The 57,671-nt window shown below is 45.1% G+C and carries 42 protein-coding genes (2 of these 42 running past the window's edge); 2 read left to right on the top strand and 40 right to left on the bottom strand.

The features are described 5' to 3' along the window. From ACFORK_RS03035 to ACFORK_RS02975, 13 genes are all read right to left on the bottom strand, one after another. Positions 1–157 carry the start of an extracellular solute-binding protein gene (locus tag ACFORK_RS03035; RefSeq protein WP_379195459.1) on the bottom strand. Its footprint begins 1,256 nt before the window's first position, so only the first 157 of its 1,413 coding nucleotides appear in the window; its start codon is at positions 155–157; its stop codon lies beyond the left edge, outside the window. A 390-nt stretch (positions 158–547) separates the two neighbouring features. After that, positions 548–1,285, bottom strand: a complete 738-nt coding sequence (gene pflA / locus ACFORK_RS03030; RefSeq protein ID WP_379195457.1) for a pyruvate formate-lyase-activating protein — start codon at positions 1,283–1,285, stop codon at positions 548–550. 209 nt (positions 1,286–1,494) lie between these two features. Further along, positions 1,495–3,756, bottom strand: coding sequence for a formate C-acetyltransferase (pflB, locus tag ACFORK_RS03025; RefSeq protein ID WP_379195455.1), 2,262 nt, complete (start codon positions 3,754–3,756; stop codon positions 1,495–1,497). 256 nt (positions 3,757–4,012) lie between these two features. Beyond that, complete coding sequence (adhE, locus tag ACFORK_RS03020) at positions 4,013–6,634, bottom strand: bifunctional acetaldehyde-CoA/alcohol dehydrogenase (RefSeq protein ID WP_379195453.1); 2,622 nt, start codon at positions 6,632–6,634, stop codon at positions 4,013–4,015. A gap of 435 nt (positions 6,635–7,069) precedes the next feature. Continuing rightward, the gene (locus tag ACFORK_RS03015; protein ID WP_379195451.1) at positions 7,070–8,533 is read right to left on the bottom strand and encodes an ABC transporter substrate-binding protein; all 1,464 of its coding nucleotides are present in this window, start codon (positions 8,531–8,533) and stop codon (positions 7,070–7,072) included. 143 nt (positions 8,534–8,676) lie between these two features. Next, positions 8,677–9,549, bottom strand: coding sequence for a carbohydrate ABC transporter permease (locus ACFORK_RS03010; protein ID WP_379195449.1), 873 nt, complete (start codon positions 9,547–9,549; stop codon positions 8,677–8,679). Position 9,550: 1 nt separating this feature from the next. Next, positions 9,551–10,441: a carbohydrate ABC transporter permease gene (locus ACFORK_RS03005; RefSeq protein ID WP_379195764.1), complete on the bottom strand. Its 891-nt coding sequence runs from the start codon at positions 10,439–10,441 to the stop codon at positions 9,551–9,553. 160 nt (positions 10,442–10,601) lie between these two features. Further along, positions 10,602–11,930, bottom strand: coding sequence for a response regulator transcription factor (locus tag ACFORK_RS03000; protein ID WP_379195447.1), 1,329 nt, complete (start codon positions 11,928–11,930; stop codon positions 10,602–10,604). Positions 11,931–11,945: 15 nt separating this feature from the next. After that, a complete protein-coding gene (locus ACFORK_RS02995) occupies positions 11,946–13,739 on the bottom strand; it encodes a cache domain-containing sensor histidine kinase (protein WP_379195445.1) in 1,794 nt (597 codons plus the stop codon). Positions 13,740–13,982: 243 nt separating this feature from the next. Next, a complete protein-coding gene (locus ACFORK_RS02990; protein WP_379195443.1) occupies positions 13,983–14,783 on the bottom strand; it encodes an alpha/beta hydrolase in 801 nt (266 codons plus the stop codon). 76 nt (positions 14,784–14,859) lie between these two features. Continuing rightward, positions 14,860–15,492, bottom strand: a complete 633-nt coding sequence (gene pgmB, locus ACFORK_RS02985) for a beta-phosphoglucomutase (protein WP_379195441.1) — start codon at positions 15,490–15,492, stop codon at positions 14,860–14,862. 74 nt (positions 15,493–15,566) lie between these two features. Continuing rightward, positions 15,567–17,852, bottom strand: a complete 2,286-nt coding sequence (locus ACFORK_RS02980) for a glycosyl hydrolase family 65 domain-containing protein (RefSeq protein ID WP_379195439.1) — start codon at positions 17,850–17,852, stop codon at positions 15,567–15,569. Next, positions 17,849–20,155: a glycoside hydrolase family 65 protein gene (locus ACFORK_RS02975; protein WP_379195437.1), complete on the bottom strand. Its 2,307-nt coding sequence runs from the start codon at positions 20,153–20,155 to the stop codon at positions 17,849–17,851. Before ACFORK_RS02975 ends, ACFORK_RS02980 begins: the two co-directional genes overlap by 4 nt. 434 nt (positions 20,156–20,589) lie before the next feature. Between ACFORK_RS02975 and ACFORK_RS02970 the strand changes: the two genes are divergently transcribed. Further along, complete coding sequence (locus ACFORK_RS02970; RefSeq protein WP_217622451.1) at positions 20,590–21,309, top strand: Crp/Fnr family transcriptional regulator; 720 nt, start codon at positions 20,590–20,592, stop codon at positions 21,307–21,309. A gap of 402 nt (positions 21,310–21,711) precedes the next feature. On the opposite strand, the gene ACFORK_RS02965 is transcribed toward ACFORK_RS02970, so the two are convergent. The 27 genes from ACFORK_RS02965 to ACFORK_RS02835 form a co-directional block, all read right to left on the bottom strand. After that, a complete protein-coding gene (locus ACFORK_RS02965) occupies positions 21,712–22,863 on the bottom strand; it encodes an MFS transporter (RefSeq protein WP_379195434.1) in 1,152 nt (383 codons plus the stop codon). Between the two features lie 28 nt (positions 22,864–22,891). Then, positions 22,892–24,682, bottom strand: a complete 1,791-nt coding sequence (locus ACFORK_RS02960; RefSeq protein ID WP_379195432.1) for a non-ribosomal peptide synthetase — start codon at positions 24,680–24,682, stop codon at positions 22,892–22,894. A gap of 33 nt (positions 24,683–24,715) precedes the next feature. Further along, complete coding sequence (locus tag ACFORK_RS02955; protein ID WP_379195430.1) at positions 24,716–25,762, bottom strand: HAD-IIIC family phosphatase; 1,047 nt, start codon at positions 25,760–25,762, stop codon at positions 24,716–24,718. A gap of 44 nt (positions 25,763–25,806) precedes the next feature. Continuing rightward, the gene (locus tag ACFORK_RS02950; protein WP_379195428.1) at positions 25,807–27,651 is read right to left on the bottom strand and encodes an ABC transporter ATP-binding protein; all 1,845 of its coding nucleotides are present in this window, start codon (positions 27,649–27,651) and stop codon (positions 25,807–25,809) included. Positions 27,652–27,662: 11 nt separating this feature from the next. Next, a complete protein-coding gene (locus tag ACFORK_RS02945) occupies positions 27,663–29,450 on the bottom strand; it encodes an ABC transporter ATP-binding protein (RefSeq protein ID WP_379195426.1) in 1,788 nt (595 codons plus the stop codon). 24 nt (positions 29,451–29,474) lie between these two features. After that, a complete protein-coding gene (locus tag ACFORK_RS02940; protein ID WP_379195424.1) occupies positions 29,475–38,279 on the bottom strand; it encodes an SDR family NAD(P)-dependent oxidoreductase in 8,805 nt (2,934 codons plus the stop codon). Between the two features lie 48 nt (positions 38,280–38,327). After that, positions 38,328–39,581 carry an ACP S-malonyltransferase gene (locus ACFORK_RS02935; RefSeq protein WP_379195422.1) on the bottom strand — a complete coding sequence of 418 codons (1,254 nt, stop codon included), beginning with the start codon at positions 39,579–39,581 and terminating at the stop codon, positions 38,328–38,330. A gap of 33 nt (positions 39,582–39,614) precedes the next feature. Next, on the bottom strand, positions 39,615–39,869 hold the full coding sequence (locus ACFORK_RS02930) for an acyl carrier protein (RefSeq protein ID WP_379195420.1): 255 nt from the start codon (positions 39,867–39,869) through the stop codon (positions 39,615–39,617). 27 nt (positions 39,870–39,896) lie between these two features. After that, on the bottom strand, positions 39,897–40,745 hold the full coding sequence (locus ACFORK_RS02925) for a 3-hydroxyacyl-CoA dehydrogenase family protein (protein ID WP_379195418.1): 849 nt from the start codon (positions 40,743–40,745) through the stop codon (positions 39,897–39,899). A 45-nt stretch (positions 40,746–40,790) separates the two neighbouring features. Next, on the bottom strand, positions 40,791–41,765 hold the full coding sequence (locus tag ACFORK_RS02920; protein ID WP_379195416.1) for an electron transfer flavoprotein subunit alpha/FixB family protein: 975 nt from the start codon (positions 41,763–41,765) through the stop codon (positions 40,791–40,793). A 16-nt stretch (positions 41,766–41,781) separates the two neighbouring features. Then, entirely contained in the window at positions 41,782–42,537 is a 756-nt protein-coding gene (locus tag ACFORK_RS02915) for an electron transfer flavoprotein subunit beta/FixA family protein (RefSeq protein ID WP_379195414.1), read from the bottom strand. A gap of 32 nt (positions 42,538–42,569) precedes the next feature. Then, positions 42,570–43,709: an acyl-CoA dehydrogenase family protein gene (locus ACFORK_RS02910; protein ID WP_379195412.1), complete on the bottom strand. Its 1,140-nt coding sequence runs from the start codon at positions 43,707–43,709 to the stop codon at positions 42,570–42,572. A 71-nt stretch (positions 43,710–43,780) separates the two neighbouring features. Beyond that, positions 43,781–44,200 (bottom strand): hypothetical protein, encoded by a 420-nt coding sequence (locus ACFORK_RS02905; protein ID WP_379195410.1) that lies wholly within the window; start codon positions 44,198–44,200, stop codon positions 43,781–43,783. Then, complete coding sequence (locus ACFORK_RS02900; RefSeq protein WP_379195408.1) at positions 44,154–44,756, bottom strand: CPBP family intramembrane glutamic endopeptidase; 603 nt, start codon at positions 44,754–44,756, stop codon at positions 44,154–44,156. The genes ACFORK_RS02905 and ACFORK_RS02900 overlap by 47 nt, the downstream gene beginning before the upstream one ends. Continuing rightward, positions 44,746–45,252, bottom strand: a complete 507-nt coding sequence (locus tag ACFORK_RS02895) for a GNAT family N-acetyltransferase (RefSeq protein ID WP_379195406.1) — start codon at positions 45,250–45,252, stop codon at positions 44,746–44,748. Before ACFORK_RS02895 ends, ACFORK_RS02900 begins: the two co-directional genes overlap by 11 nt. A gap of 290 nt (positions 45,253–45,542) precedes the next feature. Continuing rightward, entirely contained in the window at positions 45,543–45,779 is a 237-nt protein-coding gene (locus ACFORK_RS02890) for a phosphopantetheine-binding protein (RefSeq protein WP_379195404.1), read from the bottom strand. A gap of 35 nt (positions 45,780–45,814) precedes the next feature. Beyond that, positions 45,815–47,227: a class I adenylate-forming enzyme family protein gene (locus tag ACFORK_RS02885; RefSeq protein WP_379195762.1), complete on the bottom strand. Its 1,413-nt coding sequence runs from the start codon at positions 47,225–47,227 to the stop codon at positions 45,815–45,817. Between the two features lie 49 nt (positions 47,228–47,276). Then, positions 47,277–48,233 (bottom strand): hypothetical protein, encoded by a 957-nt coding sequence (locus ACFORK_RS02880; protein WP_379195402.1) that lies wholly within the window; start codon positions 48,231–48,233, stop codon positions 47,277–47,279. 576 nt (positions 48,234–48,809) lie between these two features. Continuing rightward, entirely contained in the window at positions 48,810–49,598 is a 789-nt protein-coding gene (locus tag ACFORK_RS02875; RefSeq protein ID WP_379195400.1) for a formate/nitrite transporter family protein, read from the bottom strand. A 56-nt stretch (positions 49,599–49,654) separates the two neighbouring features. Continuing rightward, the gene (gene nirD, locus ACFORK_RS02870; RefSeq protein WP_379195398.1) at positions 49,655–49,975 is read right to left on the bottom strand and encodes a nitrite reductase small subunit NirD; all 321 of its coding nucleotides are present in this window, start codon (positions 49,973–49,975) and stop codon (positions 49,655–49,657) included. Positions 49,976–50,027: 52 nt separating this feature from the next. Beyond that, positions 50,028–52,454 carry a nitrite reductase large subunit NirB gene (gene nirB / locus ACFORK_RS02865; protein ID WP_379195396.1) on the bottom strand — a complete coding sequence of 809 codons (2,427 nt, stop codon included), beginning with the start codon at positions 52,452–52,454 and terminating at the stop codon, positions 50,028–50,030. A gap of 226 nt (positions 52,455–52,680) precedes the next feature. Continuing rightward, positions 52,681–53,376 (bottom strand): hypothetical protein, encoded by a 696-nt coding sequence (locus ACFORK_RS02860; RefSeq protein ID WP_379195394.1) that lies wholly within the window; start codon positions 53,374–53,376, stop codon positions 52,681–52,683. A gap of 191 nt (positions 53,377–53,567) precedes the next feature. Beyond that, positions 53,568–54,293 carry an iron-sulfur cluster repair di-iron protein gene (gene ric, locus ACFORK_RS02855; protein WP_379195760.1) on the bottom strand — a complete coding sequence of 242 codons (726 nt, stop codon included), beginning with the start codon at positions 54,291–54,293 and terminating at the stop codon, positions 53,568–53,570. Between the two features lie 122 nt (positions 54,294–54,415). Then, the gene (locus tag ACFORK_RS02850) at positions 54,416–55,141 is read right to left on the bottom strand and encodes a hypothetical protein (protein ID WP_379195392.1); all 726 of its coding nucleotides are present in this window, start codon (positions 55,139–55,141) and stop codon (positions 54,416–54,418) included. A gap of 277 nt (positions 55,142–55,418) precedes the next feature. Next, complete coding sequence (locus ACFORK_RS02845; protein WP_379195390.1) at positions 55,419–55,736, bottom strand: winged helix-turn-helix transcriptional regulator; 318 nt, start codon at positions 55,734–55,736, stop codon at positions 55,419–55,421. Positions 55,737–55,861: 125 nt separating this feature from the next. Beyond that, positions 55,862–56,185, bottom strand: a complete 324-nt coding sequence (locus tag ACFORK_RS02840) for a hypothetical protein (RefSeq protein WP_379195388.1) — start codon at positions 56,183–56,185, stop codon at positions 55,862–55,864. Between the two features lie 27 nt (positions 56,186–56,212). Further along, positions 56,213–57,151, bottom strand: a complete 939-nt coding sequence (locus ACFORK_RS02835; protein ID WP_379195386.1) for a Gfo/Idh/MocA family protein — start codon at positions 57,149–57,151, stop codon at positions 56,213–56,215. A gap of 160 nt (positions 57,152–57,311) precedes the next feature. Between ACFORK_RS02835 and ACFORK_RS02830 the strand changes: the two genes are divergently transcribed. After that, positions 57,312–57,671 carry the 5' portion of a TVP38/TMEM64 family protein gene (locus tag ACFORK_RS02830; RefSeq protein WP_379195384.1) on the top strand. The gene runs 249 nt beyond the window's last position, so only the first 360 of its 609 coding nucleotides appear in the window; its start codon is at positions 57,312–57,314; the stop codon falls past the right edge of the window.

The raw sequence follows: 57,671 nt of genomic DNA, 5'->3' as shown, positions 1-57,671 counted from the left end.
CCGTAGCTGGAGCGTTCGTAGCCTCCACCGTGTTGGTTCCAGTTTTGTTGCCTTCACCATTCGTAGTGCTAGTGTTGTTATTATTCCCTCCACAACCTGCCAGTAGCGCAGAGCTTACGAAAATCAGGGACAATAGCAAAGTCATACTTTTTTTCATTTTTGTGACCCTCCCTATTTAATGATTTCGTTTACAGTTTCTATTATAAAAAAAGGTGATTATTAGCGTAAGGTTAAGATTCATCTACAATAGGGATAAAATTGTCTAATGTAAGCGAAATCATTGTTATTTTTTAACTTTTAACGTTAGAATATATTACATTATTAATTGTAAAAGCTAATTACAAAGTCAAAATATCGTCTGAAAATAAGGGAAAACACTGCTTATTAAGATGTTAAATCAAATATATGTTATGTATTTTAACACAAACTAGGAAGAACGACTCTTTTACGTAGAATTTGTAAGCGGATTATTCTTATATCATAACAGAAGCCGCCCCTTTAGCAGCAGCTATTCTGGGACGGCTTCTTATGTTCTTATGAGTAGATATTATACCAGTTCGACCTGTTTGCGACCTTCTTCAACCAGTCGGTAAGCCCGCTCTATTTCCTCTTCAGTTGGGCTGGGAACACCCTCAAGCTCATAGGCCTTGCCTAACATCTCCCATTTGTATACGCCCATCTGGTGATACGGCAGGATCTCGAACTTCTCTACCCCATTCAGACTGCCAATAAAGCGACCAAGATTTAGCAAGTCTTCTTCCCGGTCATGAATGCCAGGAACATAGACGTGCCGGATCCACATTTTGCGATTGTGATCTGACAGCCAGCGTGCAAGCTTCAGTGTCCGTTCATTGGATTTGCCTGTCAGCTTGATGTGGGCTTCGTCATCGATATGCTTGAGATCCAGCATCACGAGATCTGTCACATCCAGCAGATCATTAATCTTGTCACCTTCATTGTAGCCGTTGGAATCCAGTGTAGTGTGCAGATTCCAGCGTTTCTTCACTTCCGTGAACAGTTGCTTGACGAAATGCGCCTGCAGCGTCGGCTCTCCGCCGGATACGGTCAAGCCACCTCCGGACGTACGGTAATAGTTCAAGTAAGGCTCGATCTCCGCCAGAACCTCTTCCAGGCTCATTTCCTTACCCTCATCCAATGCCCATGTATCTGGATTATGACAATATTGGCATTTCAGCAGACAGCCTTGCATGAACAAAACAAAGCGAATACCAGGCCCGTCAACGGTTCCAAAGGTTTCTAAGGAGTGTATGCGACCTTTAATCATTAGGAGTCATCCTTTCTCCACGACTGACCACAGCCTCTCCTTCCGAAGAAGGTCCCTGTCCTTAAAGACTGTTGTCCCCTTAAATCGCGGTCCCGAAATTTAAAATTTTAACCAATTTAAAACAAGATTTTACCGCCCTTGTGACAAGGGCGGCATCTCCTTGCGAGTATCTTAATGATATAGCCAAAGCATTTCAGTTATCGAACGACTTACATCGAACCATGGAACGTACGGTTGATTACATCCAATTGTTGTTCGCGAGTCAGCTTGATGAAGTTAACGGCATAGCCGGATACGCGAATGGTCAATTGTGGGTAGTTCTCTGGATGTTCCATAGCATCCATCAACTGCTCGCGGGCGAACACGTTGACGTTCAAGTGGTGACCCTTGCTGCCGAAGTATCCATCCAGCATGGATACCAGGTTAGATTTACGGCCTTCTTCTTCCTTACCCAATGCCTTAGGCACGATGGAGAAGGTGTTGGAGATTCCGTCAAGGCTATCTTCGTAAGGCAGTTTGGCAACAGAGCTCAGGGATGCCAGGGCGCCCTTCTTATCACGGCCGTGCATTGGGTTAGCACCTGGTGCGAATGGCTCGCCTTTTTTACGTCCGTCAGGTGTAGTACCTGTCTTCTTACCATACACCACGTTGGAAGTGATGGTCAGTACGGATTGTGTTGGCAGAGCATCACGGTAAGCATTGTGTTTGCGAATCATAGTCATGAAGGATTCAACCAGTTCTACAGCAATGCTGTCTACGGAATCATCATTGTTACCGTAGCAAGGGAATTCACCTTCGATTTCAAAATCAACGGCAATGCCTTGTTCGTTACGTACTGGTCTAACCTTCGCATGTTTGATAGCGCTCAGGGAGTCAGCTGCAACAGACAAACCGGCGATACCACAAGCCATAGTCCGCAGAATATCGCGGTCATGCAAAGCCATTTCAATACGTTCGTAGGAATATTTATCGTGCATGTAGTGAATGACATTCAGCGTGTTCATATACAGCTTAGCCAACCACTCCATCATTGGTTTGAAACGTTTCATTACTTCTTCATAATCGAGAACTTCGGAAGTGATGCGCGGAAGCTCAGGTCCAACTTGCACGCCGGATTTTTCGTCCACACCACCATTGATAGCATACAACAATGCTTTTGCTAAGTTGGCACGTGCGCCAAAGAATTGCATTTGTTTACCGATACGCATTGCAGATACGCAACATGCGATACCGTAGTCATCGCCATAGATTGGACGCATCAAATCGTCATTCTCATATTGAATGGAGCTGGTCTCGATGGATACCTTGGCACAATACTTTTTGAAGCCTTCAGGCAATTGCTCGGACCACAGTACAGTCAAGTTTGGTTCCGGTGCAGGTCCCAAGTTGTACAGGGTGTGCAAGAAACGGAAGCTGTTCTTGGTAACACGAGTTGTGCCGTCTACGGACATACCACCAATGGATTCTGTAACCCAAGTTGGGTCACCACTGAACAGTTCATTATAATCAGGTGTGCGCAGGAATTTAACAATACGCAATTTCATTACGAAATGGTCTGTTAACTCTTGTGCTTGTTCTTCGGTCAAAATGCCTTCTGCGATATCACGCTCAACATAGATATCAAGGAATGAGGATACGCGTCCAAGGGACATTGCCGCACCGTTCTGTTCTTTGATTGCTGCCAGGTAACCGAAGTATACCCATTGGAAGGCTTCTTTGGCAGTGTTAGCTGGCTTGGAGATATCAAAGCCGTGCATAGCCGCCATTTTCTTCAGTTCGCCCAGTGCGCGGATCTGTTCGGAAATTTCTTCACGAAGACGAATTACGGATTCGCTCATGGCATCTACTTCAAGATTTTTGAGGTCTTGTTTCTTTTCATTGACAAGGAAATCAATTCCGTAAAGCGCTACGCGGCGGTAGTCACCAATGATCCGGCCACGGCCGTAAGCATCAGGAAGACCGGTAATGATACCCGCTCTACGCGCTGCTCTCATATCATCTGTATATGCATCAAATACGCCTTGGTTATGCGTTTTGCGAATGTTCGTGAACATGTCGACAATGCCTTGCGGAAGTTCAAATCCGTATGCGTTACAGGCATCGATCATCATTTTAATACCGCCGAACGGTTGAATGGAACGTTTGAAAGGCGCGTCAGTCTGAACGCCGACAATTTGCTCCTTGTCTTTGTCAATGTAACCAGGATTGTGCGAAACGATTGTAGATACAGTGTTCACATCTACATCAAGCACACCGCCATTGGCAATTTCCCGTTTGGTCATTTCAGAGACAATTTTCCACAGTTCCTTGGTATTCTCAGTAGCTCCGGCGAGGAAATCTTCCTTGCCCAGGTAAGGGGTAATGTTCTTCTCAATAAAGTCATTCACGTTAACTTTTCTGGACCATTTACCTTTTGTAAAACCGTGCCAACCCGACTTCACTTCTTGTACATCTTTTTCAATCACCGACATGCTAAATCCCTCCATCTATATTTATAGTATTGTAGAGATCGCGGGCTTGAAGGTTAATCCCGTGTCTCGCGACCCCTTAATATGGTTGTTATAAAATTCACAATAGTGATTTTATAACCGGGATCGTTGTTTGTTTATATGAATATTTTAGTTTATTTTCTGAAAAAGGACTGTGACAAATATCACCTTTTCGGTGATATTTGTCACTAGCATCCAGTTTCTCAAAGAACGAAATCCTTAGCTCAAAACCGTGGTATTAGTTATCAAATTTGCCGTAGAAAGCATTGCGGTATACGTCTGCAAGCTCGCTGACAAGTGGCATTTTCGGATTAGCAGTTGTACATTGGTCTTCAAATGCACGGTCAGCCAGATAATCTACACGCGATTCGAAATCCTTAGGATCAAAGCCCAGCTGTTGGAACGACTCCTCAATACCCAGCTTCTTGTTCATGTCGCGGATCGCATTGATCAAGCTGGTAACCCCTTCTTCGGTGGTACGAGCTGGCAGTCCCAGAATACGGGCGATCTCGGCATAACGCTCGTCAGCAACGAAGTGCGAATATTTAGGGAACGAAGCAAACTTCGTTGGTTTCTTGGCATTGTAGCGGATAACGTGTGGCATAAGAATCGCATTAGTGCGACCATGAGCCGTGTGATATTGACCGCCCCATTTGTGCGCCAAACTGTGGTTGATGCCCAGGAATGCGTTGGCGAAAGCCATACCAGCAAGCGTGGAAGCATTATGCATTTTCTCACGAGCCAGCGGATCAGCTTCCAGTGCCGATTTCTCCAGGTATTGGAATACGAGCTGGATCGCTTTGATGGCAAGACCATCGGAGTAATCACTAGCCATAACCGATACATAGGCTTCAATCGCATGTGTCAACACGTCCATACCTGTGTCAGCAACAGCAGTTTTTGGCAAGCTATATACGAACTCTGGATCAATGATAGCTACATCAGGTGTGAGTTCATAGTCAGCCAAAGGATATTTGGTGTGTTTTTCAGTTGTTTTGTCAGTGATAACCGCGAAAGAAGTAACTTCCGAACCAGTACCCGAAGTCGTTGGGATGGCAACGAATTTAGCTTTGTTACCCAGTTTAGGGAACTTGTAGACCCGTTTGCGGATATCCATGAATTTTTGTTTCAGACCGTTAAAGTCAGCGTCTGGGTGTTCGTAGAACAACCACATACCTTTAGCTGCGTCCATAGGGGAACCGCCGCCGAGAGCAATGATGCAGTCCGGTTGGAATCTGTTCATCATAGCCGTACCTTTTTCCACTGTAGTGGTCGAAGGATCTGGTTCTACTTCCGAGAACACTTCGATAGCTACTGGTGTTTGACGTTGACGCAGATAGTGCTCAACTCTTTCCACGTAACCCAGTTTCACCATCATAGGGTCTGTGATAATCGCAACGCGTGTAATATCAGGCATTTTGGCAAGGTATTGTGTTGCACCTTTTTCGAAATAGATCTTGTCGGGTACTTTAAACCATTGCATATTCACGGTACGACGATTCACCCTTTTCACGTTGATCAGATTGATGGCAGTCACGTTTTGCGATACCGAGTTGCGTCCGTAAGATCCACAGCCCAGTGTCAGCGAAGGGATATTAGTGTTGTAAATATCGCCGATGGCACCGTGTGTCGATGGCGAGTTCACCAGAATACGTCCGGTTTGCAGACGGTTCGAGAACTTCATGATCACTTCTTCATTGTTCGAGTGGATAGCCGAGCTGTGGCCCATGCCTCCGAACTCAACGATCTCGGCAGCACGTTCGATACCTTGATCAGCATTCTTAACTTTATAGCAAGCCAGTACCGGACTCAGCTTCTCTGCAGACAATGGGAATTTTGTTCCTACGCCTTCAAGTTCAGCTACCAGGATTTTGGTGCCTGCTGGCACTTGAATACCGCACATTTCCGCGATCTTCGTTGCAGATTGACCAACAATTGCCGGGTTCACTGCACATTTTTCAACGTTCATTGCACCGGAAGTCAGCTTAGCAGCTTCTTCTTTGTTAACGAAGTAACATCCGTTCGCAATCATTTTCTTCTTCACTTGGTCAAAAATAGCTTCTTCAATAATAACCGCTTGTTCGGATGCACAGATCATACCGTTATCGAATGTTTTCGAAAGGATTATGTCAGTTACCGCTTGGTCGATGTTAGCACTCTTCTCGATAAAGGCAGGTACGTTACCAGGACCTACGCCCAGAGCCGGTTTACCACAGCTATAAGCCGCTTTAACCATGGCCGATCCGCCTGTTGCCAGAATCAGTGCAACGTCAGGGTTATTCATCAATGCGTTTGTTTTGTCCATCGTTGGCATTTCGATCCATTGGATACAGTTCTCAGGTGCGCCAGCTTTTACTGCTGCGTCATGTAGAATTTTGGCGGATGCTGCACTACACTCTTGCGCAGATGGATGAAAACCAAATATAATAGGGTTACGTGTCTTAGCGGCGATCAGAGCTTTAAACATCGTGGTGGATGTTGGATTGGTTACCGGTGTGATACCCATAACGATCCCGACCGGTTCGGCGATCTTTTGGAAACTTTCGTAGGAGTTGTCTTCGATGACCCCTACGGTCTTATCATATTTAATTCCGTGCCAGATATATTCTGTTGCGAAAATGTTCTTCGTGATTTTGTCTTCGTAGACGCCTCGACCTGTTTCTTCAACGGCCAGTTTCGCCAGATACATGTGCTTGTCGAGTCCTGCCAACGCCATTGCATGAACGATTGTGTTGACCTGCTCTTGATCCAGCTTCATGTACGCTTCTTGAGCCTTCTTGGCTTTATCTACCAGAGTCTGAATATATTCCTCAGCTGTTGGTTGCTTCACTTGGGCGGGCACTTCATTTTTAACTGCCATGTCCCTCGTCCTCCTGTCAATTTTTGAGTTGTTTTTCTCTACATGTTCATATTATCACATACTTTTCGTCTTGTATAGTGAAATCTTTCACAAAGTATAAAGTTTTTTTGACGTGTTTCAAAGCGCTTTCATTCAATCATATTTAGGATTTATAACCATATTTTATTTAAAAAATGGTTTAATTCACCTGATTTCACCCTTTCCATCCAACTTCCCCCTTATTTATGTGGAACTAAAAAGACATCCTGCTCTCCATTCAACACTCTACGAATCACAAAAGGTTCACAACTCACTTTCCTCTCTATCTCCTCCGGAACCACTCTTTTCAAATTCATTCATTGCCAGCAAAAAAGGGATGTTCCTCACCATCTACATGGCTTTTGGAACATCCCTTTGTTCGTGCTATTCAGTTACAGTGATTACACTGACATCTGATTATTGTACTTTGATTCCATCGAAGAATTTCTCTTGGACTGTTTTAGCAGCAGCATCAAGCTGAGCTTTGGAATCTGTTCCTTTTTTGGAGAACAGCTCTTGAATGACATTGGACATAGTTGCATAGTAGTCCTGAGTATTGTACTGAGCTTCTGGCTTACCATCCAGCAGGTTCATGATTTCTGGATTGTATTGATAAACGTTAGTGTACTTGTCATAGACAGCTTTAGTCTTCTTACCGAATTCGGAATCAGCGGAGAAGTAGTCAAGGAGCGGCGGAATGAAGAATTTACCGTCAGCCTGACGTTGCTTGATTACCGCATCAAGTGCATCCAGACCCTTGTCAGAGAAGTAATCGAATGTGATGTAACGGAACGCCATTTCTTGCTCGTCTTTCGTTGCATTCGGGTTGATTACAAGATAATCGCCACCCAGTACGCCTGTGTGCTTGCCGCCTTTTTCAGCAGCAGGCATTGGGTACGTCAATACTTCTTCAGGTTTCAGACCACCTTGGTTCAGAGCTTGCTCGATAACGCCGTCAGAACCAGCCATAACCATTGCAGTACGGCTTTGTTGGAATGCGCCTACAGCATCGCCCCAGCCAAGTGCCCAGTCTTGAGGAATAGCATTAGCTTCCCATCTAAGCTTCTTATAGAAGTCCAGTGCTTTCACACCAGCGTCGGAGTTGAATGTAGCCACAACCTTGCCGCCGTCAATATTTTGGATTTCTCCACCTGCTTCGAACAGGAAGTTGGTCCAGTTCCAGCCTGCTTCATTACCTTTACCCATTGGAGCAATACCGGAGATACCTTTTTTAGTATCCGCTACGCCCTTGGCAGTGTTCAGCATATCGTCCCAAGTCCAGTCAAGTGGAGGAACAGCCACGCCTTTGTCATCAAGCAGCTTTCTGTTGATCATTGTAGTGGTAACATAACCTTTTTGTGTTACGCCATACACTTTGCCATCAATGATGAACTGATTCTGCAGGACAGGGTTAATTTCATCTTTGTGTTCATATTTGTTCCAAAGATCTGAGATATCGGCTACCCAGCCCTTTTCAACCAGGAACTTGGCTTCTGTAGCGAAGGTATTGAAGAACGTTGGTGCCTCGTTGGCAGCCATCTTGATGCCGATTTCATTTACGTTGTACTGCCAGTCATCCTTAAGAATTTCAACGTTTGGATATTCAGCTTGGAAACGCTTGATTTTGTCATCTTCCTGAGCTCTGATCTCGGTAAGGTCAGGTGTCGGATAGTGAATCTTGATTGTAATTTTTCTTTGGGTAATGTCATCCTTAGCAGCTGCATCGGTACCGCTCGAATTCTCTTTTGCGGCATTCGTTGGGGCTGTGGTTGGATCCCCGCCCTTGTCGCTGGCTGAATTTCCGTTGTTGTTGCCGCCACAAGCGGAAAGCAACGAACCGGCCATCAGGAGGCTTAGTAGCATAGCGGAATACTTGCGCATTGAAACTCCCCTTTTCAATTTCATAATTATCTTACACATTGATCATAAAAGAGAAATCGTTTACAAACGAGGTGCATTTATATTCCTTTTATGTGCAAGTTTACGATCGATAGTAAAATCAGACATTAAATCAGACATTTAAATCAGCCTTTGACAGCGGATAACGCCACACCGCGCATAATGAACTTCTGGAAGATCAAGAATACGACAATTGGCGGCAAGCTGACCAGGAAGAGAATCGCAAACTTGATATTGGTATTGAGTGCCTTAACGTTAATAACATACTTATACATCGCCGTTGCCAAGGTGTACTTGTCATCACTATGCATAACGAGTGACGGCCAGTACCAGTCATTCCACGCCGTGGAGAAGATAAAGATAGCCAGTGTTGCAAAAATCGGAACCGACAGCGGAACTGCGATGGAGAAGAAACTTCTTGGCTCCGAAGCACCGTCGATCCGGGCGGCTTCGAAAATTTCTGGGTGAATTCCGTCAAAGAAGTTCTTAAGCAACAGGAAATAAAATGTATTCGCACCTGCTGGCAGCCAGAACGCTGCGTATTGGTTCAGCAAGCCAAATTCCTTCAGGTTGACAAAGTTTGGAACCATGTAGCTGCTCGCCGGAATGAACAGGGTCATCAGGAAGAAGAAATAGATCGCTTTCTTATAAGGGACATTCATCCGGGAGATACTGAACGATGCCATTCCCAATACTACCAGAGTCATTATCATATTACCTACAAAGATATAGATCGTGTTTCTCAGGTAAGAAAACAGATCAATATATTTGAAAGCTTGCTTCAAGTTTTCAAAATGCCATTCCTGCGGGAAAAAGTGCGGCGGGAACGTATTCACTTCCGTATTGGACTTGAGTCCGTTGAACATCATCATGAGTATAGGATACAGCATACTGAACACCATGGCACATATAACCAAGACCATTATTCCATATCCGATTTTATTACTGGTCTGCTTAAGATCGTGTTCCGATAATATCCCTCTGTCTCCACTTTTCATCTTAGTTGTCCTCCTTGTTGAGCTTGAACTGTAAGACGCCCAAACCGCCCAGGACAATGAACATAAGCATGCCTAGTGCAGTAGCCGTTCCATAATCAAGTCTTGTAAATGCATATTTCACCATCAGCAGCGCATAGGTCAACGTAGCGTTGTTAGGTCCACCATCAAGCAATGCCATCTGTGATTGGTACCCTTGCGAAGTGCCGATAACCTGCAAAATAAGCATCAGGATGATCAGATTACGTATTGAAGGCAGTGTGATGTGGCGGATACGTGCCCATACACCGGCACCGTCGATTTCTGCCGCTTCATACCAGTCACGCGGAATACTGAGCACCGCTGCCAGATAGATTAGCATCCCTGAACCGAATTGCTGCCAGGTCTCCATAAAGACGAGTGAAATCATAGACCACTTCGTGTCTGTTAAAAACGAAATCGAGTCAACCCCCAAACTACCCAGTAACGCATTGATTGGTCCCACCGGATCATATAGCCATCTCCATAGTCCGTACAATACAACACCCGGTACAACGAAAGGCAAGTAAGCTGCTACCCGCACAAAGCCGCCAAATCTGCGGAGCTCCGAGATCGCGATCGCGAAGGCAATTGGAACCCAGAATCCGAGAACAAAACATAATGCCATATAATAGAGAGTGTTCTTTACAGCCGTTAATACGTCGGGATCAGTGAGCGCTCTTGCATAGTTGTCAAAGCCAACAAACGTATTGCCTGCGACGAAATCGACATGATAAAAGCTGTACACTAAGCCCTTCAAGATAGGAACCCACATGAATAGAATGAAAATTACAAATGCGGGTAATAGGAACATGTAGCCCCAGAAGTTTTTCTTCCAGCGGCCATTCCGTTGTGGCGTCGATGATTTACGCTCCATCTGTGCCCCCGGGTTTTCGTTTACTACTGCAGTTTGGTTCATCAAGCTCCCTCATTCCTTTGGTTCGTTCGGCATTTTTCGCAAAATGCTTCCTACCTTAAATTGTAGAAAATCAGGCTTGTACTGAACATGTGTATATCTATCGAAGTCATGAGTGTTCTTACTTCTTCAATTCACTGGGGCTAATTCCATAGTATTTTTTAAATATTTTGCTAAAATGTTCCGGTGATTCATAGCCCACTCGCTCTGCAATTTCATATCTTCGCAGATCCGTGTTCAGAATCATCTCCCGGCTCTCCTCCATCCGCAGCTTGATTACATATTCCCACAGATTGAAGCCCGTATTCTTCTTGAACAGGTAGCTCAAATAGTTGGGACTCACATGATTTTTCTTCGCCACCTCGTGAATAGTCAGACCTTTTAGCGCATAGTTCTCGTCGATATATTCCTTCGCTTTCTGGACAATAAGGTTGCTTCGTGTATGTAACTCTTCAGCAGAAGGGTCTACCGCATAATTATTCCAGTTAAAATCACCATAGTAGAACACATAGTGATCGCTATGTTCCTTGTTCCAGAGAATGGCCTTTGAAGCCTGGCGGTTCAACACGTTCATAAAAGGCAGTCCCTTCAAAATCTGGCTGATCCCGATAACAGCGTGCAGGTGCAGATATTTATGAATATTAAAATGCAAGCTGCGCCCCAGAACATCCAGTCGATTAATCTGGCCGGATGAAGATTCTTCATAGCTTTTCTCATCCCACTGGATAATGATCGTTATTTCTCCGTCTGGAGAGTAAAAAGCAATCGAGTTCCACTCCTGGTCCATCAATTCCTTAGCAATATTCAGGGCAGCATAACTTAAGAGGCGCTTATCATTGGCGCAATATTTCTTCTCTGACCCCGGATCAGACAACGGAAGCTTGATCTTGATAACCGAGAAGAAAGGTCCCTGAAGGTTAAGGGCATCTATTTTTTGCAGACCACGCGGGTCAGCCAGCACCGAATCCGGGTTCGCCAGCAATTCAGTCAGCAGTTGACTGTACTCCGGTTGCGTCTCTTCCAAGCGAAAGCTCTCGCTTATACCGGACATGAACGTATCCAGCTCCGGTGAAGGTTTATCCAGCTTCAGCAGCACATTGCGTACAGAATCCAGAAACTGCTCGCTGTTCAACGGCTTGATCAAATAATCCTTGGCCCCTAACCGCACAGCCATTTGTGCATACTGAAAGGTCTCATGAGCTGAGATGACAATGGTCTGTACCCAAGGTTTGGCCAGCTTCGCATGCTGCATCAGCTCAATACCGCTCATGGCACCCATCTGGATATCCGTGACCAGCAGGTCAATATCTTCCATGCGAATGCAATCCAGCGCCTCAAAACCGCTATTTGCCGTATAAATATGATCGATCTCCAGACCGGAGGAAGACAGCAGGTTGCTCAGTCCTTTAACAATCAACGGCTCATCATCCACTACCAATATATTAAACATATCCATAATCTCCTTTTATTCGTGATTTTCTGATTTCGGCAGCTTGACTATTACCTTGGTTCCGCCACCTGCACGGGCCGCATAGCTAATGCCATATTCAGGGCCAAAATGCAGATGTATACGCTGGTTGACATTGCGGATGCCGTATCCGCTCGTAGGATTTGGATTTTCTTCATCGAGAATCCACATAATTGCCTCAAAATCAACCTCTTTGTAACCGTTATCTTCAATGGAGATTAGTATGTAATCCTCCTCCATCCAGGCTGAAATAATAATCTCGCCGTCTTCCCCCATGTTCTTGACGCCATGAATGATTGCGTTCTCGATCAGCGGCTGCAAAGTGATCTTGGGAATCAAGTTGCTCTTGATATCCGGCTCAATATTCATCTCAATCCGAAAAACATAATCATGCCGGTGCTGCTGGAGCTTGATATAAGCAGAAGCGTGTTCCAATTCTTCCTCCAGTGTGATCAGTTCTCTGCCGCGACTGAGGCTGATCTTCATCAGTTTGGACAGCTGCTTGATCATCTCGGCAGACTCCGCATTGCCCTCTAGAGATATTTTCCAATATATGCTCTCAAGTGTATTATATAGCAGATGGGGATTGATTTGTTGGTAAAGCAATTGCAGTTGCGATTCTTTCTGCTTCAGTTCCATCTTGTACTTGTAAGTAATCAGGCCATTAAGCCTACGGGCCATGTCATAGGTGGAAGTGATCAGCACACTGACCTCGTCATTGCTGCCCCATCTCGGCGTCTCTGGAACACGGTTGCCAGGCTCGTATTTACGCACGAAAAAGGCTAGCTTTTGCAAAGGCGTCATCAGAGAACGCCAGAAATATGTAATTATGATCAATCCGAATACCGCATAGGCGATAGTGATATATTGTATGACCCGCTTCATTTCATTTTGCTGCTGCAACAGAGCCTTTACAGGAACCTTGTAGATAAGCTTCTGACCCAAAGCATGGTTATTATTGACCACATAAATAAAATCACTCGTAATCACATCCACGATGCCTTCCGGATCTCCTGCCTCTGCCCCTTCAGGCAGCTCAATGTGGTCCCCTAAATTGTTAATCGTAGAAGCAAGCACAAGGTTATTCATATCTGTGAGATATATCTCACCGTCAGGCAGGGATATCGATTTGAGTGATTCAGTGATCTTGGACTCCATCTTGGTAACAACCAATACCCCGATTGTTCCTTCTCCTCGATAAATGTTGTTGACTGCTCTGACGTAGGTTAGTGTCTTGTTATTCTCGGCTTGGACACTGAGCCTGTCCATAAACTGTAGATAGCCACGGCCTTTTTGCTGCACTGTCGATTGGAACCAACTAGGCTCCTCATCCTTGGAGAAAAAATAAACTCCCGCCTTCTTGACTTGCGGAAAGTTCGGGGCAAAGAAATATTTATCCTCTGGGTCGTATACATAGAGTGAGTAATAAACTACATCATCCTTGCTGGTACCCTGGGAGTAGCTGAGCAACAGCTTTTCTATTGCCTCATAACGCTTGAACGAATCCATCACAATTTCATTAGTTTTTGTACTCAGCTGTTGGATCAGCGGGTTCTGAATGATGGTGGTGGTGATTTTGTTAACGGTCTCAATATCTCGGTTAATAATGGTAAAGTTCTGTTTGTTCAGCTCCACATATGCATTCGTAACATGCCGCTTGAGAATGCCCTCGGCCTTCAAATTGCCGTAACTGTTCAGAATCAGAATGGGAGAGATCATAATCAGGAATAGCAGGATCAACTGCTGCTTAACGTTCAGTTTCACAAGTGGCTTAACAAGCTTTCTCCACATAAGGCACACCTCCAGCTTCAATACTATAACAAACGCTATGTGCGTCATATATGTCTATTCTAAAGTCTTTTATGGGTATTTGTATCTATTTTTCTGCTGTAAGCTAAATAAATGTTATGTTATGCCCGAGTCAAAGGAAGTAAAATGCTAAATTTACAATTATACCTTAACAGGCAACACAAAGAAGACTGGAACAGCTCGTTAGAACGGTCCCAGTCTTCTTTGATACTTATTATTAGTGCTCTATAATCTGGTATATCCGTTTAAATGAAGCCATGAAGCGCAAGTCTCCGTCCAGCCACTCGTGTGGTGCTCCTCCGTAGCCAGGCCTAGGCCGTGTCTTCCGTGTGCATAGACATGCAGATCAAACGGAATATGATGACGCCTCAGAGCTGTGGCGAAAAGCAGGCTGTTCTCAACCGATACTCCTTCGTCATCTGATGTGTGCCACAGAAAGGTCGGCGGTGTGTCCGCTCCCACTTGCAGCTCGCTGCTTAATAGATTCACCAGTTCACTTTGCGGAGAAGAACCCAGCAAATTTTCCTTGGACCCCTTATGCACCACCTGGTCATCCATAGAAATTACCGGATAGCACAGAACCATGAGATCCGGACGGCTGGACACCCGTTCCACCGGGTCACTGTCCGCCGCATTGCCCTTGTCAAACAACACCCCAGCCGTGGAGGCCAGATGACCACCTGCGGAGAATCCAAGCATCCCGATTCGGGCGGGATCAATCCTGAATTTCTCAGCATTCATGCGCACTGTACGCATAGCCCGCTTGGCATCCAGATGTGCGCTGGGATATTGGTAGGGCGCTACGCGGTAGCGCAGCACAAAGGCTGAAATGCCCAGGCTGTTGAGCCAGATGGCAATCGGTTCTCCTTCATGATCTGCACGCATTCCGTAAGCACCACCGGGGCAGATCACAATCGCGGCATTGTCGTCCCCTTCAACAAGATAAGGTGTAATTGCTGGACAGTCTTCGTCACTTGTACCCGCAGCTCCGGGAGCACCCTCAGGCCATAAAAGAATGGTCTCCATTTCTCATCCCTCAATCTTCCTTGATAGACTTAGCATTCATGAGAGAATTCCCTCATAATGACATCAGTCTATCAAGTTAGAGGAGTTCATGCAATCCGGCAACAACAAGATCAGCTTCCTTGAGAATTTCTGGCTTGCCGATGCCGACTACCTTCATTCCTGCTGCTTTACCTGCTTCTACACCAGCTTCTGCGTCTTCGAACACAACGCATTCCTCCGGCTGCAATTTAAGCTCTACTGCTCCGGTGAGGAAAACTTCAGGGTCAGGTTTAGCATTGGACACTTTATTACCATCAACTACAGCATCGAATAGTTCGGTAATGTTCAGCTTATTAAGAATGAACATGGCGTTCTTACTCGCTGAACCAAGCGCGATACCAACACCGCGTTCTCTGAGACCAAGGAGATATTCTTTGACTCCAGGCAACAACTCGGATTGATCCAGCTTGTTGATGAACTCTACGTACAGCTTGTTTTTCTTATCGGCCATGGCGATTTTTTCTTCCTCCGGGAAGTCAAGACCGCCTACCTCCAGCAGGATATCGAGCGATCTCATCCGGCTTACGCCTTTGAGTCGTTCGTTATCCTCCTCTGTGAATTCGAAGCCAAGCTCACGGGCAAGTTCTGCCCAGGCCAGGAAATGGTATTTCGCCGTATCTACGATAACACCGTCCAGATCGAAGATGGCACCTTTCATATTTTGCAGCATGAAGTTCTGTCCTCTCTATGTGTTGATCATATATTTATTATTGTATCTGAAAATACATTGCAATGCCGATCAAGCTATACAGCAGCTCCTGCGCTCTGTAGTTTCAGCTGAACACCCGGCTGGCATAACTGCGGCTCCGCGCCGTCTACAACAAAGGTTAATGCTCCGTTGTTGCCAGCTGCAGCTGTAATGGTTACTTCCTCACGGCTGATACGCAGCGTGTAAGTTCCTCCGCGCAGTACCACCGGAAGCTCCACTGCCTTCCATTTCTGTGGCAAAGAAGGTTTGATATGCACTGTGTCTCCATTGAAATGCACGCCGGCAAAACCAAGTACCGCTGCCATCCACGCACCGCCGTTCGCTGCCGGATGCGTTCCGCCAATGTAAAGATCGCCTACGTATTGTTTCGATTCACCGGTCAAATCTACAGTAGCAGTCCGCATGAAGTACGGATATCCCCAATCGGGAGAGCCGATATCAGCAGCGACCAGGGCATAGATGCACGGGCTGAGACTGGAGCCATGCTCGGTGCGAGGCTCGTAGAATTCCCAGTTCGCCTTCTTAACTTCTTTGGAGAAGGAATGCTTGAACAAGTTCAACATGAGCACAACATCTGCTTGCTTCAGAATCTTTGTTGTTGTAGCCAGGCCGTTGCCGCCGCCCCAATATTCGTTTTTGTTCAAAACACGCGATTTCAGGTCAGCCAACGTAACTTCTTCCAGGGTATGATAACGGTCAAATTGTTCAATGATAAGTGTCTCTTCATCCGGCTGTGGAACATAGAAGCTCTCCAGCATCGAACTGATCTCGGTCAGGAATGGACCGTCTGCGAACTGAGTCGCCAGCTTTTCAAACTCAGCAGAATGCTTCTCTTTCAGCAATTCCGCTGTCCGCAGCGCAATCTCCAGACTTTCCTTGACCAGCGCATTCGTGAAGGCATTGTTGTTGACACGTTCATGATATTCATCCGGTCCGGTTACATCCAGAATTTCATAGCGCTTCTTGACTGGATTGTAGAATGCGTAGGAATAGAAGAATCTGGCGCACTCCCAGATCACCTCTGCTCCACCATCCACGAGCAAGCTGTCATCACCGGTAAACTGCACATACTGCCAAATACCGTGGACAACATCCGCACTGATATGCACCTGTTTATCCCGGAAATAAGTACGCATAGGCCGTCCAGTGAACACATCGTTCACATTGAACAGAGTACAGGCATCGTCACCCGTATCCTGACTCTCCCAAGCATAGAATGCACCAAGGAAGCCATATTCCGCTGCCTTGCGGCGAGCTCCATCCAGCGTGTGGATGCGGTACATCATCAGATTGCGGGCGGTACTCGGATCACTGTGCAGGAAGAACGGCAGCATGAACATCTCTGTATCCCAGAACACGGCTCCCTTATAGACTTGCCCGGACAAACCACGTGCCGGAATGGAGACCTTCTCCGATTCTGTTGGAGCAATGATCAACAGCTGATAAATGCTGTATCTGAGCGCCATTTGGGCTTCATCGTCACCTTCGATGATCACATCACTGCCCAGCCAACGATCTTCCCAGCGCTGACGATGTGCTGCAAGCAGCTCATCATATCCTAGCTTAGCCGCAGCCTGAACAGCATCTACAGCATTCTCCACCGGTGCTTTACCGCCATCAAGGCCGGTGTATACCGACACATACTTGTGCCATTCGTAGGTTTCGCCTGCCTTGGCATCCAGCAAGAGCTTGCGGATGGCTAGGCCATCCACAATTTGCTGCTCTCCAAAGCCAAAATCAGCGATTTCTGCCACGGCAACCGGAACGTTCAATTCTCCGGAAACCGCACTAGAGATCAGTACATCGCCCTCGGCGTATTCTTTTTTCTCGAAAAGGTGAGGACCATTGATATCCCACACCTCTCCGTCGATTCCCGTCTCAATATCAATTCGGCAATCGATTGTGCTCGTGACAGTAAGTTTGCTGAGAAGCAGATGCAGGTTATCCATGCTTGCAAAACGCTCGGCGGTAACGGTCACCGTGCCTCCCTCAGGCGTACGGTACACCGTCTCGCGACGGTGGATTGCACTGCGGAAATCCAGCTCCTGTATGTGGGATACCGGTTCGGTATCCAGCACACTAAGCGGCTGACCGTTGCAGGAGATGACTGTGAACAATCCATTCGGAGCGTTCACAGGCTCACGCCATTTCTCACCAGCTCGATCATAGAGACCGGCCAGAGTCACTGCAGACAGCTGCTCCTTGCCGAATTCTTCAAGTGTGCCGCGATAACCCATATAGCCGTTGCCGGTCATATATTTGTTCCCATTGGTCGTTATCAGGTTCTTGTCGAAGCTCTCTTCTCTAACTGTCCAGTTCAACCTGCAATCATCCCTTCGCCCAGCGGAAGCACCGTACCGGAGGCATCCACTTTAATTCGTTGCCCGTACACAATAATCTCAGTGCTACCGCCGCTAATGGCTTTCAGACTAACGTTATCCTTGCTCACAACAATCTTCAGCAGCACTCCCTCATACATTACCTGGAAGCTGTAAGATGTCCAACGCTCAGGCAGGGATGGCTGGAATGACAGACGCTCACCGTCGGAACGCATGCCGCCAAATCCGTACACAATGTTCATCCATGCCGCAGCAATAGAGGTTGTATGAAGTCCTTCACGGGTATTGCGGTTATAGTTATCCAGGTCAAGACGTGTTGCGAATTCAAAGAAGTTGTACGCTTCCTCATGCTTGCCGATTTCGCTGGCAAGAATGGAGTGAATCGATGGCGACAACGAAGACTCATGGATACATCTTGACTCATAGTATTCATAGTTAGCGAGCTTCTCTTCCTTAGTGAACTGCTCACTATACAGGAACATGAACATCAGCACGTCTGGCTGTTTGATCATGTCATAACGGTACAGACGATCGTACGACCAGTTCGAATACAGCGGGAATTCTGTCACTGGAATGGAGTGGATATCAATGTGAGGCATATCAAAGAATCCGTCATGCTCCTCAAACACTCCCGTTTCCTTATCTACAGGAATCTTCATTTTCTCTGCCTTGTTGCTCCAGTCGCCCAGTTCTTCCTCACGCAGTTCCACTTTAGCTGACAATTCAGCGAATTCAGCCGGAGCTTTTTCCTTCATTTCCTGAATCGCTTCCAGGGCAAATTCGAAGGATTTCTTGGCCATTAGGTTGATATAGCAGTTATTGTTCACCATCAGTTGGAATTCGTCTGGTCCCATAACTCCAAAATAACCGTATTCACCGGTACGTTGTCCCCACTGACCGCGTGTCGCATAGAAGCGGCTGATCTGGATCAGCATTTCTACCCCTTTGCTGAATAGGAACTCTTTGTCTCCAGTATTCTTGACGTAGTGCCAAATACCAAAGGATACCGCCGTACCTACATGCAACTGCAGGTTGGAGTGCTGCCACAGGTCACAGCTTTCCGTTCCGTCAATGGTAGCGATCGGGTAGCAAGCACCTTCGCAATCCACATCTTTGGCGCGTTGCATAGCTTCAGGAAGCGTTCTGTAACGGAACTCCAGCAAGCTCTTGGCTGCCTTCGGATTGTTGAACATATAGAAAGGAAGACAGTAGGATTCTGTATCCCAGAAGGCAAGTCCGCGGTATACCTCACCCGTCAAACCTTTGGCTCCGATATTAAATCCCGGATGGTCGCCATGGTAGGTCTGATACAATTGGAAAATGCAGAACCGGATACCCTGTTGGTTCTCAGGATCGCCTTCGATACTAATATCACTGGTCTCCCAGATTCCGTTCCAGTAAGCTTCTTGCTCGGCAAGTACAGCTTTCTCTTCCAGACTGGATGACGCCAAAGCCAGACCCAGACCTTCACTCCACAGTTCTTCGGCACTTCTTGCGGATGTGCTGTCTGCGCAGTTGATAGCAAACTTCGTAAAGTGTGCAGTTTCACCTTGGGTCAATTCCAGTGAGAAGCTCTGTCCAATGAATTTCTCACGTTCAACACGTGCCGTTTCCAGCGGTTGGGAAGCTTTCAATGTGAAGCTGGAGAACAGCTTGTTTCCGGTATTTATAGTGCTCGCCAAAATTGCCGAGATTCCATCTTGCTCTCCGCTGCGAACAGGGTTCCACATGCTCACGCCGCGCTCTTCATGAATGATATTGAAATCAAGACCTGCAATGATATCCACACTTCCGGAGAAGTTAAGTGGCTCAAATGCAACTTGCTGCAAACCAAGGTGAGACATAGTCATGCTGACCAGTCGAGTGAAGACAAGCTTCAGGCTTTTCCCATTCTCCAAATGCCATACAAATTCCCGGCGGTAGGTACCCGTGCGGAAATCCAGTTTACGTACATAATCCGAAATCTTGCTCTTGGCCAGATCAAGCTGTTCGCCGTCTACAGCGATACGTGTATGTAGCCAGTCCACGGAATTGACCATATACCGCAAAGAACGAATAATTCCTTTATAATGGTTGCCAATATCCAGCTGTTCATTTAAACCGTTGAAATAACTCCCGATCAGACTGTCACCGCTGTATCCTTCTTCAGCGTATCCACGTACGCCCATGTATTCGTTACCTAGTGAAAAGATAGATTCGGAAACCCGGTTCCGCTCCGTGTCGAAGCCCTCTTCGATAATTGCCCACGGATCTACTTTTAGATATTTGTCCGCCACTTTAGCCATGTATGATTTCTCCTTCTCCTGAGTTTTGTCCGCCCGCCCTCAAAATCACAGAGCTCCAGACGCTCAACTCTAGGATATCGTCCGGCTTTATTATCGCCAATGTCCGGCTGTAACAGAGTTATGTGCATTTATACGAAATTATGAGAAACCAGCGTACAAACCAACCTCTTTTGCAAAAAAGACAACAAAAAAACAACCGAATCCCACTATATGTTTATAATGGAAATGGTTGTTTTTCTATGCACCTTAGTTACTCTTTATACTCCTAATGGCGCAGAAATTATATTAAATCTCACACATTTGAAGTGAAAATAATCACAATGTTAAAAATTCGACACTTTTAAGGGCTTTTTTTTACCCATATCTGGCCAATTTCAAGGTATAATTAATTTAAAATTTACTGAAAAACTGAGGGAATAAAGGGGATGTCGATTATGATCAAGGAATACCACAATGCTATCGAAGCCCATGGCAATACAAAATGTTTCTCCGAGCAGAACTTCAACAGACTTCTCGTCACAATGAAAGAACGCACAGTCCCTGAAGGATCACATCTATTCTGGGAAGGCGACTATTCGGATAAACTATTTTACATCAAACGTGGACGTGTGAAATTAACCAAATCTACTGATGAAGGCAAAGAACTCATTCTCTATATGTATCAAGCCGGCGACATGGTCGGTCAAGCGGATCCTTTCTTCAGCACGAAGCATAGCTTTACAGCCGAAGTCATTGAAGACAGCGAAGTAGGCGTTATAGAGCACAAGGATCTGGAGATTCTCATCTGCCAGCACTGCGACTTTGCCATTGACTTCATGAAATGGATGGGTATTCATCATCGTCTGACACAGACTAAATTCCGTGATCTGATGATGTATGGTAAACCTGGCGCACTCTGCTCTACGCTGATTCGTCTGGGCAACACCTACGGTGAGAAGAGCGGCGAGAACATTCTGATTAATAAGAAAATTACACACACAGACCTTTCCAATATGATCGGAGCTACCCGCGAGAGCGTTAACCGGATGCTGAGCGATCTTCGAAAGAAAGATGCTGTGGAATATGAGAATGGCATGATCGTCATCAAGGATCTGGGCATGCTGCAGGAAATTTGCCATTGCGAAATGTGCCCGGGAGAAATTTGCCGAATCTAACGCCCTAATCTAATACCCTCTATTCACCTCATTGAATCATACCTGACCCGATTACTTTTACGGAACTTAATAGAGTGGTCAAGACGCCTTGCGAGGCGTCTTTTTTTATGCTTGAAGGAAGACTGACCCCTGCTTCACCTCAATTACAATTAGCGTTAGCCCTGTTGTTGTAATTGTAAATATAAATACAATATGGTGATTCAATAACCAAGATAAATGCAAAAAAAAGTGACAGGTTGGTTTGACCATATCACTTTATTTTTAACACTGAATTGGTATAGTTTCCCTAAATAGTTATACTAATCCAAACTAATAAAGAATATTTGGTCTTTACCACAATTACTGTGACGTGCCGGCCTTCAGCGTTGTACTCATTTTTGTTTAAGTTAGGGCAATCTGATTTTATATAGTGTCTTGATCAATAGTGTTGGAATCGGGGGGAAGCATAAGAAGCAGCAAGGGTATCAATGTAGTCATTCCTCCCACAAAAACGATATAAGGGGCAGCATGCCCAAAGGAATCGAATAAGTACCCTCCTAAGGCAGGACCAACAATCATGCCAATATTGGAGCCTGCGGAGTATTTGCCATAGGCATTTCCCGTGTTATTCTCATAAATGCCTTTCATAAACATTGCGTCCAGCGAGAACTCCAGCATGGAAAATGACAAAATAAAAAATGTCCAAACTAAAGCAAACAGACTTAGTCTAGGAGAAAAAAGAAGGGCTGCTACCGTAATAACGGACATCGCGGTTGATACAATAACGGCTTTACGGTAACCTAGACGATCCCCGAGTTTGCCTAGATAAGTACCTGAAAATGAGGAAATCAGCAAAGGCAGCAAGAAAGTAAGAGCGATCTCCTCAATATCTGCGTCAAATACATCTTGCAGATAAGGAATTAACAGAACGATAACCATACTTGAGATCAGCCTAAAGATCACGTTTACCGTCCAGATCTTACGTTTCTCAGGTGTCAGAACAATAATTTGCGGATTCATTTCTTGATTTGAATCTTCAGTCCTCAATAACAGTGAAAAAAGAAGTGATAACAAGGCAACTGCTCCGCAGACCGTGAACAACACCTTCCATCCATTAAGTAATTCGTAGTTAGTTAATATGTAGAAGCACAATCCGATGCCGATGAGTCCTCCTAAATTTCGATTACTATCAAATCGCCCCAGTTGTTGCGCTAAATTTGTATTACCATCAGCGATCATTCCGAAGACAGCAAGGGTCAGCAAAATGTTTGCGATACCGTTAAGCACTCTTGCAGACATCAAAAGTAGCAATTGATCCGCCAGCGCAAATGTGAAATAGGCCCCCACAAAAAACAGCAAGGAAGCTATAAAAATGGAGCGTCTGCTATATTTGTCGGATATTTTACCAAGCAGTAGCCTCATGAATAATTGGGCAAATGAGAACACAGATACCAAAAGGGTGAACTGAAATGTAGTATATCCAAGTTCCTCAGTATACACCGGCAACAAAACATCAAAAAAGATAAAAGGTAAAGATATCATTAAAATTGGGATCGATATTTTCTTATATGACATTTACTCACCTCTAATCATAACCTTGCTGTCATTCTCTGATGAAAGCGGCTACTTCCACCCGTTCTTTTATATAAGCAATAAGATCTGTAACACGCGTGAATAGCGCATACGAAATCATTGTTTCTTCAAACGTAATGTTAAATGTACTTTCACAAGCCACAACAATTTGGATAAAATCAATTGAAGAAATACTTAAGTCCTCAAAAGCGGTATCTTTGGTTAAATCTTTTGTCAATTCTGCCGGAACAGTAGATTTAATAATTTGAATGACCTGTTCATCGAGCACATCACTTTTGATACTATCACAGATGTTCGCTGAACTTGCTGCAAACTGTTCCACCATGCGTTTCCGGTCACGCTTTCCCGAAGATGTGTAGATAAAATCATCGACCTGGATAAACCGGGAGGGAACTGCATAGGGAGCCAATTCTTTAAGGAGAAATCTCCTAATATCCGTATAATTCACCAATTCGTCGCTTATATAAAAGGCTACAATTTCTTTCGTGTTTCCATCCATTTCAATAGTCGCCGCGGAAGCTTTCCGAATCTTCTTATATTGTTGAACATGATATTCGACCTCTTCCAGAGAAATCCGGTAGCCCCTCAATTTGATCTGATTATCCAGCCGACCCAAATAAATATACAACCCTTCATCCGTCCTTTTGACGTAATCACCTGTGCGGAATACACGCATGTTCAAGACTTCGTGAACAATAAATTTTTGACTAGTCAAGGTTTCATCATTCAGGTATCCTTTCGAGAGACAAGGACCACCTATGCAGAGCTCCCCTATGCCGGGACCCTCAAGCAACCCGAGATACTCATCGACAAGGAACGGTGAGACCCCCAAAGTCGGACTACCAATCGGAACATGGATATCAGCAAAATCAAAAGGAACCTTAAAATAGAAGGTATCATCTGAGCATTCGCTTTGACCATAAGCATTGATGATAGGAATGCGATAAAGGCGGTAGAAGCTACGGACAACATCCCCATTCAGCTTTTCTCCAGTTAGGATTACATACTGTAAATGCTTAAGATCTAACTGTTTGTGCCTTCCCTCTACTAATAAACAGTAGGAATGCAGCAGCTGGGGGACTAATGATACGACCTGTATACCATCACGATTAACCTTTTCAAAGAAAAGCAGAGGATTTTTGATGATGGAATCTGGATAGATGACAAGGTGTGCGCCTATAATCAAAGAACCATAGATTTGCCATATAGATGCAACGAACCCTATGCTCAAGCTTTGGCATAATACACTCTGAGTAGTAAGCCCGAGCAGTTGCTTCTTGCCTTCGATTTGATTATATACCGTTTCATGCGGCAGTAACACGCCCTTAGGCTTGCCTTCTGATCCAGAAGTGTATATACAAAAAGCCAATTCGTTATCCAAAAAATTGGACAGAGTGGTAGTAGGTGCAACTGAGTCTGGATCAACATAGTACGTTGGAATAACAAACGTTAAGGCATCCAACGATGCAGCGATTTCATCACTACCGCATATAATAACAGTTGCCTGGCTGTCATGGAATATCTTCTGAACCCGTGTTTCCGGAAGACTGCTATCCAGCGGCAAAACCAATGCGCCTACTTTATGAACAGCCAGCATCGCTTTCACCGTATCGATCGAATTAGGCATATAAATGATTACTCGATCATTGGGAACGATACCCATTTCTAAAAGCCGGTTCGAAATTGAATCTACCCCACAAGCCAATTGAAGATATGTGATCGATCTCTCATTATAAGTAATTGCGAATTTATGGGGAACATACTCGACTTGCTCATAAAATAATGCATACAAGTTTTTCATGGGCATACCTCCATACTCCGTGTCTTTTCTCTCTTATTTAGCCTCAATGATCTCCTGCTCGTTAATTCTAATATATTCAGGAAGCTGTACTTTCCCTGTTCCTTCATATTTCAAAAGCTGTTTACTCTCAAGTTCCTTAACCAGATTAAATTGCATTATAGAATAGGTAATTTCCATAATGCGATTGCGGTTGGTTTTAATAAACTCAGCATAAACTGTTTTGTCCAACGCTAGCGCCAGATTTATAATATAGCCAAGCAGCATGGTGCCAATTCCCCGGCTAATGACCCGACAGGATGTAATCAACAGTTTAATAATCCATTTCTCTTCGTCACATTGCAACAGAGCCAAACCAATAGTTCCGTAGCCACCATAAACATCGTTTAAATCCACCACAAGGACCTTATAACTATCATCATTCAACAACGCCTTTAGTTCTTCATGCGAATAAGTATAACCTGTCGAGTTCAATTGATGAGTTCTAACCGTTAATTCCTCAGCCCGCTGCAGATCACTTTCCTGCGCCTCCGAAATGGTTACCGCCATTTGGAGTGTTTTCAAAAATTCTGTAGAGTCGCCTTGGAACTCGCTCTCCGCCTGTTTTCGTACAATGTCGTTCTGGTACATCTGTCTTCGCAGGCTTGAGTCCGCTGTAATAAACTGTGGATTTAGATCCTTCCGGTCCAGCAAACCCGAAATTTCGGAAGCGGCTATACAAGTTACTTGCGGCAAATAATGCTTTACTTCACCGCGTTCAAATTCTTGGTCATCGATAAAAGCTACCGTATCCTCACCGATATTGATCTGCTCAATGATGTATTTAATATTGGCGTGCTTCGGTTCCCAATTAATCTGCGGATAAATGAAATATTCAGCAAGACCAAAATGCTTTAGCATCTCCATAGCCGGTTCATAATCGTTTTTACTGCTGACAGATTGTAGAATCCCTCTGGAATCCAGAGTGCGGATGATCTCCGGGATTTGCTTATTGAGGGTGACATTAGTATCCTGGCTGATGATTCCGTCCCAGAGCGTATCGTCTAGGTCCCAAACCACTAATTTAAGCGTTTTTTTTGTCATTGTTCGCACCTCTTCTATCAATTTGAATTCAAGAATTCCACTTGCTACACTGGTTGCAGTTCACGGTAGAATTCCGCTTGTATTGTAAACATCCTGTTATAAATTCCATTCATGCCCATCAGTTCATCATGCGAGCCTTGTTCCGCAACCTTCCCATTTTGGAGCACGATGATCGAATTGCAAAATTTACAGCTGGACATTCTGTGGGAGATATAAATTGCCGTCTGTCTTGCTGTTAGCGAGCTTAGATTGGTGTAAATTTCATATTCAGCCACTGGGGATAGCATAGCTGTCGGCTCATCCATAATGATGACTTGCGACTTCTTGATTAAAGCTCTTGCGATAGCAATCTTTTGTGCCTGACCGGCAGACAGCTCTACTCCCGATTCATCGAACATTTTTCCCAATATCGTACCGTAAGACCGTGGTAAGCCTTCTACTGTAGTTTCCATTCCGAGGTCCGAAATGACTTGGTAGAGTTCTTCATCTGAATATTCCTTATCGAAAACGATATTCTCCACGAAAGAGTAATTTAAAATGTTGAAATCCTGAAAAACTGCCGTAACCAGCCGGTAATACTCTGATCGGGGAATTTCTTCAATATTTATACCGTTTAGTAAAATCCGGCCTCGTTCGGGTGTGTATAACCGCAAGATTAGTTTTATTAGCGTCGATTTACCCGCTCCGTTGTCGCCCACAATAGCTGTTGTTGTATTAGCAGTAATCCGAAGGGAGATTCCCCTTAGTGTATAGTCGGTATTCCCCGGATATTTGAACCAAACATCGTCTACGACAATACAGCAACTTTCTGATCGAACGGAAATCGGTAATGTGCTGTTCGCTTCTCCGCCGGGCTTATAGCGTTTGTTTTCCTCTAGATAGCCAAAGTATGCGCTTGTGAATAAACCTGATTTGTACAGGAGCAATACACAATAAGAGATGCTCAACAGCACTGTAATGACTAGTCCAATGGTATTAAAATAAACTAGAATATCTGCCTTACTGATAACTCCTCGTACTGCCAGATTCAATATATACAAATAAAGAAGGGTCTTCACAATGACCATTAATGTATTGGAGATGGCAGAGGTGATGGTGAACGTACGAACCATCCCATGCACTTCCTTCATCGTTATCTCCGTTATGCGTTTCATCTTGCGCGTAATCCATCCAGCCAGGCTATAATTGCGCAGTTCCTTGGCATGCTCCTTATCAATGCATATATTCTGTAAATAACCGACCTTTCTTCCGAAGTGAACCAAGCTGATGTCCCAGACCTTAAATTCCTTGTCTGCAGCAATGGCATCGACTCCAATGCTAAGGATACACGCTATAATCAATCCAACCACTGCGAACCAATGAAGGCTCAGCAAAATATAAGTTAGCCCGATTAATTGCAACAAAAAGGACAGCAACGACTTGAATATGAGAATAGAATTACGCATATCCATATAGGCAGCCTGCGTAGGGTGGAAGATTTCCAGCGTTTTGGCATGCTGGTCCATTGTTTTGGATTCATGGAGTTGATCGTAAGGGATAGCCATCGTAAGCAGCTCTATTTCTCCTAAAAAATTCGCTTTAATGGTTTCTATCTTAAGATCATCATATCTTTTGTAGGCATCCTCCAATAAGCTTAATAAACCGTTGATTGAGACCATCAGCAGGACATAGACAATGGCGGTTTGCATATTTTCACCGTTGCTTAGCTCTTCAATAATTAGTTTGATAAACAATAATCCGCTAAACGGCTTCAAGGAGAGCAATAGAGTTGCGGCAATGCCGATCATTACATAGAATTTATCAAAGCGCCAGATTTTCACGTACAATCGGATTAAATTATAAATTGAATGACTAAGTTTCACCTGTCCCTTACCCATGTCCTTATCCATGAAAGATGACCTCACGCTGTTTCATAGTATTTGGATTGCAATGTAAACATTTTGGCATAAATACCATTCAGCCCGATTAATTCTTCATGTGAGCCGTACTCCGCCAGCATTCCGTCATGAATGACGCATATTTTATCGCTGATTTGAGCGCTGCTTAACCTATGAGAGATGTAAATCACTGTCTTTCCTTGGGTCAATTCGTCAAAACGGGCATACAAATCCCTTTCTGCCATAGGGGAGAGGCTGGCTGTCGGCTCGTCAAGAATCACAACCGGAGCTTCCTTGTACAGTGCTCTTCCTAGTGCAATGCTCTGCTTCTGCCCTTCCGACAATTCAACGCCTTCCTGGTCATATACACGGGAAAGGAGGGTTTCACCACCAGCGGGCAGACTCTTTACCTTATCCATTAGACCACAGTTGATTAAAATTTCGTCAAGCTTTGCCTTGTCAGCTTCATTGACATCATTAAGTGCAATATTCTCGTAAATACTGGCGGCCAAAATCTTATAATCCTGAAACACGGTGGAGATTACAGACAAATATTCGTCATAATCATATTGTTTGATATTCATGCCGTTGTAGCGAATTTCTCCTTCCGTTACGTCATACAACCGCATTATCAGCTTTACCAGCGTTGTTTTTCCTGCTCCATTGTCTCCGACAATAGTAATCCGCTCTCCAGGTGCAATAATGAGATTCAAATCTTTAATGGCATACCGGTCAGAGCCGGGATAGCGGAATGACACATGATCCAATTCAAGAATCCCTGTGCCACCCTCCCAATCCACAAACTTGCTGCCACCTTTACGAAGTCGCTCTTCCCGACACAAAAAGGAGAAAAAGTCGTTGATGTAATTATTATTCTGGTAGAGCTTCACAAAGCCGTTGGAAAGAGTAGAGAAGCTCTCTGTGAGCTGCTGCGAGGAATTGAATATCAAAGAGAAATTCCCCAAAGATAAGCCGTTGTAAATAACCGAGAAGACAAGCCACAGAAAAATGATAGCTTCCTGGACAACGTTCAATATATCGACCCAGAAGCTGCTGCTAAAATCACGATTGGCCATGCGTCTTCTGATTGCTATGAACCTTTTTCTGTTGCCTTCTATTTTGTGCATAAGAAACTGGTCAAGTCCGAATACTCTAACGGCTTTTCCAAATGAAGAATCATGAGTCAGAGAAGTCAGATACCTCCATTCTCTGTCAACCGGTGCAATCTCTTTTCGCGTTTCGTGATTTCGCTGCTGAGCTTTAAGATGAATTAAATAATTGAGCAGGGTAACCGCTCCGATCGTCATCAGCACAAGGACATTCATCTTGCTCATGATGACCATCGTAATGAGTAGTTGGCCAAATGAGATACAGATACTGTTAATTGAACCCAAATAGTGTTCCAGATGATCCTTGTTCAGCAATACATTGACGGCACGGTTGATTTCATTGGCAATTTCGGGATTCTCTATATTCTGGTAATCCATCTCCACCGCTTTTTTGCAGAACATCATGGACATCGGAATCATTTGGTTTTTAGCATAGAGTTTCGTGAAATTGTCAGCAACAATTCTGAGATTGCTATTCACCAAGCTAATGATCAGGAATAATAGTATAATTCTTACGCTGTAGCTAAATGGATCTCCATGATCTAACGTATCCAGCAAATATTTGAACAGAAAGATGCTGATAAAAGGCTGGATGATGGTTGTAGCAATCTGCAGGACGGAAAACAACAGATAGAGCGGGTTCTGTCTGAGTATTATGGTGAATACCTCTCTAATATTGCTGACAATCCATTTGGCTTTCATATTGCTACAACCTCCTCTGTGCTTCTACTGCTTTCCAACCTGATATGTCTCCGTAACAAGCTGCAGAACATCCAAGTATCTATGGATGATGCATTCGATATCGTTCTTTGAATATAGCTCCGCCTTATAGATGGCAATCAGTTCAAACTGCCCGTTTCTTTTCTTAATATTAATATCCAGATCAAATAACGGTGTCAGAGAATTATAGGCGATGTCCTCACCTATAACTTTTTTCATGGAATGATCCTCAAAGTTAAAATAAAGCCGGAAATCAGCCTGCCGCTGTTTGAAGTCACCAATTAAATGATGGTACTGATAATACTGGTTCTGGAGATCGCCTATTTGATTCTTCTTCGCAGTGGACAGATATTCCTCAATTGGCTGGTGCTCATAAATCTGAAACCGCATCGGTATTAGATTCGTGAAAACACCTACAATACTATTGAACTCTGATTCATATCGGTTTAACACTGTGGTCAGAATGGCAAGATCATGTACCCCGCAGGTCTGTGACACACTAAAAGCAAAGCAAGCAATAAGCACATTGAACATAGTCGTCTGATGTTCTCTGGCAGCTATCGATACCCCACTCAGCACTGTATCCGGCAGCAGTTTGACAATCGTGTCCGCGCCTTCCAAACCGGTAGAATGGGAAATAGCACTGAGCGGATTGGAAAACTCGAAGCCGTGTAGCCTGTCTTGCCAGTAGGATTTCATCCTATGGTATTCGTCCGAAACAAAAAACGCCTTCTCAAATTCAACATACTTTCTGTACGAGGGACGAACATCCGCTTCCGGATAATGGGCTGCCAGATCAGCGAAATCCTTCTGTAGTATGCTCGAAGAATACCCATCCAGCAAAATATGATGTATATCAAAGAATAAAATCCTTTGATGCGAATAATTAAATACCGTTAAATGAAACAATGGAGCTTCGCTTAATTTAAATTCCTTCAAGTAATTGCTGTAGTTGATTGCTGTACCAGACGGAACATCGACAGAATCAACATGTATCGGGACATCAGCAGCAATATATTGTACAAGCTTGTTGTCGATAACCTTGAATGTCGTGCGCAGCATATCGTGCCGTTTCACCAAAGCTTCGAGCAGCTTCACCAGCTCAATGTCATCGATTCCGCTGACATTGATAAAGAACGGATTGTTATAGGTGAATTCTCCCTTACGCAAACGATGTTCCAAATAGATCCTCGCCTGTGGTGAGCTTAATTCGAAATAAGGCTTTTCTTCCGAAGAACGGATATCAGGGAGATAACCAGACTCCACTTGCTCTGGTTCCTTCTTGATTTTTGAGTCGATGAACGCCGCCAGGCTGCGGATAGAACAATACTCGAACAAAAAGGCTACGCGAATGATATTCGGGTACATTTCATCGAGCATATCGTACATTGTGGCGAGCATCACGGAGTCGCCACCCATTTCAAAGAAATTGTCGTACACGTTCAAATGCTCGTAGCCCAGAATTCCGCTGTACACCCGTGCCACCTCATGCTCGATTTCCGAGTATTGATTGGCGGGATCTCCCTCTAACTTAAAATCTTTCACGCTGTCCAATCGGCTCTTTACCTTTTCAGATTTCGGAATGAACACGATGCGCCCTTTCCGGATTTGTGCAAAATCGCGAAGACCGTTATTCAGATTCAAACGGCCGTTTGCCAGACTTGCCTCCGAGTAATTCGTCTCAATCTTTTGCTTAAATCCAGACGCAAGATGATTGCGTGTATGCTGCATCAAAGCAAAGAAATTATCGTTGATATTGTATTGCCCGATCATGACACGCTTGTGATCGACTCCTCTGATAAAGATATCCAGCGCCTGAACAGCTTCCTGCGTGCTCATTGCCTTGGTAATGGAGTCAACATTGACTCCATAGCGATAGGACATACCGGTCTCCTTCCAAGAGCACCAGTTAATTGTGTAAGTGTTTCTGTGGCAGGCGTTCCGGTAATCAGTATAAGCATCCAAGAAGGCGTTGGCCCCTAAGTAATCGCTTTGCCCCGCTTCACCGCCATCCGTGACTCCCGATGAGTACAGCACCATGAAATCAAGATGGTCTTCTGCCGTTAATTGGTCCAGGTTCCACGTTCCCGCAATCTTCGGAGCCATTACCGACAAATACGAATCCATTTCCTTGCGGAGAATATAACCCGCACCACTGATGCCCGCCGAATGGAATATCCCGTCGATCTTGCCATACGTCGTTCTGATCTGCTGCAATATATCATTAAGTGCATTGTAATCGCAGACATCACAAGCATAGATATCCAGTTGGCAGCCGTTCCCCTTAATTTCCTTCAGAATTTTTATCCGCGACGCGTATTCTTCTTCATGCTCATATTCCGGCCACAATGCTTCGTTTAGAAATCCGCTGCGGCTCAGCAGAACAATATTACATTGATCATGCTCGCTGATATATTTTGCCGTCTCCAAGCCCAACCCGTCTGTTCCGCCTGTAACCAGGTAGACGCCGCCTGGCTTAAAGCGATTCTGCTGAACTGTCGTTATCTCCACATCACTAAACTCTTCAACATACCGCTCGTTGTTTCTGAAGCCCACTAAATAGATGTTATGGTCGGCAAACACTTCTTCTGCAATAAGCTCATGGTTGGTGTTCAAGTCCATATCAATAGCCCGGCAAGAAATCGTTGGGTTCTCCTGTTCAATTACTTTGCCAAGGCCCAAAGTAACCGCATTGTGAGGCAATGTAAATGACTCTTGACTGCTGATACCGTACGCTGAATTGGATAGAATAGATATTGCGATATCCTGTTCCACATGCGCTTTGGCTAGACCCTTGAAGACAGAGATTAGATCGAAAAATCCTAATTCCAACGCATGATTTATAGCGTCTAAATCCATCGCATGTGCCGATGAGATCGAACGCCGGTGAATAATATGCTCGATTCGCTTGCCGGAAAGCTCCTCAAACAACTTTTGATAGTTTGCTTCACCCGCTGGCATCCGGACGACCTGACTGCTGGACATATATTCCCATTCATCATCTGTAATTACGCTGATTACATTCCGGCACTTGGCCTCCACAGCTTCACTAAAACTGCTGTCGTAATTGGTCTTGTCATAAATAATCAACGTATATGTGTCCTCTTGGAGCTCCAAATACTTGTCCTGCTTCAGCGGCACCCACTTTTTGGCATGGAAATAACTATTCAGCTGATGCGACTGCTCCTCAGCGTCGGGTATAGGATACCAGCATTTGTTTTTCTCGAACACATACACCGGAAGATGCATTTTATCGTAAGGGCCGCTGTAAATATTCACCCAATTGATCTCAGCACCTCGTACGTATAATTCAGTTAGCTTATCCCAATCGTATCCTGTGCCCGCTTCAATAATGTCAGCGCCAAGGCGGGTGAGGGCCTGTTGCTCGTTGATCGTTATCTCATGCGGATAACGATAAGTTTTACTTTCGGAGACGATGGCATATTGTCCAACATAACCACCCTCGCACGCAGCCATTTCTGATCCTAGAGCTTGTTCCAGCCTGGATATCATCTCCGTTCGACTGTCAGCTACAAATGCCAAACGATGATGATAATGGCTTCTTCCCAAAGTCAGATTGCAGCAAAAGTTGAAGAGCTCCGCGTCAGCCATAGCCAATAAATATTGTCTGTAATCCGCCAATAAATTCCGCAACGATTCCTTAGATTTGGCGGAAGCTGCGAAAATATAGGGAGCTTTTCTATCCGAATGCTTGATTTTTTTGCGTTTTGGAGCATTCTCCAGCACAACATGGGCATTTGTTCCACTCATGCCAAATCCGCTAATTCCGACAATGTATCTTCCGTTGATTTTCTGTAAAGGAATTTTATGATCTACTACATATAACGGAGAATCTACGAAATCAATATTCGAATTTGGGGTTTTAAAATACAGGCTCGGCGGAATCTGCTTATGCTGAAGAATGCCGATCAGCTTAAAAATGCCGCACATGCCCGCCGCTTCGTTGGCATGTCCCAGGTTGGTCTTAATCGAACCGATACCGCAAATCTGCTTGCGGCTCGTAGCCGTCTCAAACGCATGTTTGATGCCGGTAACCTCAATGGGGTCTCCCAATTGTGTCCCTGTTCCATGCGCCTCGATATAGGCAATATCTTCAGCACCTACGCCGGCTCGGCGCCATGCTTCTTGAATCGCCTGTGATTGTGCCTGAAAGTTGGGCGCCGCAATACCAAAGGAGCTTCCGTCCTGGTTCGTCGCACTGCCCCGTATAACGGCATAAATATCATCCTTATCCGCCAGCGCTTGCTTCAGCGACTTCAACATTATCACGCCGACTCCTTCCGCAATTGCTGAACCGGAAGAATCTTGCGAGAACGCCCGTGTAATGCTCTCTTTCGATTCAAAGCCTACATCGCAGCCATTATCCAGAGGCATATGCGCTATGAACGCTCCTCCAGCTAGCGCCATCTGGCATTTCCCCTCCCTGATCTCTTCACAAGCCATGTGCAGAGCTACCAATGAAGAGGAGCAAGCTGTATCGACAACCATGCTCGGTCCCTTAAGGTCATATACATACGCCACCCGGCTTGCAGCCATGCTGACCTGATTTACCGGAAGAGAATCGTTGAACAATGTTTGATCCGTTTCGTACAACAGACGGCTGTATGTATTGCAGTTGCTGGCTGAATAGCCCAGAAAAATGGCTGTGTCCGTTCCTTTGACTCCTATCCGACCGTAGCCGGAATCGTCAATCGCCTTAGCACTGCACTGTAGAAAGAGACGGTTGACTGGATCAATAATGGTCGATTCTCTTGGAGACATCCCAAAAAATGAATAATCGAATTGATTGATCTGATCCATATATCCCATTTTTCGAAAATTCAATTGCTCATCTACCATTCCTTGATTCTTTAAGTGTCTGATGATATCAGCTGATCTTGTTTCGGGAATATCGCGAACAACATTAATACCGCTGCTTAAAATGTTCCATAAGGTTGGCAAATCGCTGGCGTTCGGGAGTTCCAGTCCCACACCGATAATCGCCACTCCTTCCTGGTTATAATCATCTTCCTCATTGTCCCGATCTTCTTCCTCTGAGGTAAAGTTTAGCTCTACTTCTTCCTCAGCAGCTAAATTGGAGTCCTCCAAATGATCCGTAATGGAAGCAATATACTCGGATAACGCCTTAACCGTTGGGAATGAGAACAAATCTGTTACTTTCAACTTACCGGGATAGACTTCATTCAGTTCGCGCAAGATTAAGGCAAGCATGATGGAATCTGCGCCAAGCTCGAAGAAATTTTTAAAAATATCTATATCCTCATAGCCCAGGACCTTGCAACAAATACCGCTGATGACTTTTTCGGTCTTCGAATACCCGCCTGTGCCTGTCATTTCCTGCACGAATGATGTGAGCCCGGCCTTGCCCGGAATATCGGAGGAAGCATTCAGCTTTTCCAACGATGCTGATATATTTGGAGACAACACCAGGGGGTATTTATGCATCAGTAAAACGATTTTGCTCTGAAAATTAAGTTGGGCAATCATTAGGCTTCCGCTACCGTTGTTCATTGCGGTAAATAACGCTGAAATAGCATCCTTCGTACGGATGGATCGGGTCAGCGTGTCTACGGTAAAATTGTGCTTCACGGACATTCCCGTTTCGAGCCAGGTGGCCCAGTTTACCGTAAGACTTAGACCGCTGCAGCTTGCACTCCGGTAGCTGCTGTAAGCATCGAGGTACAAATTACCGGCAATATAATCAGGGAGATCGGAGCTGCTGAAGAAAGTTGAATTGCTAGAGTACATTACAAAGAAATCTGGATTGAACCGACGGGTCCAGATATCCAGCAGAAAGGTTCCGATGATTTTGGGACGAACAATACTCATCACACGCGCTTCATCCAGATGCTCTAATGCAGTGCCGCCGCCTACGCCTGCCGAATGAACAATTCCGTTCAGCTTGCCGTACTTTCGGCCGATTACCTCGATCATGTCTTGCACAGAGTCTTCATCAGAGATATCGCACTGGATGTATTGGACAGATCCGGCATACTGGCGAAGTCTTTGCATCCGCCGAATCCGTTCGCCCCTCTCACTTGCCGCTTCTGACTGCAAAATATCGGCCCATTCACTCTCGTCCTCCAGCATAGAGCGTCCGGCAAGAACCAGCGAAGTCCCCGCTACCTTTCGGGCGATGCCCAAGGCGGTCTCGAAGCCGATTCCTCCCAGTCCCCCAGTAATCAGATACACACCTTCATCACGCAGCAGATTACCCTTGTCTTCAGTAATGGTTTTTTCCCGGAGTCCTTCAATGTATCTTCGCCCTTCCCGATAGAGCACGATATCTTTCCGGGCCTGAGATGTTTCGCTGCAAATCTCTTGGGTGACGTTCCGAAGGTCCGTCGCCGCATCCAGATCTACTGTACACATGTGCAGGTTGCGGTACTCTCTGTTGAATGATTTACCCAAACCGAATATACATGTGCTCTCCGGACGGAGATATTCCTCCGTGCCAGTCACCGCAAACCCGCTGTCACTCAAGGAAACAATGGAAATCTGGTGCTGGACAGACCGGATATGTTTATACAATTCGATCACGCTGAACATTTGAAATTGAACGTATGCGGACAGATCGTCTCCATTAGCTACCCGTTTTGAACGCTCATCGGTCGCCAGCAAAATATGGGAGATTTCTGAGAAGTCTACCTCTCTGTAAACTGCAGCAAGATACCGAGAAGCCCCTTGACCGCTTGCTTTCTCCATCGATATAGGCAAACACTTAACTTGCAGAAATTGATTTCTTAGGTGGCCCAACAGTTCATGATGCTTGTGATCCTCGCGGTAAATGAAAAGGCAAGTAGACTTATAATACCTGAACGTCGGCAGTTCAGCTTCAACAAAGCTTCTTTCGTAAAAGAAATGCTCCTCATTGAAGGAATTCGGCTCTACAATCTCGGCAGCCTGCCTCATTTCACGTTTCACCCGCGGTTGTTCAGTTCGCTCCTTGGACGGAAGCCAAGCTGCTGTTGGTTGAAACGGATAATGCGGCAACGGTATCTTGGGAATAGCCATTCCCTGATACAATACAGACCAATCTACAACGGAACGGTTACAGTATTCGCCAGCCAAAAATTCCAGCAGAAGCAGCAACTCATCCTCACCGCCGCTATCCTGATTCCGTACAATATCATTGCAGCGTTGGAGCGCTGAAATAATTTTTTCACTGTCGCCGGACCCAATTTCTGCATTGGGATTGTACAACACCCCACCTATCCCCAACCATTGATCCGGAGTTCTTAGGTAGACGGCCTGCAACTTGTTCAATAAATCCTCCTGATCCGTATACACTATCGCAATTCGCTTAGGCATATGCTCACGATACAAATTAGCACATGCAGTAACTCTGTTGATTGACGCATCTGTATTTGCAATAAAAGCCGCATAGTCTTGAATCAGATGCTTAAGGCTGTACTCTGATTTAGCCGAAAGGCAGAGCACACCACCCAGCCAATCATACGCAGGCTCATCACCAGTTTCCGTGTACTCCTGCACAACCACATGGCAATTAGTACCGCTCAATCCAAAGGCGCTGATTCCGCAGGTCCGCGGTGTTCCGCTGCGGGGCTGCTCCCAATGCTTAGCCTTGGTATTGATATAGAATGGGGAATCGCAGAAATCGATATTTTTGTTCGGAGTCAAAAAATTCCTCATACCGGGAATTCGCTTGAATTTCAGTGCAGCCACCGCTTTGATGAATGAAGCGACGCCCGCACATTCAAATAAATGACCGATGTTACTCTTGGCAGAACTCAACGCGCAAAACTGCTTTTTATCCGTAAAGGCTTCGAAAGCATGGGATAATCCCTGAAATTCTACCGGATCTCCCAACAATGTACCGGTACCATGGGTTTCAATATAATCGATTTGTTCCGGATGTATGCCCGCCTTTTCCCAGGTACTTAGAATGACCTTAGCTTGGGAGGCTGGGTTCGGTGCAGTAATACTGCTTGACTTTCCGTCGTTGTTAATTGCTGTGCCTTTGATTACGGCGTAAATATTGTCGCCATCGGCTTCCGCCTGACGCAGCGGCTTCAGCAGAACACAGGCGGCACCTTCCCCAATGCCAGCCCCGTCCGCATAATCATCGAATGCCCGGGTTCTTCCATCATTTGACTCAATGCCAATCATCATACTCTCGATAATAAGCGGAAGCAGATTAATTTTAATGCCCCCGGCAATGGCCATCGAGCAGCTTTGTCTCTGAATAGCTTCGCATGCTTCATGTATAGCCACCAGAGAAGCTGAGCAGGCGGTATCAATGAGCATCGTGGGACCGTGCAGGTCCAATAAATGCGAAGCACGGGACGGGAGAATCGGAGCCATATTGCCAACGATAGAATATCTCAGGAGTTCGGGGTGGGCAAACATAATATTAGTAAAATAATTGTCCTTCATTGCTCCGGAAGTATAACCTATATAAATCCCTGTCTGGCTTCCAGCCAGCTTCTCCCGCGTATATCCGGCATCATCGAATGTATGGAAAATGGTCTGGAGCAGAATTCTTTGTACCGGATCCATTGTTTGAGCTTCCCTAGGAGAGATCCGGAAAAATTCGTTATCGAATTGGTCGATATGCTCAAGAAAACTGCCAAGGAAATATCTTGCCGATTCATCTTCGTTCAAATACAACCGGGCATAATCACTGATTTGTTGCTTCCGGTGTTCAGGCATTTCCCGAATACAATCAATATTGTCGTCAAAAAATTTCCAGTACTCATTAAGAGTAGTTGCATTTGAAATATCCAAGCCTATCCCAATTACCGCAATATCACCGCTATTACCGTTCATAGCTGTTCATCACCTACCACTTTTTGTCCATATATGTAATCCTGAGGTTCAAAGGGCCTCTGCCATATCTTTAAACACATAGATAAGGTTAGTTTCATCGAGAAGCATTTGGATTCGATGTTTGATTTCCGTTCTAGGGAGCTGCTTTATACGTAACGAATCAATCAACTTGTTCAAGATTTCACGGTACTGCTCGTTCATTGAACCGAATTTAAAGTTGGACATGGCCTCATGCTGTTTCTTAATATCGTTATAATTCTGGATAACTTTCCGGAATTCTTTGGAATCAAGGTTGTAGTTTGGCGTGGAAGCCAGGATGGCCAGACATCTGCCGACAAAATCAGGTTTGTCCTTGGCAAAATTGCTGTCATTATTAAACAGCTCAGCCAGCGACTTGCGGTCCTTGGCAAGACCGTAGCAAAAAGAATGAATCGTAGGCTGATCCTCGTTTATAAATTTGGTCAACAGTACTTTGGGTCCCATCTCAATGGCAGTGGTAATGCCGTACTCATACAGCAAATTGGCGGATTGTCTCCACTGCACCGGATGAGTAAGCTGCGCCGCCAATATGTCAAACAGAGTGTGCTCATCTGAAAATGCACGCCCCGTTACGTTGGACAGAATTGGAAAGCGGAACGGATAAGCCGTAAAGTGATTCAGATACGCAAGGTATTCATCCACATATTCACCCATGATAGGTGAATGCATCGGTGGACTGTAGAACAACGGAGTGACGATCCCCCGCATGGATTCCAACTTCTGCTCCAGCTTGTCCATATCTTCATTCAATCCACTTACCGCAACCTGTCTGCCAGAATTATCACAAGAGATGAAGACCGTTTTTTCAACACCCAGAAGGGAGATGGCTTCAGTTACTTTACTTATATCCACATTTTCAATGATCGTCATTCTGGAGTTTGCCTTTTGCAGCACCCTCTCGACCAATTCGCCTCTTTTTTGCAATATTCTCAGGGCATCCCCCAGTTGGAGAGCCCCGGAGCTGACCAGTGCGGCATACTCACCGATGCTGTGTCCAACCGAAAATTGCGGGCTGATACCGTAGTCTTGCATGTATGCCCGAAAAATAGCAATTTCAGTAGTAACAATGGCGAACTGCATATTGGTGAACCGGCTCATCTCGCTTATACTCCCTTCAAAACACAGCTTAGCTATGTCTTGGTGCAGAATATCACCGGCCTCCTCATACGTCTGACGCGAAATTGTATAGTTTTCGTAAAAGCTTTTCCCCATTTGCGTAAACTGGGTACCTTGCCCTGAGAATAAAAATGCGAGCTTTTCCATAGTAGTTATCCTTTCCTATCACTATTGTTGCTGCTAGTTAGTAACAGAGTTGTTCCGTCCCTCAACGTATGCAATAATATTATCGATACTACTAAGCGTATTGTTACGTAGATCGTCGTTACTTACCGTTAATTCAAATTCCTTCTCGATGAATAAAATAAGCTGCATCAGCAGTAAAGAATTCACAATTCCCATTTCCTGAAAATTTTTACTATAATCAATACTTTCCTTTTTAGTGCATCGTTTTAAAAAATTAACGACCTTCAATTCGATCTCTGCTTTGCTCATTAGCAATGCCTCCCTTTTATATATTAATCAATTGTATTTATAGAAACCCTCACCCGATTTGACACCCAGCTTGTTGGCATTCACCATCTTTCTGAGCAGCGGGCAGCAACGGAATTTGGAGTCTTGGAAGCTTTCGTATAGCACATTCAGCGAATCCAGCACGGTATCGAGGCCGATTAAATCGGCGGTTGCCAAGGGGCCCATTTTATGACCATAGCATTTTTCAAAAATGGCATCGATATCTTTAGGCTCGGCACACTGCTCTTGCACCAAAAAAATGGCTTCATTCATCATTAGATGAGAAATGCGGTTGGAGACAAAGCCCGGCGAATCCTGGATGACAATGCTTTCTTTGTGGATACGCTCAAGCAACTCGAGCGTACTCTTGATAGTCTTCTCTGAGGTCAAAAATCCCCTGATGACTTCTGCGGCCGCAATCTGTGGGACAGGATTCATAAAGTGGATGCCGATCACCTGTTCAGGCCTTGTCGTATAAGAACCTAATTGGGTAATGGAAATACAGGATGTATTGGCTGCAAAGATGACCTCCGGCCTGCAGATATCGTCAAGCTGCTTATAAATTTCTTTTTTGACGGCAACATTCTCAACGGCATTCTCGACTATGAAATCTGCTTCCGCCAGATCATGGATGTCTATAGTGAACTTTATCCGGGCCACTAAATCCTCCGGTTCAACGGATAGGCCTCCAGCGTTCTGAAACAACCGAAAACGGCTGATGTTATAAATATTCCTATAGGCCTTGTCTAAAGCTTCCCGTGAAATATCCAGGAGTACTACTTGATATCCATATTCCGCAAAGGTTTGGGCGACACCGCATCCCATGGTACCTGCTCCAATGATTCCGATTGTTCTCATATTGCCCTCCGTAACAATTACTTAGCAAATTATTAGAAGATTCGCTTATATCTTTTGTTCCATGGCTGATAGAAGATCAGCAATCACATCTCTTGTATCCTCAATAATTGCATAATCCGCAAAACGGAAAATAGGTGCATTTTTATCGTTGTTAATAGCAATAATTTTCTTAGAGGATTTCATCCCCACGATATGCTGACTCGCACCTGAGATTCCAAAGCCGATATATAAATCAGGGATAACATGGATACCCGATTGCCCAATTTGTCTGGATCTCGGAAGCAATCCGTTCTCGACCAAGACACGGGTTCCACCAATTTCTGCACCAACTGCCTTGGCTAGCTTTTGAATGGAGGAAAAATCCTGTTCTTTTACCCCCCTACCTACTGCAAAGATAACTTTTGTGTTCTCTAAATCTACCTCTTCCTTGCGATAGCTTTCATAACCAAGACTCTTCAGGGCAGAGTATATGGACTTGTTCGCTGGAATATCAATAAAATCAAGAGTCCCCCCCGCATCAGTGATTTCAGAAACGCAGTCATGGAACACCCTCTTCTTAACAGTACACAACTGATAGGGGGTGTGAATGCAATGAATTTCTGCAATCACAGAGGAGTTCAAAGCGGTACGTGTAAAAATAAATTTCTCTTCGAAAAAGTCAATATCCAGGCAATCGGCAGTCAAGCCGGCTCCCAATTCAGTAGCAATTGTAGCCGCTGCTGCTTTACATAAAGGGGTATCCGGGAACATGACAAGCTGAGCACGGTTCTTCTGGATTACATGCCGGATGCCGTCAGAAAATGCGAGATAATCCCCATCCCGGTAGTCCTGCTGAACGCAGAAAACATGATGCGCTCCATGCTTGAACAGCTCATTGTAAAAAAAGGAATCATGCATTCCAAAGCAGATCGCACCTACAACGCTACCACTTTGAGCTGCCAATTGTCTGGCCTTGCTTAACATTTCAAGGTAAGAAACTATACTTTTCGCATTAGGATCACTTACAACAATTATCATCATAGTTTCCTTCCTTCTGTTATTGATGGATCTTAATTTGATTCATCAGAAATGCGGAAATTCCGTCTCTTGTCTCACAAAGCGTTACAGTTTCCCGGGCCTGTTCATGATGCTGCCTGGACCGGCAGACCTTTGTTTTGGAGCCAGTTAATCCGCATTCTTCCGGACGAAGAGATAGATCATTGGCATTCCAGATGATAATTTCCTTTTTTCGTGCTTGTTGAAGCGCAAATAGGTTGACCTCACTGTATTCATATAAGTTATCGAACGATATCATCAGCGGAGTATCGGCCTGAACTCGGTGTAGCATCTCTTCATTCACATAATCTATGATGAAGCGCTCCTCCTCTTGGTATTGGATTCCCTGAACATTAGGGAGACAGATAAGATTCAGCCGTTCTGCAAGACCGTATTGTACCTGCCCCGTTTCTCCGTCCACAGCCATTTGGCCGCATACAAGCAGATTATAGTCTAGCTTTCCGATTGCGCTGGCCAGAATGTATGATGTCGCAAAGGTATCTGATCCCGCAAACTTAGGATCGCATAAGTGAATTGCTCTATCTGCGCCCATCGCCAGACATCGAACGAGGACATCTCTTGCGCCCTCAGGCCCCATGCAGATACAAGTAACTGTACATGGTATAGTTTTACGCAATTCCAACATCTTTTTAATGGAATATGCGTCGTATGGGTTGATGCTGAAGAGCGAATTTCCGGCATATTGCTTACCCAGCAGCTTAGAAGGTACTGCCTTAACACAGATTAAAATTTCCATACTTCATACCTTTCTTATACTTACTTTGTAATCTATTTAAATAACATAGAACTTTGAGTTAAGGTGAAGATGGTATTTCGTTGCATTTCGGATGTGCCAGAATAAATAGTGGAAGCCATCGCATCCCTGAGTTCCTGCTCCAGACCATACTCTTTTGTATAGCCGTAGGCGCCGAATATTTGCATGGCGTCCTGACATGTTTTAATGTAAGCCTCGCTGACAAAAAGTTTGAATATAGACGTCTCCATATAGGTATTCTTACCGTTGTCCCTTAAAGCCGCGATTTTATAGAGCATCAGCTTGGACAACTCTATTTTCATTCTCATATCCGCAATCTTATGGGTTACTGCCTGATACGCTGACAGCTTACGGCCGAACTGCTCCCGCTCATCGACATACTGCAGGCACCTTTCCATAACTCTTTGCATGGCCCCGACATGGGGAGCAAACTCATAACAGCGTTCAAGCTCAAGAGCATCCCGCAGAATATGATCACCAAAGCCTACCTCTCCGAGAATATTCTCAGTGGGAATAGTACAGTCCGTAAAAGAAACTTCGGCCATCGGGCAGCCTTCTAGTCCCATTTTTTCAATGTCTTGACCAATCTCTATGCCATCAAAACTTTTCTCTACAATAAAAGCAGTCAGCCTGTTATCCAAGCCCGCTTTCGTAAAGACGACAAATATATCCGCTACCGTCCCGTTAGAGATAAACATTTTGTTCCCAGAAAGAACATATCCATCTTCTTGCTTCGACGCAGCAGTCCGCATGGAGTACGCATCGGATCCGGCATCCGGCTCGGTGATGGCGATTGCGCCAATCATTTCTCCGCGGGCCATCCGCGGAAGGTACTTATTCTTCAGCCTTTGAGAACCGTACAAATAAATCAACTGTTGACATACCCACACATGATTGTTAATGGCAAACACTAGTCCATTATTCTCACAGGCGTAACCCAATGCTTCGTACACAACTGCAGCTGTCAAATAATTCTGATTCATTCCGCTGTATTCTTCAGGCAGGTTAAGACTAAGCAGACCAAATTCCGACACCCTGTTCCACAGTTTGTGCGAGAAGCCACCCCGTTCATTCGGATCATTCAATCGAGCTGATGTGAAGCGGATAACTTCATCCCTTAATTCTTTCTGCTCTTGCGTTAGTGTATAGTTCATAACAGGCGACATCCGAAGCAAAAATTATCCACCTCGAAGTCTCACTCCCTCCTTGTGTCATAAAACCTCAGTTAACCTTTCACAACAGAAAACACGATGCAATTCATTTTCTGCCCGTCGATGCGGTAATGTTTCCTAAATACAACTTCTTCCGAAAAACCCGCTGCTCTTGCCAAATAACAGCCATACCAATCACTCTCCAGCAAGTAAATCGCAATTTTGCGACAAGAGGGCCACTGTTCAAAAATGTATGCACATATGGCCTGAGTCAATTTGGCATTGAACAGCAACCGGTTAAACATTAGAGAGACATTAGCATAAACTCCATGTACACTGACTAAAAAATAGCAGCTGATCCGATGTTTTATCCACACGGCATAACTTTCAGAGACGAACAAATCTGTAGAAACGCTAGTTTTCCAGAACAATTTGGACTCATCAATTTCATCCGCTTTGACTTTGACGATCGATATATTTTTCCATCTCTTCACGTTTTTTGTTCTCCTGTAATTTTAAAATAAAACAATTTCTCCCAATGTGTAGCCCAATATTTAGATAGGGTACATAAATGAAGCTAACGGCTAGACAAAGTGAGAAAACATACATCTCGATATAATCCAACGTGCTGTTATATCTATGAAAAACGACAAAGAGAAGCGTAGTTACCACAATAGCAGTCAGCAGGTTTAATGAGCCTTTGAAAAAAAAATCAATATTTTGGGCGATAACTAAAAGCATAACATTCCGCCAAAGTATCTCCTCCCAAATACCTGTAACTACTTGCAGATTATCAATGGGTATTTTAATATCAGGCTTTATCCATACTCTTTTCACAGCCAGCGTGGTCAGAGAGGTCAGAAAGGATGAGAGGATAAAACCCACAGGAATAAAGATGAATTGCTTCAGTTCAAAATGCAGCGTTTTATGATTGTAGTAGGCAAGCATCATCAGAAATTCAATCAATATTACTAAGGAAAACTTCACGTACCTCTTGGCAACGTAATATACGGCAAGCAATATGGTCAGGACAATAATGTTAATTTCCATAAATCTCTCGGTATGTAGCTTTCATCGGTTCAAACTCTTCCTGCAAAATCGAGTAATAGCAGATGTCAACAGGCTCACCTTCTACAATCAGTCCGTGACGGAATACTCCTTCCAGAAAAACGTTGTAGTTCTTCATCGCATTGATCACCGCTTTATTGTTACTGTAAATAGGCACCAGCACCTTCTCTACCTGAAAACGGGTGAACAGATCCGCCAGCATTCTGCCTATGCATACTACCGTGTATCTACTCATACGCCGTTTCATATAGATGCTTGGTATAGCAATGGAAACTCCTGTACGACAAGAAATCTGAGGCCAAAATACGCCCAACCGTTCCTCTTCATAATAGAAAAGATATGCTTCCTGAAGATGGGCATCTGTGTACTCGCCGATAAACGCCCTAAAATCGGGCATTTCCATACATTCTGAAACAAAACTCTTCTCTTCGGGTAATGACGCCTGCTTGATTATAATTTCGTGTTCAACCCGTTTCATAATCCACTTCCTAATCAGAAATGCCTCAACATGGGCTCATAGAATACTCATCAATGCACATCGCCATTCTCTATAAATTGATTCTAGTTAAGAGTTCTTAACCACTATCAAACAGCTATATTAGTAAATACAGCAAGACTATATAGCAAAATGGCGCTAATTAAGCATTCGGATTGTGTTTCAGCATTTGTGGCACTTCCAGTTCAGTGCTTTTCACTTTAAGAATTTTCTTCACCATTTTCAGCATCATATTCCCTCCCTCCTTAAGGCGATGTACATTGCTCAACATTCTATGAACTTGCCTTAATATTTCCTGCAAGCATGTCTTCAACCAAGCAGATAAAATCGGAAAGCGTAAATTCGGGGGTAACATTCAAGTCATCCTCAGGAAATTGAAAATCAAACTCGTCCTCCACCTTAGTAACAATCGCAATATAACTCAGGGAATCGATTCTCAAGTCATCCAATAACGTCATGGAGCCTAAAATTTCACTAACAGGCGAATGTTTACGGATGATGTCGTACATCTTCTCGGTTATCATAGTTTTATTTAACATATGCACTACTCTCTCTTTATCCGGATTTGCTTACCCATTGCATTCAAGCTGATCTTGTCTTCAAAGATAATCCGTTTAGGAATTTTCAAGCTGCTTAGTCGCTCCTTACAATGACGGTAAAGCTCATTTTCCGTTATTACAGCCTCCGGTTTTAGAACCACTTTGGCTACCGGCGCTTCTCCAAGCACCTCATGCTCCTCCCCGTAAACATATGCATTCTGCACAAGTGGATGGGAGAGCAAACACTCTTCAACCTCCTCAGGATATACATTCTGTCCGCCTACAATCAGCATATTTTTGAGTCGTCCCAGAATAAATAAGTATCCTTGCTCGTCAAGCATGCCAATATCTCCGGTTTTGAACCAGCCATTATCAAAGGCTGCTGCATTAAGGCTATCATTCTTGTAATATCCCTTGGTGACACTATCTCCTCTAAAAAGAATTTCACCGCGGACTCCGGCTGGACATTCCTCGCCGTTCTCGTTAACAATTCGAATTTGCACATGAGACATGGCTTTACCAGCTGAGCCGATTGGTACTTCTGCATCAGAAATATAACCTGTGGCCATAGAAGAAGTTTCTGTCAATCCGTAACACTGCATGACTCTGCAATGCGGATAGGATTGGGACAGCATTTCGATAAATTCTTTTGTTACAGGTTCGCCGCCTGTGACCAAGCCCTTAAGGGAAGACAACTCTTCGGGGGCATTATTATTAAAGATCAGTTTAGCTAGAGAAGTGGTGGCACCTGTAAAGGTAACGTTATATTGCTTAATAAGCCTAGCAATTCTCTGCGGGTTAATAGGGCCGCTATAGATCACCAATTTACCTTTGGAATACAGTACCACCATCAGTTGGGCAACCAATGATGTGCTAAAGCCGAGCGGTCCGATAATCAATTCGCAACAGTCCTCAACCAGTTCAAACGCCGTTGAAATTCCTTTTACCGCGGACAAAATGTTGTCATGAGTCAATTGCACGTATTTCGGACTGGAAGAGGTCCCAGTGGTGGACAGCAGCAATGCTATTGAATTGGGACTGATCTGCAGGAAGCCGGGCTGGACGGTTAGCTTGTGCTGATCGAACAAATGCTTGTTTATAATAATCGGTTTCAAACGACCGAAATCTCGGCCGCTGTCTTTCGCTTCAATAATAATGGTGTCTGCTTCACAAAATTCCGCGATGGTGCATATAGCGCTGTCTGTAAGATCAACTCCAAGAGGTACGGCCGTTCTGCTTGCATACCAAATCCCGAATAATGCGACCACATAAGATAAGTCATTCGGTAGAAGCGTGATTACATTTACACTACTTTCTTGTAAATATTTCGCAAAATTGTTAGAAGAGGTATACAATTCTTGGTAGGATAGCTGCTCTTGGTCCAGATTGATTAAAGCTGTTTTATCACTTTCTCTCATATTATCCAAAATGTCGCACAAGTTGTTATAATTCATAATTCTCCCTTTCTTAAATCAAGTTTTTCAATGCATCTGTCTCCAGTTCCTTAATAGCTTGCAGCCGATGAAGAACGGAAAGATAGTCAGCTTTGCGGTTAGAGAACGAGCATTTGGTTAACAACAACTTCAAGCTCATATACATAGTGCTAAGTTCGGTGAACTGTCTATTGGCAACTGTTTTTTTCTCGTCAGGCAGATTGCTGTGAAGGATCGTTTCAAGAAACAGTATACGGGAAGCATACAGCCCGCTAACAACAAGACAAGAGGCCATTTCCATCATGATGCTCTTAACCTCCGCAACACTTTCCCCGTTCATCACGGAAGATACATCATTGGCTAATCTGTTATAGTGGTCAATACCGATACTATTGGGATATAAATAATTTTTAATGGATTGTTCAATACAGTTTTTCCGTTCATTTTCAGTTAACTGCTTAACATTTACTTGCTCCAGAATGAAAACCGTGGACTTGTTTATATAATCTTCACTAACGCCAATCGTTCCTTCATATGTAGAGGGAGGTAATGTTGGAATGTAAGAATCACTGATGTATAATTGGCTTCCATCCAAGCCTAATAGATTAATATAATGGTTGGTATGTACGGTTATTTTCGTTTTGAAAAGCGGAGAGTAGGTTAGACACCTGCTGTCTATGTGTAAAATTACTCTCTGCTTAGCCGCTAACGCGCTAACTATCTGTTCACGTTGGTGTGCTGTATATCTGATCAAGCGAATGCCCAGTCTTGAGCAATTTTGATCGATAAACCACTTAATAGGACTTGTGATCCCCCCCAATGAGAGGTCGTATTCAGTGTTCAGCATGTTATCGCAGCAAATCAAATCCGATTCAAGGATATTCACTCTTAAAGCGGACATCTGATTTCGAATACTACCTGTCAGACAATAATTAGATAGTTTTGTTGTATACTTATTTTGTGAAATATCAGTAATATTAACCAACTCCATCAATTACACCGATTATTTTTCATTCTATTTTTATTGTGCGGAGCCTTTCCAGCCAGTATAAAGTTCGAGCTTACAGATAAAGATTGTGAAATTTCGTACAATATTCCCGAAAAAGCTCCCTTTTTCCTCATTTCAATTCATACTAAAACTTAGAAGAAGTCTCTAGCTGCTCTGTAAGCGTACTCTCATAGGATTGCTAATTCCCCTTAAGCACTTAATCTTTGAGCATAATACTGTGTATACCATTCCATTCATACAGCATTGCAGCACCTGCCTTAAGTATGCAGTCACATTAACTACCAGGAAATCCCTTTTTATTGTATAATAATAGATAATATAGTTCTATTAGGTATATAAATCAACATATGTAACATAATTGTAAAATAATACTTCATAATATATTACAGTCTAATGAATTTAGAACATTTTATGAATTATTTTGAATTATCCTGAAACCTTGCTTGTTCTAGCTTAGCCCTAAGTCAAAAAAGTGAACAAAAAAACATGCCCCCTAATCACTTTGGAGACATGTCATATTGTTCATTATAGTTTGTTCAATCTAATAGACCTAACCGTTCACTTCTTGCCTTCCCCGCGCACAGGTGAAATCAGACAGTAGGCCATACCGACAAAGACGCCTCCGCCAACAATATTGCCGAGCGTTACGGGAATCATGTTGTGCAGCCATCCTGCCAGCGAGATAGTTTCAGGGTGGCCTGGAAGGAGCAGGGCCAGACTCAGCAGCGTCATGTTGGCTACGCTATGCTCATAGCCGCTGGCGATGAACGCGAACAGACACCACCAGATCAGCACCAGCTTGGCAGTCTCACTCTTGGCTCGCGAGGACATCCATAGGGCCAGACAGACCAGCCAGTTACAAAGAATGCCGCGGAAGAACAGCTCTGCGTATGGTAGACTCATTTTTTTGGCAGCAGCCGTAAAAATCAGATGTTCAGCCGGAGCCGCCTTGAACAGTCCCGTTCCTTGAATCAGAAGGGCAAGAACCACAGCACCTGCCAGATTGCCAAGAAAGACGATCACCCAGTTCTTCAGGGTATCCCCAATGCTAGTTCTGCCTGCAAGCGTGCTTGCTGTAAAAAACATATTATTCCCGGTAAACAGCTCCGAGCCCGCAAAGACAACAAGGGTCAGCGCGATCCCGAAGGAAGCTCCCATAATCAGCGATTGAAATGGTGACTTGAGTGCTGCCAGTGGCGCTCCAAGTGAAAAGATTAGGATAATGCCGATCCCGACATAGGCCCCGGCCAGCAGTGCTGCCAGAAAATATTTGGGCAGACTTTCATTCATTTTATCGCGTTTATAAACAGCTGCTTCAACGATATTCTCCACATTTTGTGCAAACATACCTATTCCCCCCGCTGTTTCTGATTCACAATACTTATCACGCTTAATCGATCAGGCTACACGCGGACCTTCACCTTATTGTCTTCGGTCTGAACGGAATAGGTTGCGACTCTGCCCTGATCTGGTGCCTGAACCTCGCCGGAGCGCAGATCAATCTTCCAATCGTATAGTGGATCATACAGGTAATAGCCGGATACGATTCCTTCCGCGAGCGGTCCGCCCTTCGGATGAGGGCTGCGGTTCTCCACAGCATAAAAAGTCCCGTCAGAGGTACGGAAAACAGCCAGCTCAGTCTGCCCCGCCCTCACTACCCGACCGATTTGCGGCAGAAAATCCTGCACTTCGCCGATCGCATATTCCTGCTTCGTCATTTCCATCGTTCTCGCTCCTTTTTCGCATTCATTCATATTCCGGCCGGCCTGTATTCGGCTAGATCTTTGCCGTCTCGAACAGAGCCGAGCGGGTGCTGTCGTCGTTCAGCATTTTTTTCCAAGGATCGGTAACCTGGGCCAGGGCAAAATCAATTCGTGCCGCCAATTCCTTACGGTTGCTCTCATTCTCCAGAATGACGTTCTGAATGTTCTCAAGTCCCATTCGCTCTACCCACTCGGACGTTCTCTCCAGATAGTTGCCAGTTTCGCGGTAATACTGCATCACAGCGGAGCACACTTTAATCAATTCCTCATCGGTTTTGACCTTGCAGAATGAATCCGCAATCCGCGGCTTAATCCCGCCGTTGCCCCCGATAAAGACCTCCCAGCCACCATCATTGCCGACGATGCCGATATCCTTGGTGCAGGATTCCGCACAGTTGCGCGGACAGCCGTTGACGGCCATTTTAAATTTTGCCGGGAAGTCGAGTCGTTCGTACTTGCGCTCCATCAAAGCGCCCATGCCCATGGAATCCTGGGTGCCGAAACGGCAGAACTGCGATCCCACACAGGTCTTAACGGTACGTAGCGATTTGGCATAACCATAGCCGGAAGGCATATCGAGCTCTTCCCACACCTTGGGCAGATCTTCCTTCTTCACACCGATCAGATCGAGACGCTGTCCGCCAGTGACTTTGACCACTTTAACGTCGTACTTGAGGGAAACATCGGCGATTTTCTTCAAATCCTCTGGTGTCGTCACCCCACCGTACATCCGCGGAATTACAGTATAGGTGCCGTCCTTCTGGATGTTGGCCCCCATTCTCTCATTGACGAAACGCGATTCCTTCTCGTCCTCATACGTATCGGGATATGTCATACCCAGGTAATAGTTAATAGCCGGCCGGCACTTGGAGCAGCCTTCCTCCTGAGTCCAGCCCAGTACATGCATGACCTCTTTGCTGGTCTTCAGACCTTTCGCATGAATCTCTGCTACGATCTCATCCCGGCTTAAGGAGGTACAGCTGCAAATGCCCTGTTTGGCACTTTGCTGGAAGCTATCACCCAGTACAAATTGCAGAATCTGCTCAACTACAGGCTTGCAGCCGCCGCAGGAGCGTGTTGCACCCGTGCAAGCCTTAATCTCGTCCACAGTCGTGAAACCATTCTCGGTCACAGCGTCTACTATCGCCTTCTTGGTTACACCATTACAGCCGCAGACAATCTCTTCATCGGCCATGGACTCTACTGACAAGCCCTTTTTGGCATCACCATTTCCGCAGCAGCCAGTGCCCATAACCTCCGCATAGATATCATCCGTCATTTCCGCGCCTTGCTTCACAAGCTTCTGCAAGTTAGCCGATTCTGTCACATCTCCGAACAGGACTGCGCCGACGATAATATTGTTTTTCAGCAAAATCTTCTTGTATGTTCGTTTCCATTCATCTTTGGCAGAGATCACCGTATGTTCGGGGGTATCTATGAATTCGCCAGCAGAAAATACATCCACACCGGAGATTTTCAGCTTGGTCGACACCACGGAACCTTCATATGGCTTCGTGTCCACACCGCACAAATGCTTTGCAAGTACCATCCCCTGCTCAAACAACGGTGCGACGAGACCATAACATACGCCCCGGTGCTCCGTACACTCGCCCACAGAATACACTCCCTCTGCAGAGGTTTGCAGATAGTCATTCACAACAATTCCGCGGTTTACTTCAAGATCACTATCCTTCGCCAATTGCACGTTCGGCTTAATCCCGACAGCCATGACGACAAAATCAGCTGCTAACTCGCTGCCATCGCTGAAGCGTAGGCCACTTACCCGCTGCTCACCAGTCAGCTCTACCGTCTGCATGCCCATCGCAAATTTCACACCCTGACGCTCAAGCTCAGCTTGCAGCATTGAAGAGGCACTCCGGTCAAGCTGGCGCTCCATTAAATCTTCCATCAGATGCACGACTGTAACATCCATGCCCAGATTGACCAGACCTTTAGCCGCCTCCAAACCGAGAAGCCCCCCGCCAATCACAGCTGCTTTGTTGTACTGCTGAGCTGCTGCTAGCATAGCCTCACAATCTGCAATATCGCGGAAGCCTACTACCCCTTCCTTGTCGCTGCCCGGCACCGGTAGAATGAACGAATTCGATCCCGTTGCGATGATGGCTTTGTCGTAGGGAATCACCAATCCGCTATCTGTGTGGATCTCCCGTGACGCTGTATCGATACGCGTAGCCGTTGTTCCTGTATGCAGTGTAATCCCATTGTCCTCATACCAGTTCCAATTATTCAGGATAATGTCCTCGGTGGTCTTACTGCCTTCCAGAACATAAGAAAGCATGATACGGTTGTAATTAGGGTGAGGTTCACTACCAATTACGGTAATCTCGTACGCGCCACCAAGCTTTAAAATCTGCTCCACAGTGCCAATTCCGGCCATCCCGTTGCCGACTAATACTAACTTTTCTCTGTTTGCTGTCATAGTTAGATGCCTCCTCTATGCTTCTGCGTGCTCTCTAGATATTTCCTAATAATGAAAGTATACATTTCAAATTTAAACCGCGATGGTGATTGCAGTCACAGTAAATGTGAATGTTTTCACATTATATTCAATAATGATTCCTCCATAAAAATAAACCCTTGTTAGCACAACAGAAATAGCCAGACCCCCTATTTCTAATAGGTGATCTGGCTGTTATGTATTGTTATTATCGTAGTCCTAAGGAAATCTCCAACTCATCCATCGGCCGAAGCTTCATGTCCATTCCGTTGTCCATCAGCTTTTTGCCATTTACGCGCAAATGCCATATTTCACTGGTCAGTGACGTATGTCCTTTCACTGCCTGAATCCTCTGGTTGTCTTCTGACAGTTGAATCATTCCGCAGTTTTTCAGCAGGCTTCTGACGGAGAGATCACTTGTAAAGCTCATCACATACATATGTGTCAGGCTCTCTTGTTCACTTCCACCGTTCACGTATAGGAAGACTGATTCCGGTTCTTTGCCTCCGGCATCCGACTTTGCCATAATAACAAGACGTGCATTATCATGAACTGGGCTACTCTTCCAATTCGTATTACTGATAACCTTACCGTCCATTTGCACTTCCCATTCCATTTCTGGCCCCAGGGACACATTGGTTACAGCGAGGATCTTCATTCCGTCTTCTGCAAATACAGCAGCACCGCTGTCCTGCAGCAGTTCAAGAATCGTGATTCCCTTTCTATAAGTGCCGCTTAACAATCTTTCCGTGCTGTCAGCCAGCTCTTTGTCACCAACCATTAAGGAGAATGTCGGTCCCTCAGGACCTGTAATAACTTCTGCTTTGGTTCCTAGGACAGAGGAACATCCACCTAAAGTCATAATAATGAACAAACCTAGCAACAAACGCCCCAACCCTCTCATGGGCATTTCCGGCACCGCCCTATCTTCCCGACGACAACATCCGCTAGTAGTGTCTCAGGCTGTAATCACTTCGTATTCCGTCTCCCTTTAGGATAACCGAAGCCAGCCACGTTCTCAATGTAAAATCAGGAGATTATACCTACTGATAGTATAAAAAAGAGTCCCCGAAGGGGCTCTTTGCAGTTCTACTTCTATTGATATCTGGGAAATAAGATATTGTTCTCCAGATGAATATGTTCAAATGTCATCCCTTCTAACTCTTCCAGACGTGCATAGGTCAACCGGTACGTGGTGCACGCATGTTCCGGAGGTGTGAAATCATCAGTAATTCTGCGAATCTGCAGTAAAATATCGCCTGCAGCATCATGCTCGCCTTCCAGTTCATCCAGCGCTGCACGCAATTCTGTCAAACTAGCTTTTCCCGAATCAGCATCATATGCCAAAATCCTCGGGAACTGTGCATCCTCTTCCTTGGCTGTATGATCAAGCAATTCGTCCATCAGCTTGTGGAACAGCGCGTGCATTTGGGCCAAATGCGGAGAGTCTCCGCCATGAACACGAAATACTTTGTTGACATTCTGTGCAATCAGGGGCAACTCCTGGCGCAGGTACTGATGATGCTTGTTCACAATATGCTCGATTAGTTCAGAGGAAGAAGCGTGGTTCCACACCGTTTCTTCTTCCAGAACCGGATGTTCCTTCAGCATTTTGTTCAGATCGGCCAGTACAGCCTCCTTGTCCAATCCCCGTTCAGTGACAGCTTCCCCAAGTGGTTTGGCTCCGCCACAGCAGAAATCGATACGGTTAGCTTTAAAATAATCCGCAGATTTAGGAAATTGTAGTACTACATCTCTTACCCATGTTTCAGTGCTCAAATTGATTTCCGGCGTTGGCCGGGAGGCTGTATCTTTATCCATAGGTTGTCTCATCGTCATTTGCGGGTTCCTCCTTCGGTTGGCAGTTCGGGTTGTTCTCCCCTTCTACCTTACCCCCGATAGAAACCTTGACTTGTGATTTAACACACAGCAATTAGATCATTTTATTGAACAAAGGCCTGCATATACGTACGCTTGCCTTTGGCATCCTTCACATAAGGGCCAAGTCCGGCAAACCGGGCATGATCCATATAAACACCAGTCATCCAACGTCCTTCCGTCAGCCCACCATCCCATTGAAGGACCACATCGGGTGCCGAAATCCACTCCTGGTATACACGAATATGTTGATCTTTATACTCTTTACAGGGCTTCGAAAGCTCATGTAAAGGAACTTGGCTCAGATAGGTTGGCACGAAGTAAGAGGAAATCGTATCCAGGTCCTCTTCAGTCAAAAAGGGCTCAGCGCCCAAAAAAGGTTCGAACAATACCGTATCCTCATACAAGGACCAGATTACAGCCTGAAGTACCATGCTTTGTCTGATGCCATTGTGGAACTTGTACTGCCGTTGTACACCCGATGGCCGGACTTCAGCCGGTGGTGACGTAGATTCCAGACAATGACGTTCACACCCAATACATTTCCAGCCTGTCGGGCCTTGGATCCACTTTTGAAAAACAGTTCCGCCATCATTATCCCCCTTATAAAGGGACGATATAATGTTGTAGGGCACACCGATCCACGCATCCCACAAGGACTGGGGAAGATGGCTGTGAAGCATAAACAGTGTCTTGTCATAAATAAGCTGCACCTTGATCGAAGCAGCTTCCAGCTCGGCAACATCCTTTTTTCCATACGTTATTTCCCGGGAAAACAGGGTAGTCTTCATCTCCTCGCCTCCTGATTGTTATGCTGAATCTAAAGCTTACATCTCAAGCAGCTACCGGAAGTACCCGGGCTGTTTGCAGAACTTTACGCCGGACTACAGGCAAAACTCAATGGGTAAGCGATCCATCAGGGACTGGGCAATGTTTTTTCTATTATATTACATAAAGCATTAAATCGTGCAATACTTCTTTATCCAATTTTTAGATAGATGATGAAAAACCCCCTTCTTCAATAATGGAAGAAAGGGGCAGTCAACAGGACGTATTGCCAGGGCTAAGCTACTCGACCCAGCTCTCGGCCCATACAGAAATTTGTTCCATGACAGGTTCAAGCGCACGGCCTTTGTCTGTCAATTCATACTCGATGCGTACCGGAGTTTCCGGGTAAACATGACGTACCAGAATGCCTTCACATTCCAGATCCTTCATCCGCTCAGACAGCATCTTATCGCTCATCGAAGGGATCAGACCCGAAATATCTTTAAAGCGCTTTGGTCCGCTCATTAATGTCTGGATAATAAGTCCATTCCAACGCTTGCCCAGAAAAGAAAAGGCTGTCTCGAATCTCGGACACAGGGCTAGTTGATGTTGTTCCATTGTTCTCACCTCTCACTAATAAAACTTACTATTAGTTAGTATATAAAATTTTACCACACTTCAACCCTAATGAACATCGTTTGCCAAAAAAAAGTTAACACTGACCTAATAATTTCCGGTTTTTGCTACTCTCCGTTACCCTGTGCAGACGCCTGTTCCGCGATCGCTTCAGTGACTACAAAGGCCAGATCATCATTGCCGTACAGCGACAAAACGCCCAGCACCGTATCATTCGAGATGAATCCGGCTTCTTCCTCCGGTACCGTTAAGGAGAGCGCATGATGAAGAGCTGCATTATTCTCCTGATGCGGGTAGGCCTGCAAATACAAGGCATGCGGGTCTAGCTTATTATTCACGCACCACTGGGCAAAGACAAGAATCATCATTTCTTCATCACGCTTGTAACTCTCAATAATCTGTTCTTCCATTTGTTTACGCTGGTCATCCATCGTATGTCTTTCCCCTTTCTATTCTCCTCAATCCGTAAGCTCTTCCGCTAGTCTATGGCTTGCCAATACGGCTGCGGCTGCAATGCCGCATTGCTCTGGAGTATCGATATGACTTAGAAAATCTTCCACCGCGCCGCTAAAGCCTCTTCTCTGAAGTATGGTGTCCCAGCTGCCAAAGCCCAGACTGCGCGGCAAGCCATCCTTTTCATAGAGTACCGCCGTTTCCAGATTCACTACTTCCGCTGATCTGCCATTCCCATGTAGCTCCAGCTTCCCCAGATCAGTCCCGGCATCCCGGACCATACTGAACATCCCTGACGCTTCGCTCTTCCAACTGAGCAGACCCGTGGATTGTAGCAGTTGACCCTCGTCGTTGCTCTGTAGCATAGAGCGTAATAGCTCATAGTCATTACCGCACAGCCATAGCAGCAGATCCAGCATATGTATCAGGTCATCATACACCGTCTCCCGGCTGCTGCCGGACTGAAGCTGTGTACGATGCTTAACAGCCGTACAGTGGCTGATGCCGCCACCTTGCTCCAGCCAAGCCTTCGCCCCTACATACAAAGGAGCATATCGGCGGTTAAAGCCTACAGCCAGCAGAACTCCCTGCGCCTGGGCAAAACGGGCCATTTCCTGCGACTCCTTCAGGTTATAGGAGAGCGGCTTATCTACATAGACCGATACTTTGCGTTCAAGACATTCCATAACGATATCATAATGGGTGGGTGTTGGGCTATGCACAAATACGGCATCCACATTCCAGGACAACAATTCATTCAGATCTGTAGTACCTTGGGGAAAACGATATGTCTCCACCGTATCCTGAACAGTTCTCGATGAACGGCTGAGCACGCCCGCCACCTCGGCTTGCGGATGGTTAGCCAGCAGCGGCAGATATACTTTGCGCGCAATGCCGCCAATTCCGACCAACGCAACTCTTTTTCGATCAGGAGCTATTATCATTGCTTGAGCTATCCCCCTCTTGAAGTCAGGATGTTCATCCCGTATGTACTCTTCCAGCTATTATACCTTGAACTGATACGCCGACAAATGACCTTTGCTTCAATATTTTCGTTTTTTTCAGTATGATGAGATGAAGAGATGGAGGAAAGGGCATATTAAGATGAGAAAATGGTTGCCGATTCTGTTGTATGTTGCGGGCATAGGTGCCGCGTTTATTTACAGGAATGATATCCTGGACTGGATGAGAGATGTTCAAAATCCGATTTTGTCGGTGGGATTGGCCACTGTGCTCGCCTTATTCCCGGTTGTGCCCTACAAGGCTGTCATCGGATTATTCGGTTATGTATATGGAAGTTTTGCAGGTGCGCTTATCTGCTGGTTAGCGACGAACCTGGCCGCAGCCCTGATGTTTATTGGTGTAAAGTACTGGTTCCAGGGCAGGGCCAGAGCCTATCTGGCCTCTATTCCCTCACTTGAAAAGTTCACAACTACTGTGGAACGTCGTCCCTTCGCCTCTGTC

The sequence above is a fragment of the Paenibacillus sp. GCM10012306 genome (assembly GCF_042649265.1).
Lineage (GTDB): Bacteria > Bacillota > Bacilli > Paenibacillales > Paenibacillaceae > Paenibacillus_AQ.
The sequence above is the reverse complement of the archived record's forward strand: the minus strand, read 5'-3'. Positions and strand labels throughout refer to the sequence as shown.

Coding starts and splice junctions, on each gene's coding strand:
- pflA (WP_379195457.1), bottom strand. CDS start 1,285: ATGATTAAAGGTCGCATACACTCCTTAGAAACCTTTGGAACCGTTGAC.
- pflB (WP_379195455.1), bottom strand. CDS start 3,756: ATGTCGGTGATTGAAAAAGATGTACAAGAAGTGAAGTCGGGTTGGCAC.
- adhE (WP_379195453.1), bottom strand. CDS start 6,634: ATGGCAGTTAAAAATGAAGTGCCCGCCCAAGTGAAGCAACCAACAGCT.
- ACFORK_RS03015 (WP_379195451.1), bottom strand. CDS start 8,533: ATGCGCAAGTATTCCGCTATGCTACTAAGCCTCCTGATGGCCGGTTCG.
- ACFORK_RS03010 (WP_379195449.1), bottom strand. CDS start 9,549: ATGAAAAGTGGAGACAGAGGGATATTATCGGAACACGATCTTAAGCAG.
- ACFORK_RS03005 (WP_379195764.1), bottom strand. CDS start 10,441: ATGGAGCGTAAATCATCGACGCCACAACGGAATGGCCGCTGGAAGAAA.
- ACFORK_RS03000 (WP_379195447.1), bottom strand. CDS start 11,930: ATGTTTAATATATTGGTAGTGGATGATGAGCCGTTGATTGTTAAAGGA.
- ACFORK_RS02995 (WP_379195445.1), bottom strand. CDS start 13,739: ATGTGGAGAAAGCTTGTTAAGCCACTTGTGAAACTGAACGTTAAGCAG.
- ACFORK_RS02990 (WP_379195443.1), bottom strand. CDS start 14,783: ATGGAGACCATTCTTTTATGGCCTGAGGGTGCTCCCGGAGCTGCGGGT.
- pgmB (WP_379195441.1), bottom strand. CDS start 15,492: ATGCTGCAAAATATGAAAGGTGCCATCTTCGATCTGGACGGTGTTATC.
- ACFORK_RS02975 (WP_379195437.1), bottom strand. CDS start 20,155: ATGGCTAAAGTGGCGGACAAATATCTAAAAGTAGATCCGTGGGCAATT.
- ACFORK_RS02970 (WP_217622451.1), top strand. CDS start 20,590: ATGATCAAGGAATACCACAATGCTATCGAAGCCCATGGCAATACAAAA.
- ACFORK_RS02965 (WP_379195434.1), bottom strand. CDS start 22,863: ATGTCATATAAGAAAATATCGATCCCAATTTTAATGATATCTTTACCT.
- ACFORK_RS02960 (WP_379195432.1), bottom strand. CDS start 24,682: ATGAAAAACTTGTATGCATTATTTTATGAGCAAGTCGAGTATGTTCCC.
- ACFORK_RS02955 (WP_379195430.1), bottom strand. CDS start 25,762: ATGACAAAAAAAACGCTTAAATTAGTGGTTTGGGACCTAGACGATACG.
- ACFORK_RS02950 (WP_379195428.1), bottom strand. CDS start 27,651: ATGGATAAGGACATGGGTAAGGGACAGGTGAAACTTAGTCATTCAATT.
- ACFORK_RS02945 (WP_379195426.1), bottom strand. CDS start 29,450: ATGAAAGCCAAATGGATTGTCAGCAATATTAGAGAGGTATTCACCATA.
- ACFORK_RS02940 (WP_379195424.1), bottom strand. CDS start 38,279: ATGAACGGTAATAGCGGTGATATTGCGGTAATTGGGATAGGCTTGGAT.
- ACFORK_RS02935 (WP_379195422.1), bottom strand. CDS start 39,581: ATGGAAAAGCTCGCATTTTTATTCTCAGGGCAAGGTACCCAGTTTACG.
- ACFORK_RS02930 (WP_379195420.1), bottom strand. CDS start 39,869: ATGAGCAAAGCAGAGATCGAATTGAAGGTCGTTAATTTTTTAAAACGA.
- ACFORK_RS02925 (WP_379195418.1), bottom strand. CDS start 40,745: ATGAGAACAATCGGAATCATTGGAGCAGGTACCATGGGATGCGGTGTC.
- ACFORK_RS02920 (WP_379195416.1), bottom strand. CDS start 41,765: ATGATGATAATTGTTGTAAGTGATCCTAATGCGAAAAGTATAGTTTCT.
- ACFORK_RS02915 (WP_379195414.1), bottom strand. CDS start 42,537: ATGGAAATTTTAATCTGTGTTAAGGCAGTACCTTCTAAGCTGCTGGGT.
- ACFORK_RS02910 (WP_379195412.1), bottom strand. CDS start 43,709: ATGAACTATACACTAACGCAAGAGCAGAAAGAATTAAGGGATGAAGTT.
- ACFORK_RS02900 (WP_379195408.1), bottom strand. CDS start 44,756: ATGGAAATTAACATTATTGTCCTGACCATATTGCTTGCCGTATATTAC.
- ACFORK_RS02895 (WP_379195406.1), bottom strand. CDS start 45,252: ATGAAACGGGTTGAACACGAAATTATAATCAAGCAGGCGTCATTACCC.
- ACFORK_RS02890 (WP_379195404.1), bottom strand. CDS start 45,779: ATGTACGACATCATCCGTAAACATTCGCCTGTTAGTGAAATTTTAGGC.
- ACFORK_RS02885 (WP_379195762.1), bottom strand. CDS start 47,227: ATGAGAGAAAGTGATAAAACAGCTTTAATCAATCTGGACCAAGAGCAG.
- ACFORK_RS02880 (WP_379195402.1), bottom strand. CDS start 48,233: ATGGAGTTGGTTAATATTACTGATATTTCACAAAATAAGTATACAACA.
- ACFORK_RS02875 (WP_379195400.1), bottom strand. CDS start 49,598: ATGTTTGCACAAAATGTGGAGAATATCGTTGAAGCAGCTGTTTATAAA.
- nirD (WP_379195398.1), bottom strand. CDS start 49,975: ATGGAAATGACGAAGCAGGAATATGCGATCGGCGAAGTGCAGGATTTT.
- nirB (WP_379195396.1), bottom strand. CDS start 52,454: ATGACAGCAAACAGAGAAAAGTTAGTATTAGTCGGCAACGGGATGGCC.
- ACFORK_RS02860 (WP_379195394.1), bottom strand. CDS start 53,376: ATGAGAGGGTTGGGGCGTTTGTTGCTAGGTTTGTTCATTATTATGACT.
- ric (WP_379195760.1), bottom strand. CDS start 54,293: ATGGATAAAGATACAGCCTCCCGGCCAACGCCGGAAATCAATTTGAGC.
- ACFORK_RS02850 (WP_379195392.1), bottom strand. CDS start 55,141: ATGAAGACTACCCTGTTTTCCCGGGAAATAACGTATGGAAAAAAGGAT.
- ACFORK_RS02845 (WP_379195390.1), bottom strand. CDS start 55,736: ATGGAACAACATCAACTAGCCCTGTGTCCGAGATTCGAGACAGCCTTT.
- ACFORK_RS02840 (WP_379195388.1), bottom strand. CDS start 56,185: ATGGATGACCAGCGTAAACAAATGGAAGAACAGATTATTGAGAGTTAC.
- ACFORK_RS02835 (WP_379195386.1), bottom strand. CDS start 57,151: ATGATAATAGCTCCTGATCGAAAAAGAGTTGCGTTGGTCGGAATTGGC.